Genomic DNA, 57,671 nt, shown 5'->3' on the forward strand with positions numbered 1-57,671 from the left:
GCTATTTTAATTGAATACGCTATTGCCCCTGCGGCGATTGCCGTGTTTATTGGGGGTTATTGCGAATCTTTATTTGGTATTAATGGCTGGATGATTTATCTCGCCTGCTACGCCATTTTTATGGGCATACATCTTAAAGGTGCCGGTGAAGCCTTAAAAATTATGTTTGCGATTACCCTTGTCGCAGCTGTTGCTCTGGTTGTGTTTATTGCAGCAATGATTCCACATTTTAATGCACAAAACTTGTTAGATATTCCTGTTGGCATAGCAACTGGTGCAAGTCGTTTTCTACCTCATGGTTATTTAGGCATCTGGGCCGCAGTACCATTTGCAATCTGGTTTTTCCTTGCAGTTGAAGGTGTTCCTTTAGCAGCCGAAGAAGCGAAAGATCCAGCTAAATCCCTCCCACGCGGTTTAATCGGTGCAATGCTCATATTAACGGCGTTTGCCATGTTCATTTTATTCTTGGGTGCGGGCGCAGCAGGTGCGAGCACTTTACAAAACTCAGGCGCTCCCCTCGTAGATGCTCTGGTTAAAGTCTATGGCACCAACACTTGGCTTGCGACTTTTGTAAATTTTGTTGGTTTAGCAGGTTTAATCGCGAGTTTCTTTTCAATTATTTATGCCTATTCACGTCAAATCTTTGCACTGTCACGTGCTGGCTATCTACCTACTTCACTCTCTTTAACCAATAAAAATAAAGCCCCTTATCTCGCAATTATTATTCCGGGCATTATTGGGTTCTTGCTTTCACTTACCAAAGAAGGTGATTCACTGATTTTAATTGCCGTTTTTGGTGCAACCATTTCTTATGTGTTGATTCTCTTATCCCACATCAAACTCCGCCTATCTAAACCCGACATGCCTCGTCCTTATAGAACTCCCGGAGGTATCGTTACTTCAAGCATTGCATTGGTTTTAGCAGTGGCTGCTGTGATCGCAGGCTTTGTTGTTAATCCGAAAGTATGGTTCATTGCTGCCGCTATTTACGTCGTGTTTATTGCTTACTTTTTATTCTATAGCCGCTATCATTTAGTTAAAGGTACGCCAGAAGAAGAGTTTGCAAATATTAAAGCCGCAGAACAAGAACTATAAACAAAAGGATGCAAATATGAGTTATCGCAATATTGTCGCCAATCAACAGTATCACTTTGCTGACTTGAAGACCTTGATGGCAAAAGCTACACCGTTACGTTCAGGCGATGAATTAGCAGGTGTAGCTGCCAGAGACGCAACCGAACATGTTGCGGCACAAATGACACTGGCCGATGTACCGCTTAAAACCTTTTTAAATGAGGTTGTGGTCGATTACGAAACCGATGAAATTACCCGTTTAATTATTGATGAACATGATCTGGCTGCCTTTGCCCCTATTTCACACTTTACAGTAGGCGATTTTCGGAATTGGTTACTTGGAGAAGAAGCAACTGCACAAAGCTTAAAAGCATTAGCATCGGGTTTAACTCCAGAAATGGTGGCTGCTGTCAGCAAAATTATGCGCAATCAAGATTTGATTTATGTCGCCAGCAAATGTGAAGTGATTACCCAGTTCCGCAACACGATTGGTTTAAAAGGTCATCTTTCTACACGTTTACAACCCAATCACCCAACCGATGATGTGCTTGGTATTTCTGCCAGTATTTTAGATGGTTTGATGTACGGCAATGGTGATGCCGTAATTGGGATTAACCCTGCGACAGATAACTTACATAATTTGTCAGAGCTACTGAAATTACTTGATCATGTCATTCAGGAATATCAAATTCCGACGCAATCTTGTGTACTCACCCATATCAGCTCAGGCATTCAACTTGCTGAAAAGAATGTGCCGATTGATTTAATGTTTCAATCGATTGCTGGTACGCAGCTGGCTAATGAAGGTTTTGGAATTTCACTCGATTTACTTCAAGAAGGATATGAAGCCACACTCGCACTTAAACGCGGAACCATTGGGCAAAACGTCATGTACTTTGAAACGGGTCAAGGCAGTGCCTTATCCAGCAATGCACATCACGGCGTTGACCAGCAAACACTGGAAACTCGCGCCTATGCAGTGGCCCGTAAATACAATCCGCTTTTAGTGAATACAGTCGTTGGCTTTATTGGTCCCGAATATCTTTTTAACGGCAAACAAATTATACGTGCAGGTCTAGAAGACCACTTCTGCGGCAAGTTACTCGGAGTACCAATGGGCTGCGACATTTGCTATACCAACCATGCCGATGCTGACCAAAATGATATGGATGTTCTGCTTACCCTATTTGGCGCCGCGGGCATTAATTTTATTATGGGAATTCCGGGTTCAGACGATGTCATGCTCAATTATCAAACGACCTCGTTCCATGATGCCCTCTATTTAAGACAACTCCTAGGTTTAAAACCCGCCCCAGAGTTTTCAGCTTGGCTTGAACAACAAGGTATTTTTAAACAGCAAAACTCTCAAATATGTTGGGCAGACCACATGCCTGACCAATTCTCTCGTCTGCTCATGAACTAGGGAGAACGTCATGAAACTTAATCGCGACATTCAATATCCATCAAGCACCCATCAAGACCAGTGGGAAAAACTCAAACAATTTACCGATGCCCGTATTGCGCTGGGCCGTGCGGGTTGTAGTATCCCAACACAAGCCTTACTTGAGTTCCAGTTGTCTCACGCACAGGCAAAAGATGCAGTTTATCAAGACATGGATGTTTCCTATTTATCCGAACAATTACAACAAAAACATCTTCAAAGCATTCATATAGAAAGTAATGCTCCTAATAAGGAAATCTATCTTAAACGTCCTGATTTAGGACGTCAGCTTTCAGATCAATCAAAAAATGTCTTAATTAAGAAATATGCAGAAGCCCCTCAACAATACGATGTTTGTATTGTGGTCGGTGATGGACTTTCTGCAAGAGCGATTGAAGCGAATGCTATTCCATTCATTACCGCGCTAAGTGAACAAGTTCAGCAAGAAAACTGGACTCTTGCGCCAATTGCACTAGCAACAGGCAGTCGGGTTGCCTTAGGTGATGAAGTCGCAGAAATCTTTAAAGCATCCATGCTGGTTATGCTCATTGGAGAACGCCCGGGTTTGAGCTCTCCTGACAGTATGGGAATTTACTACACATGGAATGCCTATTCAGGCTGCCTCGATGCCAAACGTAATTGTATTTCTAATGTTCGCTCAGCAGGTCTTAGTATTCCGGTTGCGGTACAACGCTTAATGGCATTAATGAAAAAATCAAAACAGCTTGGGTTTTCAGGAGTTAATTTAAAAGATGAACACCAACTTTCAAACATAGATTATGAAGAAACTCAAAAGCTATTATTTTAGACAGTGCAATATGCAAAGACATTTATTCAAAAATAGATAATCTTTTGCATAACAACATCATCTTAACGAAAAATATCAATTTTCGTGTATTGGCGATTTATACAGATATTCTCTTCTTTATATTTATCGCTATACTCCACCTATTGATCTTCTATGAATCATTTGTATGAACACAACAAACGCCTTCCCAAAAACTATTTATGCCATTCAGCATCTCGCTTTCGAAGACTTAGGTTCATTAGAAGATGTCTTTTATCAACTCGGATTTCGCGTCCGTTATTTCGAGGCAGGTGTTGATGATTTAACCCCTGCTTTTGCACATGAAGGTTTAACCATTATTTTAGGTGGCCCAATCGGAGTTTATGAAACTGACGATTATCCATTCTTAAAAGATGAAATCGCTTTACTCAAACAACGCTTAGCAGCTGACAAACCTACACTTGGCATTTGCCTAGGTGCACAGCTTATTGCTCATGCACTTGGCGCTAAAGTATATGCTGGACATCAAAAAGAAATTGGCTGGGGTCCACTGAGCTTAAGCCTTCGCGCTAACCAGGTTTTATCTGGTTTGCTTAATAATGTGCATGTTTTACATTGGCATGGTGACACTTTCGATCTTCCTGAAAATGCGGTGCTCTTAGCAAGCTCTGATATTTATACTAATCAAGCATTCGAAGTCGGCAATAATATTCTTGCTTTGCAGTTCCACATTGAAACCACTGAAGACCATTTTGAAAAATGGTTAATTGGTCATACGTGTGAACTTCGCCATGCCAACATTTCAATTTCAAAACTTCGCCAAGAAAATCAGCAATATGCTCATAGCCTCGAACACGCTGCTTTTGAAGTTATTCAAAAATTTCTTAAACGTATTGGATATAGTGATTAAATTATAAAAATATAATCTAATTAATTAGTCTATTAGATTATATATCACAAACTAAACGTTTATTTTTCAATCAAAGGTAGATTAAAAATCTATCTTTAAGAACATTTATTCTTAAATTACGTGTATTATAAATTTATTCATTTTGTAATATAAAATAAACGCTGATTTACTATGGATATCCTGAAATTTATTAAAAGCTTTAATACAGTGAATACTTATTTATCACTAGCATCTATTCTTCTTATAATCATTGTTCTTTATTTTTATGTGATTAATCCAGCTTAGCTTATTTGCCAAAGCATAATAAAGAATAATCTAGGTAAGAAAATAGATATAAAAAAGCCCAACTAAATTGGGCTTTTTTATATCTGCTATTTACTCAAAAACATGTTACTCGTCTTACTTTTTCTCAGGCTTAAAGCTATCTTTCAAATCGAGAATACGGTTAAACACTGGTTTTTCAGGTGAATGATCATGTTGATCCGCCACAAAATAACCCTCACGTTCAAACTGGAAACGATCCTCAGGATTCGCTTGTGCTAAAGCTGGCTCAATGACAGCTTCTAATACTTTCAATGAGTCCGGATTTAAGTTTGCTAAGAAATCGTCACCTGTTTCAGGGTCTGCTTCTGTGAACAAACGATCATAAATACGTACTTCAGCAGGAATACCTTTGGTTGCAGATACCCAGTGGATTACCCCTTTTACTTTACGACCTTCTGGATTTTTACCTAAGGTTTCAGGGTCAATTGAACATTTCAGCTCAATCACTTCACCATTTGCGTCCTTAATGACTTCATCACATTTAATGACATAAGCATGGCGTAAACGCACTTCACCCTCAGGAATTAAACGTTTAAAGCCTTTTGGCGGTACTTCTTCAAAGTCTTTACGGTCAATATAAATTTCCTTGGTTAAAGGAATCACACGATCGCCCATATCCACGTTTGGATGGCGAGCATGATTAAGATCCATATCTTCTGGTAAATTGGTTAAAGTCACTTTAAGTGGGCTTAAAACAGCCATACCACGCGCAGCTGTATTTTCTAAAGATTGGCGAATACAGAACTCAAGCATTGCAACATCTACAATACCATCAGTTTTTGACACACCTACACGTTTACAGAAATCACGCAGACCTTCTGGAGTAAAACCACGACGGCGCATACCCACTACAGTTGGCATACGTGGGTCATCCCAACCATTTACATGAGCACCTTCCACCAATTTACGTAATTTACGTTTTGACGTAATGGTGTAGTCCACGTTTAAACGTGAAGATTCATACTGATGTGGAACCGCTTTAGATTTTACTTTTTCTACAATCCAGTCATAAAACGGACGGTGATCTTGGAATTCTAATGTACAAAGCGAATGAGTAATCCCCTCAATAGCATCAGACAATGGATGAGCATAGTCATACATTGGATAGATTTTCCATTTATCGCCAGTTTGGTGATGCTCTGAATGCAATACGCGGTATAAAATCGGATCACGCATATGTACATTGGTACTTGCCATATCAATTTTGGCACGTAGAACTGCTTCACCTTCTTTAAACTCACCACTACGCATTTTTTCAAAGCGAGCAAGATTCTCTTCAATAGAGGCATCACGGTATGGAGAATTTTTACCCGGTTCAACAAAGCTACCACGGTTTAATTTAATTTCTTCAGGGGATTGTAAATCTACATATGCATCACCTTGCTCAATGAGTTGAACTGCCCATGCATATAATTGATCAAAATAACCTGATGCATAGCGTGGCTCACCATTCCAGTTAAAACCAAGCCATTTCACATCATTCGCAATACCGTCAACATACTCTTGTTCTTCAGCATCAGGGTTTGTATCGTCAAAACGCAAATTACATAAACCATCAAACTCTTCAGCCACACCAAAGTTTAGGCAAATTGCTTTTACATGACCAATATGTAAATAGCCATTTGGTTCTGGTGGAAAACGCGTTACGATCTGCTTTGCACGTCCCGTAGCCAAGTCATCAGTAATCACTTGGCGAACAAAATCTAAGCCAGCCTGTTGTTCTTGCTGCGCAGAATCGACAGAGGCATGAGTATTCGGTGTCGGGTTATTTGGCAGGCTCGAGACAACATCATTAGGCTTCATAGTGTATCAATCACTTCTTTGTAGATAAAATTTCGAAAAATTTAAACGCTATCTTCATTTTTCACAAAGATTTTAACGTTTTTTACTTGCCTTGTAGTTTACAGTTTGCTTATGCTTCTCTCAACCAAAAACCCATGGTCATAAGCCCATGTTTAGGAGATTAATGTAATGAGTTTTCCTCAAGTCGAATTAAACACCAATAAAGGTCGTATTGTTCTTGAACTGAATGCTGAAAAAGCACCTAAAACAGTAGCAAACTTTTTAGAATATGTACGTGACGGTTTTTATGACGGCGTTATTTTCCACCGCGTCATTGATGGTTTCATGATCCAAGGTGGCGGTATGGATGAAAACTTCAAAGAAAAAGCAACACGTGATTCAATTGAAAATGAAGCTGATAACGGTTTAAGCAACGACGAAGGTACGATTGCAATGGCACGTACTCAAGCTCCGCACTCGGCGTCTGCTCAATTCTTTATCAATGTAAAAAATAACTCTTTCTTGAACCATACCTCTAAAACTGCTCAAGGTTGGGGTTATGCTGTATTTGGTAAAGTTGTTGAAGGTATGGATGTTGTTGAAGCGATCAAAGGTGTTCGCACTGGCAACCGTGGTTACCACGCTGACGTTCCTTTAGAAAACGTTGTAATTGAATCTGCTAAAATTATTTCTGAATAATTTTAGGATAAAGCTGTGACTTATCTGTTTATCTCAGATTTACATTTGTCACCTGAACACCCTCGACTCGTTCGAGGGTTTTTAGACTTATTGGTACATTACCAACATAAAAACACTCAACTCTACATCTTAGGTGATTGGTTTAATGCCTGGATTGGAGATGACTATTCAGCACCATGGCTTGATGAAATTGTTGATGCCTTAAAAGACTTTAACAAAAAAGGGAATCGGGTTTACTTCCAAGTCGGTAACCGTGATTTTGCGCTTAATCAGGTTTTCCTCAATAAATTTAATGGCGTCTTACTACCTGATATTTATTCACTCAATATTGCAGGACATCAATATCGTCTAGAACACGGCGATGCCTTATGTACAGACGACGTTTCCTATCAAAAATTTAAAAAAATTATTCGAAATCCACTCTTAGTTGCTCTTTTACGCCGTACCCCACTCAGTTTCAGGACCAAACTAGTGAATGGCTTTCGCAAAAGAAGTTCCGCGGATAAACAACAAAAAAGCTATGAAATTATGGATGTGAATGAGCAAGCCGTTATTTCTGCTTTAGCAAATGTAGATATATTGATTCATGGGCATACTCACCGCCCCTCAATTCACCAGGTACAAGCTAAACAACGAATTGTTCTTGGCGATTGGCGTGAAGATCAGGCTTATATTTTGGAAATTGATCCGTCTTCAAATACGCAACAGCTCGAATTGATTGTCTGGAATTATTAACTAGAAATTAGTCACTTTTTATCTGAACTTTCAATTCTTTAATTTTTTTATTTAAATCAAAATCGTAAATCACACATGTACTGGCAATAAATATAAATTTCCAGCTTATATGTGCATGATCGTGATACTCAATGTATAAAATAAGAAGACTCAATACAAATACAAAAATTATAAAGGCTTTAATAATTCTAATTTCTCGCAGCTTACTCTTTGCATCTGTTGGCATTAAATCAATCATTTTCAATAAATTACTAAAACTTTATATAAGAGTATTATATTTCTTTATCAAATTACATAGGAAATGTTTTTGAATAAAATAGCGTATGATGGCAAAGATTAAATTCTCTCAATTGCCATAAGATTGATATGGAGCACACCTATGGACCTATTGAATTCTGTTAAAAGCCGCTACACAACAAAAGCGTATGATCCTGAAAAAAAAATCCCTCAAGAAAAAATTAATAAATTATTAGAAATTTTACGTTTTTCACCTTCTTCGGTGAATATACAGCCTTGGCACTTTTTAGTTGCAGCCAATCTTGCCGCTAAAGAAAGAATCGCAAAAGCCTTAACAGGGAAATATGCTTATAATGCACCTAAAGTGCTTGAGTCATCACATACACTTATATTTTGCACAAGAACAGATATTTCAGATGAATACTTAAATCAATTACTTGAACAAGATGATTTAAGTGGTCGTTTTAAAGATGAAAAAGCTAAATTAGGCCAAAAAGATACTCGCCATGGCTATGTTGAATTCTATCGAAATGAACAGAAAAATTTATTTGGATGGATGGAAAATCAAACATTTATTGCTCTAGGACAACTACTGTTCGCTGCAGGTTTAGAAGGAATTGATGCAACACCAATGGGCGGTTTTGATGAAGAGATTTTAAATACAGAGTTAGGTTTAACTGAAAAAGGCCTACGTAGTTCAGTCATCGTTTCTCTCGGCTATCGCAGTGAAAACGATTTTAACGCCAAACTACCTAAATCACGCCTACCAGATGAAGTTATTTTTACCTATTTATAAAATTTAAATAGTTCAAGAGATTTAGTTCTCTTGAACTATGAAGACATTGCCATAGCCAAACAAAGCACGCCACTTATTCCGAATAAAATACCCAAAGTGGTAGGCCATTTTAATTTCTCTTTATATAAAATAATGCCACTTGCAACTCCTAATAACACCACAAGAATATTCATACTTGCAAAAACAATTGCAGGTGAATCCTTTAAAAGAATATGAGCCTTCACATATAAAGCAATATTTGAAAAATTAAGCACACCTAATATCAACCCAGCTATAGTACTTTTAAACTGCCATTTTTGGGTTTTCTGCACCAATAAATATGAAATTGATAATATAAAAGATGTAATAAAAATAAGATTCAACGTCAGTGTAAATTGAAGGCCTAAACTACTCGTATATTTTAAGAGAATATCTACTGCGGCGTATCCACACCAAACGCTTAATAAAGCCAAAATTGCTTTTCGAGATTGATGATTCGAGGAAGAATCCATTTGTCCAAAGAGGACAAGTAAAACAGCAGAAATTCCTAAACCTATTCCCCAGAGTTTTAATGAATTAAATTGTTCATGAAAAAAGAAATAAGCTGCCAGTAAAGAAAGTACCACAGAAAGACGCTGTGCCACCTCAGTCTTAACAATCCCGGCATATTCTAATGATTTGGCTAAACACAGAAAAATACTGGGCAAAATCAAACCTAATGCGACAATTAACCACCAAGGCGTCTTTTGTATTGAAATATGTTGAATATCAGGCTGAAACCAGCAAAAGCAAAGAATACTCGCGCTTGCATAGTTCCATGCAATCATTTGTAGCGGCTGGTAACCTTTTTTCTTTAAATTTTTTAATAGGATAGATACCAAAACACTGCTTAAAGCAGCAGCTAATATTAATAGCATCGATTAGAACTCTATTTAAAATATTATTCATCATGGGCAAATCATGGCCTTCAATGAATTAAATATTTTGAATTAACTTATAAATAAACATAAAAAAACCAGTCATTATCTGACTGGTTTCTTTTTTAGATTTCAATTAACGATTATTTTCGTCTTCTTGACCATCTTCAAATTTAGTGTCGTTGTCAAAACCACCTTGATGACCACCGAAGCCGCCTTGACCACCGAAACCACCACCTTGACCACCGAAGCCACCTTGACCGCCGAAGCCGCCACCTTGACCACCACCAAAGCCGCCTTGACCACCGAAGCCGCCTTGAGCGCCACCGAAGCCACCTTGAGCGCCACCGAAGCCGCCTTGAGCGCCACCGAAGCCACCACTAGCTTGACCACCAAAACCGCCTTGTGTACCACCTTGTGCTGGGAAGCCTGTACCTTGCGCGCCTGCTGGGCGTGGGTTACGTGCTGGAACAACAGTTGAAATCGCGTGTTTGTAAACCATTTGACTTACTGTATTTTTTAATAAAACAACATATTGGTCAAATGATTCAATATGACCCTGTAATTTAATACCGTTCACAAGGAAAATAGAAACAGGAATACGTTCTTTACGGAGAGAATTTAAGAACGGATCTTGTAAAGTTTGACCTTTAGACATTTTTAACTCCAAAAAAAATTTTTAAATCAGCGCAAAAAAACTATCTTTATTTTTCAACTAAAAATTATAAAAAGACAGTGTGCAAATTTTGCTTTATCCATAAGAGTTTCGCAAGTCTTCTTTCGCCTGCTTTATCGTCAAGTAAGTTTTAAAATCGTGTATTTCTTGCAAAGAACGTAACCACGTATATTGACGTTTGGCAAGTTGTCGTGTCGCAAATAAAGCTTTATCCTCCATTTCACGTTTACTTTTGAGACTTAAGTCACTTTTTAATAGAAATTCTAGTGCTTGTCGATAACCCACTGAACGCATTGAGGGTAAATTTTCATCTAAATCGTATTTTTCAATTAGAGTTTCAACTTCACTCAAAAAACCGATATCCCACATTTTGCTTAATCTTTGCTCAATGCGTTGATGTAATTCTACCCGATCTGGAAGTAAAGCATAATTATGAAATATGTATCGATATGGTACGTTTTTTGGTTGTTCTGCCTGTAATTTAGTAATTGGTTCACCCGTAAGCTTATAAACTTCTAAGGCTCGAATAATCCTTTGCTTATCAGTCACATTAAATTTTATAGCCGCGGCAGGATCTACAGAAACTAACTCATCATAAACAGCCTGCCACCCTTCATTTAAACCTTTTTCTTCAATTGCTGCGCGAACTTGGGCATCTGCACTCGGCAAATTACTCGATAGGCCTTCTAACAATGCTTTAAAGTACAACATTGTACCTCCTACCAAAATAGGAGTTTTCCCACGCGAATGCATGTCATCAATTAACTTACACGCATCTTCGACAAACTGAGCAGCTGAATAAACTTCAAGAGGTGTAATAATATCAATGAGATGATGAGGATAGAGCGCTTGTTCTTCACGGGTTGGCTTAGCAGTACCAATATCCATATCTTTATAAACAAGTGCAGAATCAACAGAAATCAATTCAAAATTTCCACGCTCGTATATTTCACATGCCAAAGCGGTTTTTCCACTTGCAGTTGGCCCCATTAAATTGATGACGGGCAATTGATTTGACATGTAAAACTACTCTCCTCGAGCAAATAATTTATCTAGTTGAGATAATGGGAACGCACGCCAAGTTGGCCGCCCATGGTTACATTGACTCGCAAATTCAGTTTGTTCCATTTGACGAAGTAAAGCATTCATTTCTGAAAGGCTGAGTTGTCGATGTGCACGTACCGCTCCATGACATGCCATTCCAGCTAACAACTCATCTCTTTTTTGAAGCAATCCTTGTGCTTCATCATTTGGGTCTAAATCATTTAAAAGCTCAGGAATAAGATTTTCAAAGTCAGCTTTTTGCAATATGGCTGGCACTCCTCGAACAATAACTTGCTCATCCCCATATAAATCAATTTCCAGCCCTAAACGCTCCAATTGAGGTTTTAACTCTTCTACCCGCACTGCCTGCATACGACTAATAGAAATGACTTTAGGTATAAGCAACTGCTGAGATGTCCAAAATTCTGGCTTATCCCAAGCGTTTTTCATTTGCTGTAATAAAATACGCTCATGCGCTGCATGCATATCAACAATAATAAGCCCTTCAGTATTTTGCGCTAAAATATAAATTCCATGAAGTTGAGCAATTGCGATACCTAAAGGAAACTCATCGACTTTAGTTACTGGCTCAATCTCTTCATTTACTGAAAAATTAGCAGGCTGGTCACGTAGAGGCGCTAAGTAAGTCTTTAACGCATTATTTAACTGAGGCGAACCATTATATTTTGGTGTTTGATCTGCATAGTGAATGGCTTGCGGACGACTAGCGTTAAAATCGGTTAATAACTCTGTTGGTGCGTGCTGAGTCTGTAGCTCATTATCTGCATTTAAAGTTTCATTTGCTCTGTGCAATGAAAATTGTTCTTGATATTTAGGCTGCGGCTGTACTGAATAATCTGATTGTTCATCTACTTTCATCGCTTGAGCTAAATCAGCACTCGCTGTCTGAAATTGCGATAAAGTTTCTTTTGCATAATGCCTTACAAACTCATGCACTTCTCTTTGATTTAAAAAGCGAATTTCATGTTTCGTAGGATGAACATTGACATCAATATTTTCAGGATCGACTTCTAAAAAAAGTAGATAAGATGAATGCTGATGGCCATGTAAAATACCGTCATAGGCCATGCGTAACGCATGCGAAATTGTTTTATCTTTAACGATACGACCATTTACATAGACATATTGCATATCAGCTTGCGCACGTGCATCAGAAGGGTGACCAAGCCACCCTGATAAACGCATGCTAATACTTTCGGCATCCATCCAATATGCATTTTGTACGAATTGCGAACCTAATAATTGCTGTACCCGCTGAAAACGGAGTTCTCCGCTATCTGCTATAGGTAAATTAATTCTAATATTATCATTATGCTCAAGCACAAAACGTATATCGAAATGTGTTAAAGCTAGACGGCGAACAATCTCTTCGATATGGCCAAATTCAGTGGTTGGTTTTTTTAAAAATTTACGGCGTGCAGGAACATTAAAAAATAAGTCCTGAACACGTATATGGGTTCCCTTTTGAGCAGCAACAGCTTGTACTTCTTGATGATCAAATGCTGTGCCATTTACTTCAACTCGATGGCCAATCCCACTTTCATCTTGGCTACTCGTTAATGTTAATCTTGAAACAGCGGCAATCGAAGCAAGTGCCTCTCCGCGAAATCCTAAACTTACAATAGCGTGTAAATCTTCTGCAGTTTTAATTTTACTTGTAGCATGGCGCATGACGGCTAATGCCAAATCCTCAGAATGAATGCCATGCCCATTATCAATAATTTCTATTAGGGTCGAACCACCTTGAGCGATCCGTACAATCAGCTCAGTTGCACCAGCATCAATCGAGTTTTCTAATAATTCTTTAACAACAGATGAAGGACGCTCAATCACCTCACCAGCAGCAATCTGGTTGGCTAACGCTGCGTCTAATGTATGGATACGACGTCGTGCTAGCTTTTCATCAGTCATGAAGCTGTTCCTGCAAAGTCTGATACAAATGTTCTGTAGGTAAAGTTAACGTTACTAAACGGCTCAACTCATCATCTGATTTTTGAATATCAATAATGATATCGGCCTCTGGAATTTCATCACCACCTTTTGATGGCCATTCAAATAAAAATAATGCATCTGTGATATCTAAATAATCACGGATTCCCATTAATTCAAGTTCATAAGGGTCATTCAAACGATATAAATCAAAATGAAAAATTTCTTTGTCATTGATTTTATACGGCTCAACGAGCGTATAGGTTGGACTTTTAACAGAGCCTTTATGGCCCAAAGCCTGCAAGAAATAGCGCGTAAGTGTGGTTTTACCCGCACCTAGGTCCCCAATTAAATAAATCACACCCGACTGGACATGTTGCGCCAAAGCTTGAGCTAAACGCTCAGTATCTTCTTCATGATTTAAGACCAATTTCAATGAATACGACATAGCACACATAACATGATTCAAAATAATCGATATGATAACATTGCCCTGCCTTAAAAGCCTACTTAAGCCCTAGAAGTTGGCTTTTTTTATATCAATTCTCTTACTTATTTACACTTTTTTATGTCTAGTCCGAACGAATTTCTGCCGCCAATGATTAATGGTGTAAGTGCAAGCCAAGTCTATCTTCCTGCACAAACAAATACTCAAACGATTTATGAGTATCTATGCCAACATTTTCAACATATTAAAGTACAAGAGTGGCAACAACGATTTCAGGATGGACTTATTTATGGGGCGAATGGACAAAAATTAACATTAGACAGTCCATATCAGAGTAATACGCATATTTTTTATTATCGCTTTCTTGCCTATGAAGCACATGTTCCTTTCGAACATCGAATCTTATTTGAAAATGATGATCTAATAGTGGTCGATAAACCGCATTTTTTAACGATTAGTCCGACTGGACAATATGTACAAGAAACATTATTAGTTCGTCTAAAAAAACAAACAAGCAATGAATCTTTAACGCCCATACATCGATTAGACCGTGAAACTGCTGGCGTTGTTCTATTTTGCAAACGGGTTGAGTCGCGTGGTGTTTATCAACAATTATTTGCAGAGCGCCAAGTCAATAAAATTTATCACGCTGTTGCACCTTATAAAAAAGATTTAAATTTTCCTCAGACATTAAAATTGCATTTAGATAAAGGTACTCCTTTTTACACTATGCAAGTTGTGGCAAATACAAAAACAAATACCGAGACCTATATTGAGCTTATCGAACATAACCAAATGTGGGCAAAATATCGCTTAACCCCCACAACAGGTAAACAACATCAACTTCGTGTACATCTTAATTATTTAGAAATTCCGATTAAAAATGATCCATTTTATCCTAACGTTCAACATAAGGCAGAGGACGATTTCTCAGAACCATTGCAGCTTCTAGCTAAGCATATTTCATTTATAGATCCCCTCACGAAAGAGGAAATGTCTTTCAATTCCGAATTTGAATTGACATTGTAATGTAACCGTAATGACAAAAAGATTATTTTTTATGCCAAAAAGCATTGAAATTACATTGCGATGGTTTAAAATAAATTTCTAAAAATTAAAATCATTTGGTTTTGTTATTCATGCGAAAAACAGAAGTTTATCAGGTTCGACTAGACTCCCAAGAGAAAAAGCAGGCTTTTGCTGTTTTTAAACAATTGGGTATTACCCCTGCCCAAGCGGTACGACTTTTTTTTAAACAGGTCGTATTAACTAAATCTATTCCATTTGCGATTGAAAATCAGACGATCAATATGGAACAATTATTAAAGCTGAGAAAAGCAAAAGCATCTTCATTAAGCCAAAATCCACCAAATTTAGCTGAAGATGATGACCATGAAGATTTATTTGAAGAACTTAATGCTCTTCTTGGTGAAAGCGACAAAATTTAACACTGTTGCATTTATAAACAAGTTTTAACGTCAAAAAGCTCTTTTTTTCGTTATGCTCTCTTTGTAAAAACATAATGATAAGTTACAAGGAGTGCCAAATGATCGTTAGACGAGCGACTTTTGAAGATTTAGAGCAACTCGCCGTTTTATTTGATGAATACCGTCAGTTTTATGGGGCTTCTTCTAATTTTAATGAATCGCTTCACTTTCTTAAACAACGTTTTGAGAATAGAGAAAGTATATTTTTTATTCACATTAAAGACGATAAAATCACAGGGTTCGTTCTACTCTATTTAGGCTTTTCTTCAGTTGCTTGTTCAACCTACTATATTTTAGATGACGTATATGTAACACCTGTTTTTCGTCGTCAAGGCTCTGCTAAACAGTTAATCGATACTGCTATTTTATTTGCAAAGCAACAAAATGCTTTACGGATTAGTCTAGAAACTCAAAGTAACAACCATGAGTCTCATCGGCTATATGAACAAATGGGCTTTATTCGGGACAGTGAATTTCAAACATTTCATTGCTTTCTTAAGTGATATTTTGGGCGAGATGTTTTTGCTCTTCAGACAAATAAATCCATTCTCCCTCTGCAAGTTCAGGTAAAACTAATTGCCCTACTTGATGGCGATGTAATGCTTCTACCTTATTTCCTACAGCTGCGATCATTCTTTTGACTTGGTGATAAACACCTTGATGAATCGTCATGGTTAATTGATGAGTTTCTAATATAGCTACATCTGTTGCAGCAAAAACACCTTTTTCTTGATGTAAGCTTACCCCTTGGCTCAACATTTCAATTTGCTCAGGTGTTAATGGATCTATGGTCGTAACATGATAAACCTTTGGAACATGTTTACGCGGATGAGTTAAAGCTTGAAGATATTTACCATCATCAGTAAGTAAGAGTAAACCGGTTGTATCTTGATCCAAACGGCCAATAGCCTGTACACCTCTATGAATCATGATTTCAGGTAAAAGACTAAAAACGCTTTGATGATGTTGCGGCTGATGTGAACATTCAAAACCTTTTGGCTTTTTTAAAGCCAGATAAACTTTTTCTCGATATTGATAAGTTTGTCCAAAAAGAGAAAATTCTAAATTTTCAGGAGAGAATTGCTTTTTAAGATTATCTACAATCTCTCCATCAACAATTACAGACCCATTTTTTATTAACTGCTGACAATATTTACGTGAACCAAACCCTTGTGATTGTAAAATTTTTTCCAGCAGCATGAAATTTTCTCATTAGAACTAAGCTGTTATTTTAACGTAGTTTCCATTTTTTACTAAACACTACTCGCTACTGTTTTCGTTTACTTCAAACAGCTCGTACCCTTACTCTTCAACGACTCGATAAATATTTTCATTCTGCTCACTTTCAAATAACAACTCAGTAGTTGGCAAAATAATTTCATTATCTACAATAATATGCTCAATACGCTGGCTTAGTTTTAAAGATTCATTTTCATGTTCAACTAAATTTTTCTTTAGCTGGGCTTTTGCATCGTGAATCTGGTCAAACTGATCTTTGATTTTAATATCTATAATATCCATAAAAATATCCTGTACTCATGAGTAATGACTATTTTTATATCACAGTTTTTTAAAACTATAATTTTTAACTTGTTAATTTATATAACATTGTGTCCAAGCGTAAACAAAAATTAAAACTCTTTATCATTGAGAGATATACAATGAATTTTTATTAAAAATAAGTTCTGAAATCGGCTGTCTCTTTTAAAGCGTTCACATTACGACTCTTAAATATTATACAATTCCATTTTATTTACTTTCCTTTGTACTCCTCATGCTTGCCCAATTTGATGTTAATTTAGTTGTTTTACTCGTTCTGCTTGTCTGCGGTTTATTAAGTCAAAATGCGGCTGTAACCATTGCAGCGGGTGTACTCATCGTCGTTAAAATCACGCCATTAAATGAGTTCTTTCCTTATATTCAAGCACATGGTCTTAATTTAGGAATTCTTATTTTAACGATTGGCGTACTCACACCAATTGCCAGTGGAAAGCTTAGTGGGGAAAGTATTTTAAAATCATTTGTTAGTTTTAAATCGCTTGTTGCTATCGCAATTGGTTTGTTAGTCGCTTGGCTAGGTGGACGCGGAGTAAAACTTATGTCAAGCCAGCCTGATGTTGTTGCAGGCTTACTCATTGGGACAGTTGCTGGTGTGGCCTTACTACGTGGTGTACCAGTCGGCCCTCTAATTGCAGCAGGCTTACTCTCTTTATTTATTGGTAAATAAGAAATCGATATAGAAAAGGTGCAATTAAGCACCTTTTTAACACTTAGGCTAAATTATTTATTTAGCCAGAATAATAGGCATTTCGTTTTAAAGAAAATTTTTCTAATTGCTTTAAAAAACCTTCGAAATAACTTTTCTCTTTTTCTTCAGTTCGATAGCCCGCATATAAAGTTCGTCTTAAACCTGTAGGAGAAACACAATCTAAACGGCGACTTGTAACCCATCCCTTTTGTTCATATTCATTTACTACCCAATCCGGTAAAGCAGCAATCCCTCGTCCACTTGCTACAAGCTGAATGAGCATTTGGGTTAAGTCTGTTGTCCGTATTTGTTTAGGCTGAATATTCGCAGGAATGAAAAGTTTCGACATAATATCTAAACGATGCTTATCAACTGGATAAGTAATTAAGACTTGTTCTGCTAAGTCTTGAACAGTAATATTTTCGGCACGCACCAAAGGATGAGTATTTGATAGGACCAAACGTGATTCGTATTCAAAAATCGGGAAATACTCAATTCCTTTTAAAGCAATTGGGTCAGCTGTAATCAGTAAATCAAATTCTGCATTTTGTAAGAGTTCATGCGGATTGGCTTCAAAACCTGAAGCGAAGTCTAAGTCAACATCGGGATATTGCTGTCGATATTGATTTAATAAAGGCATTAACCAGTCAAAACAACTGTGGCATTCCGATGAAAAAATAATTCTGCCAGTCTGTCCATGCACAATACGCGTGATGTCACTATGAGTAATCTGAATTTGTGGCAAAACGTCATCGGCTAACTTAAGTAAGCGCTGTCCTACATTAGAAAAACTAACAGGTCTACTTCGACGATTAACGACTTCTACCCCATACCAATGATCTAATTCTTTTAATTGATGGGAAATTGCAGATGGTGTCAAACAAAGATCATTTGCTGCCGAAACCAATGAACCGTGTTCACGTAAGGCAACTAAGGTTTTAAGGTGGCGTATTTCTAACATGGGCCCCAGCCTAAAAAAGAGATTTATCTATAAATGGCTAAAGCACATGTTTGCTTTTCCATAAAACTTTCGATAAATCTTTATTAATGAATTTTATTCACTTTAACATAAAATTAGTTAGTTTGTCTCAACATGAATTTTATTTCACTATTTCCACATGGGATGAATTTAGGTATCTTCAAAAATAAAGGAAAATTAAAACGATTCTATAAAAATTTTTAAAGTGGTTAAAAAGCATAAGACAAAAATAGACCTAATAAAGGTCTATTTTTTAAAATATTAAAAACTATTGTGCTAATACATTTAAACTAATAATCGTATAGTTCTGATCTTTAGGTTTTAATTTCAAATTTAGGGGAGCTGTTACTTCTACTAGGTACTCTCCAGCTTTTGGAAATCTAAGCTCAACCTGACCGTTGTTTTCTGCCTTAAACTGCTGCACTTGTTTGTCTGTTGCACCTTTTTCTCTTAAATTAACTTCAGCATAAGCTAAAGACTGGCCTTTTTGAGTTATAGCTAATTTAACTGGTTGAGCAGCTTTAATTTGATTTGGATGCACGGAGAAATTAACTTTAATCGGTGTATTAGGAAGCTGAATATCTGAAACTTTTCCCTTAGAAAGATAACTCTGCAATATCCACTCACGTGTTACTTGCTCTGTTTTAATTGTTTTTGTTTTAAGGTCAGTCGGAATCAAATATTCACGTTCTGCTTTAGGTGGAGCTTTATCAGCTGGCATATCAAAAAATAGATGCCATTCTTTTTGGTCATATACATATTTTAAAGGGTAACTCGCCTGAGTTTGAACAATGTATGTGCCTTCTTCAGGTAGATCTACATCAAAGACAGTTACAGACTTATGCATAGCTTCTGAGTTGACGGTTTTAAGCTCATTTTTAGGTGTAATTACAGTAAGCTTGGCATTTTTTAAAGCATATTCACTATTTAATGCTTCTTCAGCATAACCAGTAATTACAGGTACTTGAGTCTGTTCAGTTTTATAAGCTACAGGTGCTACATAAGGTTCGTGAGCAAAGCCTGTTGTACATATCAATGCAAGTGACGTCATTAGAAATCTATTCATTATTAGAAAATCCTGTTGTATACAAAGTTAAAAAATCAGACAAAATATAAGCAAATACAGTATACACAAATAAAAATAATTCTTATTATCATTCGTTATTTTTTATTATTTATAGATCAAAACATGAAGATTTAAATTTACTTCATTTGAATATTTAATCCTTATCTCAATATTTTAGTTTTTTATTATTCTGTTCTCTTTTCCCTTATACTTCTCTTTTTTGTGTCTTCCCTTAACTTATTATGGCGTCCCCGCAATCCCCTCTTTCTACACATCAACACTATTCTCTCTTTTTAGCAATTTTCTCACTCGCTGTAGGTGGTTTTTGTATTGGAACTACCGAATTCGTCGCAATGGGACTGATTCAAGAAATTGCAAATAATTTACATATTACAGTACCTGAAGCTGGCCACTTTATTAGTGCCTATGCATTGGGTGTTGTTATTGGTGCTCCTATCATTGCTATTCTCGGAGCCAAAGTTCCGAGAAAAACTTTATTACTTGGTTTAATGCTTTTTTATGGTGTAGCTAATGCCTGTACTGCTTTAGCACACACACCTGAAACTGTTTTAATCTCACGTTTCATTGCAGGTTTACCACACGGAGCATATTTTGGAGTCGGTGCATTAGTTGCAGCAGAACTCGCTGGACCATCAAGAAGAGCTTCTGCGGTTGCTCAAATGATGATGGGGCTTACAGTTGCGACTGTAATTGGTGTTCCTCTAGCAACTTGGTTAGGTCAAAATTTTGGCTGGAGAGCAGGTTTTGAGTTTTCAGCCACCATTGCTTTCGTTACTTTAATTGCTGTTGGCTTCTTTGTACCTAATATTCCAGTCCAAGCTACTGCCAGTATAAAAACAGAGTTAGCTGGTCTTAAAAATATCAACATGTGGCTAACACTAGCAGTAGGCGCTATCGGTTTTGGGGGCATGTTTTCTGTTTATAGTTATGTTTCACCAATTTTGACTGAATATACTCAGGTTAATATCCAAATTGTCCCTATCGCTTTAGCTATTTGGGGTACTGGTATGGTTATCGGTGGCTTAGCAGCAGGGTGGCTTGCAGATAAAAACCTAAACAAAACGATTGTCGGTGTATTAATTAGTTCAGCTATTGCTTTTGTTGTTGCCAGTTTCTTAATGAGTAATATCTATACTGCGATTGCCTCATTATTTTTAATTGGTCTTACGGTAATGGGATTAGGTGGAGCTTTGCAAACCCGTCTAATGGATGTCGCAGGCGATGCCCAAACATTAGCAGCGTCACTCAACCACTCTGCCTTTAATATGGCCAATGCATTAGGTGCATTTTTAGGGGGATGGGTACTCAGCCACCAAATGGGTTGGATCGCGCCAATCTGGGTAGGTTTTGTTTTGAGTCTCGGTGGTCTTATCATTTTACTTTTTGCATTTGCTGTTGAAAAAGCCAGTAAGTAAATTTAATCAAAGAAGATGCTAACTTATTATTTCTAATCAGTTAGCTTTCCACCACAGTGTGGGCAATAACATTTTTTCTCTCTAACCGACTCTTCTTGCTCTAATACTTTTTCACGCATAATTTGAACAATCAGGTTATGCGCCTGCTCTTTTGGTAGACCTACTTTTTGACGGATCCGTTCTATTTCAACTTCATCATGTAAAATATCAATACCTCTTGCTTGAAGTAATTCACGAAATTCTTGCTCTAGCCTTTGATTCCGCTGGTTAAGTTCATTTGCGAGTCCAGACGCCAAAATACCAGCCGGTAATGCTGCAATACCAACACCTAAAATAGTAATTAGCGCGCCTAATAACTTTCCTAGGCTAGTTACCGGAGTGACATCGCCATATCCCACCGTGGTTAAAGTCACTACAGCCCACCACATAGATTTAGGTATTGAACTAAAAGCTTCTGGCTGAGCCTTGTTTTCAACCACATAAATTCCAGAGGCAGTCATAATAATCATAATGATTAAAATAAAGATAACAGCTTGAAAAGAACCTTTCTCACGTTTAATCACGCATAACAATATCTGTAGCGAGATAAAATACCGTGTCAATTTTAATAAGCGAAGTAAACGTAAGATTCTGAGCATACGAAGATCAATTCGTACGAAGAAATTGAGATAGGCAGGTAAGATTGCCATCAAATCAATAATTGCTTCACCGCTTTTCATCCAGTTCAAGCGGATTTTCCATGCAGATTGTGTCGTATCTCGATCAGCAATACTCCATAATCTTAATAAATATTCAATACTAAAAATTGCAATTGAAATAACTTCAAAATAGTCGAACCAAACACGATAGCTTGTGTACAAATCATTTACTGTTTCTAATAAAACGGCAGCGACGTTGCCAACAATTAAAAAGACTAAAAAATAATTAATACATCTACTTACCGTAGTTTCATAGTCATGATTATGAAGATTATTATAAAAAAACTTACGCAATCCCATCCAAGCTGAATTTTGCATATTGATCTGACCACTTGATATTGAAGATATAGTAAGCTCTCGCCTTCTATTCACCAATATAGTCTTTAATAAATTTTCCTTCACTCACTTCGGCATTTAAAATTTTCTAACTCTGCCCACTTCAGCTCGCCGCTACACATCGGAATTCATTTTCTTTCCACCACATCACATCATAGATGCAAGGATGTGATTTTAAGATAATATTTATATAGTTTTGCAGCACCATAATATGATGAGTAATATCAAGTTTTCTAAATAAAAACTTTCTTAAAATGGGTGTGTTTGGAGAAATAAAAATTGCGAAACCGTTGCTATATTCTTCATAGACACTTATGCCAAGATACATTGTTATTTCAGGGAGTGGAATCTCAATTTGCCACCCCCATTTTTCACTATATAGCTCTACATTTAAATGATATCTATTTTTTAAAATACTAAAAATATACTGTGCAATATCTTCAGTTTTTTGAACTAAAACACCTTCTTCGTTAGAGTATGTTTTTTGTTCATATATTTGGTAATCATCAAATTTAAATTCAACAATTGTCTTTAGCATTCTTAAGTTCCCTATATAAAATACTCATATTTTTTTAATTATTATTAAGTTCGTTCAATTATTTTAAAGCAAAAAACGTTTTAATATCTAGACTAATATTTATTTTTACATTTTCATGAAATAAAATTTGATCTATTTATTATTTTTAAAACTAATTATGTATAAAGTCTCATTTAAATAAAAAAGGAGCTGAATAATCAGCTCCTTTTTTGTACTAAATCGACATATTAAGTCAATTGAGCAGCTTGGATTTTCTTAGTATCAACTTGATCAGCTTCTTTAGTGTATTCGCTCATCTTGTCGAAGTTTAAGTATTTGTAGATGTCAGCAGAAGCGCTATCGATTTGTGATGCGTACTGTTGATATTCTTCTGGGCTTGGTAATTTACCAAGAACCGCAGCTACAGATGCAAGCTCAGCAGACGCTAAGTAAACGTTTGCACCTTGACCTAAACGGTTCGGGAAGTTACGAGTAGATGTCGATACACATGTTGTGTTCGGCGCTACACGTGCTTGGTTACCCATACATAATGAACAGCCTGGCATCTCTGTACGCGCACCAGCACGGCCATAGATGTTATACAAGCCTTCTTCCATTAATTGGTGCTCGTCCATACGAGTTGGTGGAGCCAACCATAAACGAGTAGACAATGAACCACCAGGTACTTTATCAAGTAACTGACCAGCTGCACGGAAGTGACCGATGTTGGTCATACAAGAACCGATGAATACTTCATCAATTTTGTCGCCTTGAACGTCAGAAAGAAGTTTCGCGTCGTCTGGATCGTTCGGGCAGCAAAGAATTGGTTCTTTGATGTCAGCAAGATCGATTTCGTAAACTTTTAAGTATTCAGCATCAGCATCAGCTTTTAACAAGCTTGGGTTGTCTAACCACTTCTGCATGTTTTCTGCACGGCGCGCCATAGTACGAGCATCGCCATAACCTTCTGCAATCATCCACTTCAACATAGTGATGTTAGAACGTAAGTATTCAGCAACTTTCTCTTCAGAAAGTGTGATTGAACAGCCAGCAGCAGAACGTTCAGCAGAAGCATCAGAAAGTTCGAATGCTTGCTCAACAGTCAAGTCATTTTCCATTTCTGACAAATCGATCTCAAGGATACGACCAGAGAAGATGTTTTTCTTACCTTTCTTCTCTACAGTTAAGTCACCCGCTTGAATTGCGTAGTAAGGGATTGCATGTACAAGGTCACGTAAAGTGATACCAGGTTGCATTTTACCTTTGAACTTAACAAGTACAGACTCTGGCATATCAAGTGGCATAACACCAGTTGCAGCTGCGAATGCAACAAGACCAGAACCCGCTGGGAATGAAATACCGATTGGGAAACGAGTATGTGAGTCACCACCAGTACCTACTGTATCTGGAAGTAACATACGGTTTAACCAAGAGTGGATAATACCGTCACCTGGACGTAAAGATACACCACCACGGTTCATAATGAAGTCAGGTAATGTATGGTGAGTTGTTACGTCAACTGGTTTTGGATACGCAGCAGTGTGACAGAAAGACTGCATTACTAAGTCAGCAGAGAAGCCCAAGCAAGCTAAGTCTTTTAACTCGTCACGAGTCATTGGACCTGTTGTATCTTGAGAACCAACTGTAGTCATCTTAGGTTCACAGTAAGTACCCGGACGAATACCTTGACCTTCTGGTAAACCACATGCACGGCCAACCATCTTCTGAGCTTGTGTAAAGCCTTTGCCAGTGTCAGCAGGTTGAACAGGGGTACGGAACAATGTAGAAGGTGGAAGACCTAATTCTTCACGTGCTTTAGTTGTCAAACCACGACCAATGATCAAGTTAATACGACCACCAGCACGTACTTCGTCTAAAAGTACTGGAGTTTTAAGTTCTGCTTCTGAAATTTGTACACCATCTTTAAAAGCAGTAACTTTTGCAGCAGCATGATCAATTTTCAATACAACTTCGTCGCCCATGTTCATGTTGGCAACGTCGATTTCTACAGGTAATGCACCTGCGTCTTCCATTGTATTAAAGAAAATTGGAGCGATTTTAGAACCTAAGCACACACCACCATCTTTTTTGTTTGGAATGTGTGGAAGTTCGTCACCGAAGAACCAAAGTACAGAGTTAGTTGCAGATTTACGGCTTGAACCTGTACCAACAACGTCACCAACATAAGCAACTTGGTTGCCTTTCGCGATGAGTTCTTTGATTTGGCTTAATGGACCAACTTCACCTGGTTTTTCAGGGTTGATACCATCACGCTCGTTTTTCAACATTGCATTTGCATGTAATGGGATATCTGGACGGCTCCAAGCATCTTGAGCTGGAGACAAGTCATCAGTATTTGTTTCACCAGTTACTTTGAACACAGTGATTTTGATTTCTTCTGGAACATCAGGACGGCTTGTGAACCATTCTGCTTCTGCCCAAGATTGTAAAACAGCTTTAGCAGCAGCGTTACCAGCTTTTGCTTTATCTGCTACGTCGTGGAATGCATCAAATACAAGAAGTGTTTTCTTTAATGCTTCAGCAGCTAAGTTTGCAAGTTCAGCATCGTCAAGAAGCTCAACGAGTGGTGCTACGTTGTAACCACCAAGCATTGTGCCAAGTAAGTAAACTGCACGCTCTTTAGAAACGAGTGGTGAAGTTGCTTCGCCTTTTGCAATTGCTGCCAAGAACGCTGCCTTTACGTAAGCTGCTTGGTCAACACCTGCAGGAACACGGTTTTCAAGCAAATCAACCAAGAACGCTTCTTCGCCTGCTGGTGGATTTTTTAATAGTTCAACAAGCTGAGCTGTTTGAGCATCATCAAGTGGCTTCGGTGGGACTCCGAGTGCGGCACGTTCTTCAACGTGTTGGCGGTAAGCTTCTAGCACGGTGTTCATTCCTCTTTTTTTGAAAAATTACTTGCAAATTCCAGCTTTCGAAAAAGCTTCACAAGTAATATGGACTACAAAAGTTTACTAGAGTTCACGGTAAAAGTTAATGAGCGCGGGGTGTTTCTCCGTGATGCCCATTATTTTGTATCTAAATACCTGTGTTTAAATAATGAGCAAAATGGCTGATTCTGGGTTATTTTTGAGCGAAAGAACCTAATATTAGTAGAATTTCAATAAACTTAGACAGAATTAGAACGGTTTATATCTTGGCATTTTTTCATGAGGTGTTGACAAACATTCTTCCATCATTTGCTTTCTAACTTTTTCTTGTACAGCTTGCTGATCTTTAGTTAATTCTTCTTTTGGAATTGCGTAAACTTTTTCAATAATATTAAGAATAAATTTTTTCGTAATGTCATCTTCAATTTTATTTGCATGCTCAACTGCTTGAGCTTTTTCAATTGCTTGCTGACGATCAAAAACAATACTTCTAGCTGCGTTTCCTACGCTAGTACAAAAGCCATGCCATTGCTCTTCTGGTGTTAATGGCTTCTTTTCTGAACAACCAACAAAGAACAAGCTCATTGCAATCAATAAAATCTTTTTCATCACTTCACTACACTAATTATTGCTGTTCATATCATACGGAAAATCATCATTTTTGCAAAAACTGATATAAAAACCGAGATAGCAAAATCTCGGTCGTTTATATCAGGCACTAGAAATGCCAGTTTCATGTTGCGGATTAATTAAAGAATTTGATATCCGTAGGTGTTGATATTTTTGCTGCATCACCAGCTGGTTTTAAGGTGCCATTTTTTGCATCAAAACGAAATAAACTAATATTGTTACTATAAACATTGGTTACATATAGATATTTACCAGACGCATCAAATGAGAAAGCACGTGGTTCAATTCCATTGGCTTTATAAACTACTGGCTTACCAAGCAATCCATTCTGTTGAATTTTAAATACCAAAAGTTTGTTGTCTGCACCCCGATTAGCAGCAATCACATATTTACCATTTGGACTAAGGATAATTCCACTCGCGCTCTTAAATTCAGGTGTTTTGTCTTCGTGAATCAGTTTTAGCTCAGCCACTTTTTTCAAATGACCATCTTGCACATTAAACGTGACAATTTCACTTCGCATTTCTGCGGTAACGTATGCATGTTTACCATTTGGTGAAAAGACCATATGGCGTGGGCCAGAACCATGCGTAAAAGTCACATCTCGAGTGTTATCTGCTTCGAGTGGTTGAGGTTTATTCGGGTTATAATGAAAAGTATAGACTTTGTCATTTCCCAGATCGCTCGCATATAAATATTTACCATCTGGGCTGAAAGTTGTCGAATGGGCATGACCACTCTCCTGTCGACCTTTGACATGGCCAGAACCTTCCTTAAAAACAATATTTTGTACTTTTTCACCTACATGACCGTTTGGCAAAATTGGAAACACAGCGACACCACCACGACCTTTATCAAATGCCGAATAGTTCGATACAAATAGGAATTTGCCATCTAAACTGATTGATGCGTGTGTTGGATGTCCACCATGGCTATCGACTGTGTTCAACACCTCCACCTTTCCGTTTTGAACCGATAATGCAGTCACTGCCCCTTCATTTTCTTCATTAGTGGTATAGGCAAAACGGCCATCTTTCGATTTTACAATCCATGAAGGACTTTTCATTTTCAATACTTTAACAGGAGTTAAAGTCCCATCATTATTTACTTGAAACTGGTACAAACCTTCACTGGCTTGTTTTGGTTTTTGCGCGAGCGGCGCATTAGGAATCGATGTCCATGTCCCTACTAAAGCAATTTGCTGTTGTGCGGCATTTACAGTGGAGTTCCATCCAAATGACAAAAGCGTCATCGACAATGTTGCTGTTATTTTTTGAATTAGCCCACGATATTTAATATTTGTATCGTTATCCTTGCTATCTTTAATTTCAATATAAGTATCTATTTTCACTGTTATTTCCTTAGAAAACCACCTTATTTGCATGTATCAATAAGGTATTATCAGCCTAGTTTCATTTAATAATTCTGGAAATTAATTTATAAAACAGCAATTTTCAAGTGAATTTTCTTTAATCAGAAGTCTATTGAAGCTCAGCTTCCTTTTTAGAAAATCGATGCTTTATATAATAAATATTCAACTTTTAAAATCTGGGAAAGATGTCATTAAAATAAAAGCCCACTAGAAGTGAGCTTTTATTTCATTTATTTAGAAACGCCAGTTATAGAAAAGATCGATTGCTCGTTCTAAAGATTGACTTGCTTCTAGATATAAACGGCGGTTCATTTGATAACGTAAAGTCAATTTGTTGACTGGAGTAAATACTCCGACACCGTAACGAATGAATAAATCAGGTGTGATATAGCCAGTTAAACTTACCTGAGTATCATCACCCGTACCTTGTGCATCCAAAGCTAAGCCACTCAAACCAAAAGTACGTCCAATCTGATTCGTTAAAGCACGTGTACCACCTAAGCCCATACTGATCCCAGCGGCAGCAATGGTGTTATTTACATCAGACTTGAAGCCTTCTGCATTACTTAAACCGCTTGCCCCCTCATTAATACGTCCAGTCACAAGCGCATTCAATGCTTCTTGTTCAGAAAGACCTGCGTCATTATAAACTTGAATGTTTGGCGATGAGGCAGTACTTGTAACACGTACTCCAACCATACTACCTTGAACATTTTTATTTGCGTCTATATCTAAAGTTGGGTTTGCCAATGGCCCATTAAAACGCGCAATTGCTCGATTTAAATCTAGACTTTGTCCATAGGCTTCAATTTTTACTTTTTGGCTGACACCAATTGCCCCATTAGCTCTCATTGCGGTTTCATAGCCACGTTGAGTTAAATTCAAACGACCAACTAACGGAATATTACTGTTAAAGCCTTGGAATATCACTTGTTTTCCAATATTAACAGTAATATCAGCTCGGATATCCCAAGGTTTAGCTGCACGTAAAATTGCAAGTGGGTCTTGGCCTTGTCGAACGATACGCACATCTGATGAGGTATTAATGACTGGAGCAGTTGTTTCCGGCATTGAAATACGTGCACGAGGAACATCTACCGATCCCTTTAAACTTAAACGCTTATCAAAAGGATACATATCCAGTGTAAGGTTTGGATTGGCAATTGCAGTAATTAAAGGCGCCTGACGTACAAGTAAATTATCACCTTTAAGGTTTAATTGAAGACGTGGTGCATCTTTCCATTCAAAACTGCCTTTAAGAAGACCAACACCTTGTCCACTGTTAAATGCCCCATCAATTGTTGCCATGTCCTGACGAATTGATGAGTAAACCTGAACATTGGTCAAATTAACTGGAAGCGAAATCATACTGATTGCACCATTTTTCAGACGCATTTCACCAGTAAATTGTGGCTGAGTTAATGTACCATTAACTTTACCAGCCAAGGCTAAGGTCCCACTCAGTTTGCGGACATCTTGAATAAATGGTTTCAAGACTTTTAATTGAACATCATTAAAAGCGACCTCACCATGCATTGGCATTGATGGCTGGAATGGATTGATAATAACATTCGCATATCCTGTACCAATATCAGGTGTTTTAACATCAACACGGAACAACAGCCCTTCAGCTACACTTTTTGCAATAACACCCAGCTCATCATAAGCTAGCGTTGTTGGAGGATCTTGAGGATCTTCAGCAGCTAAACCAATTTCACCTTTGCGCGTAATTAAACGTGCATCAAGTTTTGGATTTCCTCCATTTACCCATGATGCCTTGGCATAACCATTTAATTGCCCAGTCATCGCTAAGCCTTCAGGCATAAATGCCGCGAAGTCACTTAAATCCATGTTCTGAGTAACGAACGAAATATTACCGCGTGCTTTACTTACCCGTACTGGTTGGTCAAAACAGAGTTGGCTATGAGCACTCTGCCAGCAGTGTTGACCTACATATAACTCAGATCGTGCAGAAGAAAAAATCACCGGAGCATTTTGATTTTGTGCCAGACGAATTCGTTTTGAATCAAAACTTCCTTTCTGGATCTGGCCTAGCCAATCATTGTTTTGGTTAAATCCGCCTGCCAACTGAACATAGAACTTGGAAATACTATTATTGCCAAGTACTTTTAATAAATGCGCTTTCCTTGTTCCAGTTAAATTCAACTCAGCAGACTGAATGAGTCTATTTCCACTACGCAAGTTATCTAGTTTTGCTGTTAATTGAGTCGGTGTTGTTTCCGATGTTGGAAGCTCCCCCTGAATACTCAATCGCTTCACACTTACTAAAGTATTAAATGCAAAGTTATCTACTGCGATATTTGCTGTAGCTTTTAAACGTGGTTGTGATTGCACATTCAGGTCGCCGTAAGCTCGACCACGCAACCCTGGATATAACTCATAGAGTGCTGGTGCATTGAGCTTAATTTTTAGATTTTGTGCATTACCTGTCGCTTGTAGCTGATTCTGTCCATATACTAAAAATAAATTATTTGCTTCAAACTGCTGAGGTAAAAAGCCATTTTGATTAGAGTCCATCAATAAAGATAAATTACCTTTACCACGAACAGGTTTATTATTTATAAAGCCAGCAAGGTTCAATTGCTGAATATTAATTCGTTTCAAATGATCTGACCAAACCCCTTGAGTTTTCAGATTTCCTGAAATTTCACCTTTTACAGCTGAGGTAAAGTATTGAGGTTTAAAGCGTACTAATGAACTATTAATATCCCATGCAATGCGATCTTTTAAATTTACAGAACCTGTCGCATAGATTTTTCCAGCAACCCCGTCGTGTTGTAACTGGTTAATTCGAATAAAATCAGGTGTACCTGCTATAGAAAACTTCAGTAAACCATTTGCCTGTTTTAAGGCTTTTAAAGTTCCATCATAATTAACTGCAAAACCTTTAAACCCACCACCAGCTTTCACATCATGGAATAATAATGCTGCTGTGCTTTTACCGCCTAAAGTTACAGTCTCCTGACCCGCTTGAGCCAGTCGACCAGTTAAATTTATCTTCTCAAATTGAATGATTTGCTGATTTGGTTTAGCAAAACCATTTGCTTTAATCGAACCATTTAAAAGATTAACAGGCGCTGTCGCATGAATACTTTGTGGATTGAAATCTTTTGCATTTAACAATGCGTTCCAAACCAACTGACGTTTTTCAGTAGGAAGCAACACTTTAGCCTGTCCAGTTAAGCTACCTTTTTCAGCAGCAAAACTAAAATTTGGAACATTTAAAACATTATCTTTAACATTGAGATTTGCAAGATATTGTCCTGCTGGCAATAAAGTTTTTTCATGCTGATATACTTTTGTAGCCACTTTAATATCTTGCTGACCCTCACGTAATGTTAAATCAACCTGACCATTGTCACTGCTTAACCATCCAATATAAGGCATTGCACGATCTATTTTCGACCAAGCCACATTCATAAGCATTGGTTGGGGTTTATTATTTTTTTCAGGAGCCTGATTAAACTTGAGTTTCCAAGACTCGTAACGGTCAAAATCGACATTAGCAAATACTTCAGTACCTTTTTCTAAAGAGCCGGTTGAAGCAACGGCAGCATCTAGACTTGGCGGTAAAAAGTCTTGAACAACTTGAGGAATTGCTTTGTCTTTCGGATTAATATGGTCTAAACGGCCTTTAACATCCCAAGTAACATGATCTTTCCAGTTCACTAAGCCTTTAAGGTTAACAGCCCCTTTCATGACTTGGCCGTTAAAATCGGTAATATTAAGTTGATGGACCAGATCAGTATTCATTAAAGCGTTGTACTGACCTTCAGGTAAATTCTCACCCTTTAAATCTGTATCAAGTGCTAAATTAAGTTGTTTAATATCCCCTTGAAACTTGATTACGCCATTTTTTGCAAAAAGCTTTTGTTCCTCCAGCAAAGGTAAGTGATAATTTTTTAGTAATAACTCACCCTGCATTGGAACTTCATCACGAACAGGATGCAACACCACCCATCCCGTTAATAAATCGGGAGTTGTAGTTGCAACACCCGCTTTTAAAGTATCTAAACTTCCGCGAGCTGCAACTTTAATATTTTGAATATTCAAACTTTTTAGAGATGGGATTCTTAAATCTGCTGTCGCATTTAATGGATATTTACCACTAAAGTCCATTTTTCCTGTTGCGTTGTGGACTGAGAGATAACCCATATCCATACTAGATTTTTCAAATTCCAGTTTGGTCTCTGACCAGAGCGCATCTTGTAAATGAACATCATGAAAATCTACATCTGAGGTCGCTAACTTAATCTCTAAATGGTCCACATCAGCTTCATCGACACGTAGAACAAATGGCAACTTAATGGGTTTAAATTCAAACGCCTTACCAGAAGGGGGAGTTTTATTAATAATACGTAAATTACGCACATCCGCATGGCTCAAATGTACTTCTTTTTCTAATAATAAAGAGCGCCATCCTAAGCCTACGTCAGCTCGATCTAGGGAAACATCAACATCCTTTAATTGCACCAAAACATTCTTAAGAATAATACCGCGTAGTAAGTTTCCGCCTTCGTATTCATATTTAATTATTTTCTGAGCTTCTAAAACCCGATCTAATAAAAAACGACTTCCGCGATCTGTTGACATCATGATCACTAATGAAGACGCTAATAATAAAAATATGATTAATATCGTCAGCAAGACACTACGCAAAATGCGCCGCTTCTTAGGAGAGCTAGGTGCCGAATTTGGCTGCTGTTCTACATCCGCCATAAAATAAACCTAATAAAATTTTATTTTTAAAGTTGTGGGCCTATAAAGAAATGTAAACGAATCGGATGGTTTTCATCTGAAATACCCGAAGCGACATCTAAACGGATTGGCCCAATTGGAGACTTCCAGCGAATACCAACCCCAACGCTATAAGCTGCTGGATTATTAAAGTCTTTATCATAGGAATTACCAAAGTCAGAGAACACAGCGGCGCGCCAACCGTCCTTAAACTGATAGTTATATTCTAAAGAACCTATAGCCAAAGCTTGCCCCCCGATTTTATATCCATCTACTTCTGGGGAAAGACTCTTATAGTCAAATCCACGAATTGTTTGGTCCCCACCCGTAAAGAATCTAAGATTGTACGGAACTTTGTCAAAATCATCGGTAAAAATGTAGCTAAGGTCAGATCTTCCCACGAATTGATGATCATCATTTTCACCAAGAGAATAAATAAATCTCCAGCCCGCACTTGCAATTGCCATATTGGCATCGGATAGTAAACTTTCGCTACCTAATTCTAATTTATAAGTTTGTTTAAAAGCTTTCGTTGGATTTAAACGTGTATTGCTCGAGGTTTTAGAGGTTTCATAACTAAATAATAGTGCTTCTTGCTCTGATGCAGCAGTTTTAAAAGCATCTGGTAACTCAGAAATGTCAACATTACCCTGTTGAGTCAAACGGTCTAAACGATAGCGGACACCAAAAGTATGTTGCCAGTTCCCTAATGGACGTTTAATTATGCGCTCTCCACCAACCACAGCAGACTCAGTCAACAAACTTACATCTGGGCCAATATCATCACGTGTTTCACGCTCATATCCCCCCACAATGTTAAAGTAATCATTTAACGGATGTTTATAGGGAATACTGTATCGGCCATCCACAGATTGACGAATTTGAGAAACTTCTAAGTTTGCATCAAAAGAATGTCCATATTTATTGACAATAGAACGGCGATACTGACTACGTAAACGCGCGCCCGTATCGGTTCCGTAACCAATACCAGTTTCCAAACTGTTTAGTTTATCTGCATTTAAAGTCACAATGACTGGAATTCTTTTCGTTTCACGTGCTTGAGCTTGCAAACGATCTTGTTCAGTTTCTTTTTCATCCTGCTGACCTGGGGCACTTTGTAACATTGCTGTTTGAGGTTCTCCCTCTTTTACTTTTTGTGTTCCTGCAAACTGTTTTTCATCTACTACGTTTTGGGTAACTTCTTTATTAGAGGTGGCTAATTGACGTGCTTTAGCAAGTTGTCTTTCTTCGGGTGAAAGTAAATTAGACTCATCCACATCAATATTTTGTTCATCGACCAAAGCTTGTAAATCTGGTGCTAACTCAAGTGGTTTTTCAATTGGATCAGGTTTTATTGAATCAACTAAAGTGTAATTAAAATAGCGAGAGTTGGTTAAGTTGTTTGCTAATACATTTACTCGCCAAAATGCATAGTCATCACCCTCTTTCCAAGGTGCCATACTTTCTAAAATATTTTGGTTCAAAGGTAATGGTTTCGATGGATCACTCATCCGAAACTCAACCTTATCTAATTTGTAACGCTCACCTGTTTCATAACGCAAGTTAATATCAGCCTTATTTTCTGGCTGACTCACTTTCACATCATGCAAACGCCAATAAGCATCAAAATAACCATTATCAGAGGCTGCATTAACAATACGATCTTTCGTGGTTTCATATAAACCATGATTAAAGATATCACCAACATCCTGTTCAGGAACTAAACGAATAACCTGAAACTGGGGTTGTTTTTCACCCGCACCAGTAAATTCGATATTTTGCTCATTAATTCGTACCGGTTCATTTGGCGTAACGTTGACACGGACCCGGCTTGGGCTTAACTTTTCAAATCGGAACTCTGCATTATAGTAACCCACTGCTTGAGCAGCCTGATTACTTAGCGTTCTAAGCTGAGGTAAGGCAGCATTAAAATCTTCAAATGATTCTTGAGTAAATGTTGATAATTTACCTTTAATATTTTTAGCCAACACATCTGAAGCACCATTAACCTCGGCACTAATACGTGGCACTTGCTCCATGGGAATCACACGCGGTGGGCGTACTTTATTTAAAATACGCTTAAAGAAACCAACTTGCTCAGGTGGCTCTTCGGCCTCTGGGGTTAATTCAGGTAAGGTTTTTCCAGTTTCATTGGCTTCGACTACAATCTTACTGTCAGATTTAATCTCTTGCATCAGCTGGTCAATATTTACAGGTGCTTGATTAATCTGATTTAATTCAGACTGAGTTGCATCACTGACTGTAACCTCTGGTAGCTTCTGAGTGCCATTTTGGAAATTCTGCGCTTCATTTTTAGCTTCTTCAGCGACTTTATAAATTTCATTTGCCATGTTTTCATCAACAGGCAATTCTGGCAAATCTTCAAGATTATCAAGCGTAATTGGCTTAAATTCATCAATTTGATTTGGAAATTGTTCTTGTTGTTGCAATATAGCCAAGCTATCTTGTTGCTGCTGAGCTTGGGTCACAAGTGTAGCAATATCTGTGATTGGAGCTGCGTATTGTTGACTCACCGTATCAGACTGTTCAGTTGACGCATCAGACACTGTCTGGTTTAAAGTTGATGAATTATTCTCAACAGAGGTTTGAGCAAAACTTGGCGTTACACAAACTGTTAACAACAAGCTGCTACAAATAAGTTTAGGAATCCCCTGCATTTTTAAAATTAAATGCATAGAATGAGAGAGAGTTGACTGTTTAAACTTAATTTTAGAAGGCATAGAAAACTCTAGACTTATTTTTTAATAAAACGCACCAAGGTAAGTGTAAAACTCACTCAAAACCATTGATTTTTCATTTAATCAAGCGTTAAAAATATCATACATGGTTTTCGATGCAAATTAACACTCGGTCACATTTTTTTATAAAACACAATGAAGTTTGCACATGATGAAACAAGATGAGCACCTGATGACATCACGTCGGTTTGTACCGATGTTTTTTACCCAGTTTTTTGGCGCATTAAATGATAACGTTTTTAAGCAATCTTTATTATTAGTGATTACTTATGGTTTGATTCAGCAACAGTCTGCCCCAGTAAGTACCCTCAATAATTTAGCAGCTCTCTTGTTTATTTTGCCCTATTTCTTTTTTTCAGCCACTGCTGGACAAATTGCAGATAAATATGAGCGTTCTCAACTGGTCCGTGGCATTAAAATCTTAGAAATCATCATTATGCTCATCGGTACTGCTGGTTTCATGTTGGGCCATTTATGGCTACTTCTTCTTGCTTTATTTTTGATGGGTACACATTCGACATTCTTCGGTCCCATTAAGTACGCAATTTTGCCTGAAATATTAAAACCGCATGAGTTAATGTCAGGTAATGCTCTGTTTCAGTCGGGCACTTCAATGGCAATTTTATTTGGGATGATTTTAGGTGGTGCTGTAATTGCATCATCACATGGGAATTTATTGTGGATTAGTCTTACTGTGGTGATTATTGCTGGCATAGGCTATGTATGTAGTCGCTTCATTTTGCCACAAAAGGTTGCTGCTCCTGATTTAAAGATTGACTGGAATTTCATTCGTACGAGTTTTCAAACCATTAAATATGCCAAAAGCTTGCCTTTAGTGTTCACCATTTTGTTAGGTAACTCATGGTACTGGTTTTATGGCGCAACTTATTTAACGCAAATTCCACAGCTTACCCAACAAAATCTTCATGCATCAGAAAATGTAGTTAGTCTGTTGCTTACTTTCTTTTCAGTCGGTATTGGTGTCGGATCTCTTCTTTGCCGAAAAATTGGTGGTTCAGAAATTAATATTAAAATGGTGCCAATTGGTGCAATTGGCCTTACCGTTTTCGCGCTCTACCTTGCTGCCAGTCTAGCTTTTGTTCCTGAAAGAACTGGCGCATTACTTACTTTAAAAGATATTTTTACTCAGGGTTGGGTTTACTATCACGTTATGATTGCTGTGACTTTACTGGGCATTAGTGGCGGTTTTTATATTGTTCCCCTTTATGCCATGATGCAGGCTTATTCACCACGTTCACATCGTGCTCGTGTTGTAGCAGCAAATAACATTTTAAATGCCGTTTTTATGGTTTCATCTGCATTTTTTTCAATCTTAATCTTAAGTGTTTTAAAAATTGATATTAAAATACTATTTATTATTACAGCTGTACTTAGTGCAATCTTTAGTATTTGGCTTCTAGCACGTCTAAAACCAATGCTTGCCACAGCACATCTTTCTTTGGAGGACTAATTTATGCGCCACTATACGGGAATTGATCAGCTTATTAATTCTTTTGATCAAGCATTACGTAGTCTTGTTCCGGGTGCAACAGCAGCACAGCGCCAAAATCCAGCCGAATCAGTTGAAGCAAAACTAGGCGTAGAAGATGCTCGCCATGTCGCAGGCTTAATGCGTGTTAACCATAGCGGTGAAGTGTGTGCACAAGCCCTTTATCATGGGCAAGCATTAACGGCGAAGTTGCCAAATGTACGCAAGGAAATGCAACAAGCAGCAATTGAAGAACAAGATCATTTAGCGTGGTGTGAAGTTCGTTTAAAAGAATTAAATAGCCATACCAGTTTATTAAACCCAATTTGGTATGGGCTTTCATATGGCATGGGTGCTCTTGCTGGTATTGCGGGTGATAAATATAGCTTAGGTTTTGTTGCTGAAACTGAGCGTCAGGTAAGCATGCATTTGCAAGACCATTTGAACCAGTTACCTGCTCAAGATGATCGCTCTCGTAAAATTTTAGAGCAAATGAATGAAGATGAGTTACATCATCGTCATACGGCGCTTGAAGCAGGCGGTGTTGAATTGCCTTATGCTGTGAAAATTACCATGACAGCCATTTCAAAACTCATGACAAAGACTAGTTATTATCTTTAAAAAAAACAAAGGATTGATCTCATTCAGATCAATCCTTTTAAAATATTATTTTAAGCCATGATCATATTTGAAACGTTCAATATCTCGAATTGAGTTCCAATAGTTTCGATTAATACGGTCACGATCAATTTGTAATTCTCTTAAAAGCTTACGATAACGTTCACGCTCTTCTGGCTTCAACTTTTCATTGTAAGCATTATCAGAATATTGCTTAAATTTCTCGTCATAACGATCGTATTCAGCTTTTGCATTGTAGTAATCAGAAGCTGCCTGATAATAAGGTCTTAAACGATTACGCTGCTCAACTGGGCATACATTAATATTGCCGTTACCCTCTAAAGCGTTATAAAAAATATTCGCTGGTTGGCAATAGTACCCTAGACCTTCTTTATATCCGCGCTCATATGACTTCTGATCTGGAACAATATTGGCTTTTCCACACGCTTTATAATATTGATCTAAACGTGGCGATGAACCTTTTGAGCCATCTTTCTCACCCACTAATGACCAATTCGCAGTCTTACATTCTTCTACGCTCATTGCAGCACAACCTGAAAGGCTGATTGCTAGAATGGCTAAACCGATATTTTTCATATTAAGAAAACTCAAAAATAAAATTAAAAAACGCAAAAAATAAAATTCCAGTAAACACCCTAAAAGGTCCTGCTCTATTCAAGACCTCAAAAATAAGTGATTCACTGGATAAGTCTTAAGTTTAAATCAGTTTGACCATCTCACCAAATTGAAAGGTCATAATTCTTAATATTGTTTAATTAAAAAAATAAAATCAGAAGAAAATTTCAAAACGAGCATATTTTATTAGCCAACAACCAACCAGAAGCCTTAAAAATATTTAAAGGAAGTCTTATTTTAAAAGGATATTTAGGGGCCGACTTTGTAGAGCCTTGATACACAGTAAAACAAACTGAATATCAAAATATTTACAGCCAAATGACTGAAGCAGAATAACCTTGGGATATTTAAATAAAAAAACTAAAAGATATAAACCACTTTGCAAACCCTTAGGGAGAAATTCCCTAAAGTTTTTTTATATCTAATTAATGATTTTTCTGTTGAGCTAAAAAACGTAATCCAACACCAGGCTCAGTAGCAATATAGCGAGGTTGAATCGCGTTATCCCCCAACTTACTACGTAACTTCCCCACTAAAATACGTAAATAGTGAGTATCTTCCTGATGGGTTGGCCCCCAAAGTTCTTTTAAAAGTTGTGGCTGTGTTAAAAGCTGACCTTGGTAGCGCATTAATAACGTCAAAAGTTGAAATTCTTTTCGAGTTAACGTAATTGGCTGTTGCTCAACCCACACCAAACGTTGCGTAACATCAACTTTGAGATAACCATCGTCATATACATGTGCTTCTTGCTGAATCGGTTGGTTTCTTAAAATGACACGTATGCGCGCCAAAAGTTCTTGAACACTAAAAGGCTTGGTCATGTAATCATTTGCGCCAGCGTCTAGCAAAGCAACTTTTTCATATTCATCAGCACGTACAGATAACACAATAACAGGTACATTCGACCAGCTACGTAATTCTTGGAGTACTTCTTTCCCGTCTAAATCGGGTAAGCCTAGGTCAAGAATAACCAAATCAGCACCTTGGGTCGCCAAAGTTTCTAGGCCTTTGTAACCTGTCTCACAGAGCGTGGTTTTGTATTTTTGTGTTCTTAAAGCGATGTCTAAAAATTTACGGATTTGAGGCTCATCATCAATAATCACAATACGTGTTTTTACAGGAGATGTTTCTGAAGTTATCATGACTTTACAACTTATTCTTTTACGGGATGAATGGGTAATTTGATTTGAATTAAAGTACCTTTATTTTGGCGTCCTGAAAATGCTTCTATTGTACCCATATGAGCACCAATAATTGCCTTAACAATCGTTAGCCCTAAACCTGTACCAAATTTTCCACGGTCTCCACGCTCCATGGTGTAAAACATATCAAAAATGCGGTTTCTTTCGTCTTCAGGAATTCCAGCACCTTTATCTTCAATTTCTATTTTTACTTCATCTTCTGATGAAAGATGAGCACGAATCATGACTGGTTCATCTGGAGGTGAAAAGTTTGCCGCATTTTCTAAAACATTAAAAATGGCTTGCTCTACCAGTGCTGGGTGTACATATAAACTAATCGCTTGTTCAGGTAATTCAACCGACACTTGAGTATCTGGTTTATAGCGCTTTAAACAGCGGGTTGCAGAACCGATTAATTCGTCCACACCAATCCAGTCTCTTTTTAAAGATAGACCTTCATGCCCCAAACGTGTCATATCAAGTAAGTTTTGAATATAACGGTCTAAACGTTCGCCTTCTAAATGAATGGTTTCGAGTAAATCCTGTTGGTCTCGTTCTGACATATCAGCTTTAAAATCGGCAAGTGTGTCTGCTGCACCAATAATAGAAGCAAGCGGTGAACGTAAATCATGCGATACCGAAGATAATAAAGCCGAACGTAATCGCTCTGTTTCACTGGTGACTTTTGCTTGTTCTAGTTCATTGACCAATTGGGTGCGAAGAGTCGCTTGTGCAATATACTCAATTACACTTTCCGTCAGTTTCTTTTGCTCAAAATTTAGAGAAACCACATCGTCCTTAAAGTAAATTCCCACTATACCTAGGCTATTTTTCTGCTCTAGAAGAGGTAAAAACCACCAATTCGACTGACTGAGTGTATCGGTAAAACGTCCGCACGGTTGTTGATGTTTTAAGCACCAATCTGCCGCGACTTTTTCTTTATCACTTAGCTCTATATCAGATGAAATGACTCTATCTTGAATAGAAATCCACACTTTAGTTTGAAGTTGTGTTTCTAAAGTCATACGTCCTGTTTGCATGACTTCTTCAAGATTCACCGCACTAGAGAGTTTACGTGCCAAGTCTTGCATCACTGTGGTGTAGGCATTGGCAGCTTTTAAAGACAAAACCTGCTGACGTAACTGAGAAGCCAACCGCCCAGCGATTAAAGCTGCTGCAAAAAAAGCAACTACAGTCACTACACCTTGGTGTGCTGAAATTTGAAAGGTATAACGCGGGGCAATAAAGAAAAAGTTATAAGCCAAGAAACAAATAAGAGCTGCCACTACTGCAGCGAGCATTCTCGTTTTGGTTGCTACAATTAAAACTGAAATAATAAAAATGACAGAAAAGTCTTCAATACCTAATAGAACTTCGGCAAAGTGAGCTATAAAAATACTGGCACACGTCACAGCTAAAACAAAAATACTTTCTTTTAATGATAAAAATGATGGCTTTTCAATTTGAGTTGTTTTTTTAGTGCCCTGTTCTGGGTGCAAAATGGTTAAAGCAATCGAGTTTTCTTGATTTAATAATTGCTGAGCTAAATTTTTCTTAAATAACTTTAGCCACCACGGCGAAATACTTTTGCCAATGACCAGATTGGAAATACCTCGGTCAACCGCGGCATCCATTAACACTGAAGCAACTCGCGGCCCATATAAAACCTCTGTTCGGCCACCGAGTTGCCGAGCTAGCTCAAACGCCCGATCAACCTCGATATATTCTTTTTTATAAGAGTTTCCTGAACTCTGTCCAAAGTCTAAACTTTTAGCAACATTCACTACAGTCCATGTTGCTCCATAGCGTTCAGCTAAACGACAACCGGCCCGTACTAAATATTCAGAAGAGCCTTGTCCATCTATGGCAATCATTAATTCATTTTGCAACGATATAGACTTCAAACCTTTAGAGGCATAGCTCTCTTTTAAATCTGAATCGACATGTTCTGCAACGCATTGCATTGCGAGTTCACGTAATGCTGTTAAATTTGAAATGCTAAAAAAGCCTTGTAATGCCAAATTTGCTTGCTCTGGCACATAGACTTTTCCTTGATGGAGCCGTTCAATGAGTTCACTGACGGGTAAATCAATTAAGCGAATGTCTCGAATACGATCAAACACCCGATCTGGTACCGTTTCATTTACTCTAATGCCAGTAATCTGGTAGACCACATCATTTAGGCTTTCTAAATGCTGAATATTAATGGTCGTAAATACATCAATACCTGCGTCTAGCAATTCATTTATATCTTGCCAACGTCGTTCATGACGACTGTTTGGGACGTTACGATGAGCCAACTCATCGACCAAAACAATTTCTGGATGCCGAAGCAGAATAGCATCCAAGTCCATTTCTTCTAAAGTATGCCCTTGATATTGCATTTCCTTTCTAGCAATTTCAGGTAAGCCTTCCAAAACTTTTAGAGTTTCTATTCGTCCATGAGTTTCAACAATGCCCACAACAACATCTGTGCCCTGTTGAAATAACTCTTTGGCGCGGGCAAGCATGGCATAGGTTTTTCCTACACCAGGTGCCGCACCAAGAAAGACCGTTAGTCGACCGGCTTGATATCTGTTGACATGATTTAATAAGGCCTCAGCCTGATTTTCGCGATTGCTTTGCACTTGATATCATCCGGTAAACTAACAACTTTATTTTTAAGTTAATGTGTAGATTGTAATTGATCTAAAGCAATATTGAGTTCTAATACATTAACACGAGCTTGCCCCAATACACCAAACTGCTTCGGTTCAATATGCTTTTGTAAAACCTCTTCCACAACCTTAGGGTCTACATGACGCGCTTGAGCCACTCGAGCAACCTGTAACTGAGCAGATTCAGGACTAATATGCGGATCGATACCACTACCTGATTTAGTCACCAAATCGCTTGGAATCGGTGTATTACCTGTATGATCTTGTTTTTTCACCGCAAGAATCTGAGCATCAATTTGTTGCTGTAGTTCAGGATTAGTACGCGCTAAGTTTGTACCTGCCATAGCCATCGGATCATAAGCGACTGCTGAAGGACGTGGGTGAAAATAAGCCTCTCCAATAAATGGCTGAGCGACTAATTTTGACCCTAAAACTTTATGGTCTATTTCAATCAAACTGCCATTGGCTTGATTGTTGAATAAAACCTGTCCTGCGCCTGTAGCAATCGCACTATAAACAGCGCCACAACCCACCAGAGTAAAAATTAATAATCCCAAAGATGCTCTTAAGGTCTGACCCAAATTTGCTTCTGAATTTTGTGCATAAGTTTTCATTTCAAACTCCAGATTACAAACCAAATAATTGAACAATCACTACATCAATCGCTTTAATGGCAATGAATGGTAGAACCACACCGCCCACCCCATAAATCAACATATTTCGACGTAGTAACTGAGTTGCAGTTGAAGGTTTAAATTTCACGCCTCGGAGTGCAATTGGAATTAATAGTGGAATAATAATCGCGTTAAAAATTAATGCAGATAAAATCGCGCTGTTTGGACTTGCTAAGTGCATCACATTCAATACTTGCATTTGTGGAATCTCAGCAGCGAACAATGCAGGCAAGATGGCAAAGTATTTAGAGACGTCGTTTGCTAACGAAAATGTTGTTAAAGCACCACGGGTAATCAGCTGCTGTTTCCCAATCTCAACCACAGCAAGTAGTTTGGTCGGGTCAGAATCTAAATCAACCATATTGCCGGCTTCTTTTGCAGCTTGTGTACCCGAGTTCATGGCTAAACCGATATCGGCTTGTGCTAATGCTGGTGCATCGTTGGTTCCGTCACCGACCATCGCAACTAAACGACCGTGTTGTTGTTCGGTTCGAATACAAGCCAATTTATCTTCTGGTTTTGCTTCGGCAATATAATCATCTACCCCAGCTTCAGCAGCAATCGCGGCGGCAGTTAATGGGTTATCACCTGTAACCATAACGGTTTTAATACCCATTTCTCTTAAACGTGCAAAACGTTCTTTAATGCCGTGTTTAATCACATCAGAGAGTTCAATCACACCCAGTACATGATGTTGAGTTGCGACAACCAATGGTGTTGCACCCTTTTTAGCAACTTGTTCAACACGTGCTTTTAACTCTAAATCTTGAGAATAATCTTCATCTACAAACTTCAAGATTGCATCTAAAGCACCTTTACGAATTTGGTCACCATTCGGTAAATTCACGCCAGAAATTCGAGTTGAAGCACTAAAAGAGATAAATTCAGCCTGTTCAGGTTCTTGCTGTTTTAAACCCTGTTCTTTTGCTAACTTAACAATCGACTTCCCTTCTGGTGTTGGGTCCGCAAGTGAACTTACCCAAGCAGCAGCTCTCAACTCAGACTCGGTTACCGAAGTTAAAGGATAAAAAGAAGTCGCTTGACGGTCACCATAAGTAATGGTTCCTGTTTTATCGAGTAAAAGCACATCAATGTCACCCGCGACTTCTACAGCTTTACCTGATTTCGCCAAAACGTTGGCTTTAAGTGCTCGGTTCATCCCCGCAATACCAATCGCAGGTAACAAGCCACCAATGGTTGTAGGAATCAGGCAGACCAATAACGCCACGAGCACAACTGGATCAAGTTCAATATGCAAATACTTGGCAATAAATGGCAAGCTAATCACAACAATTAAAAACGTGATTGTCATCACCATTAACAAGAAGCCAAGTGCAATCTCATTCGGTGTTTTTTGACGATTTGAACCTTCAACCAAAGCAATCATACGGTCTAAGAAACTTTGACCAGATTCAGCAGTCACTTGTACAACAATGCGATCTGTAAGGACTTTGGTTCCACCAATAACACCTGAACGGTCTGTTCCAGCTTCACGTAGCACTGGTGCTGACTCACCTGTAACAGCTGATTCATTAATAGTGGCAAAGCCTTCTACAATCTCACCGTCGGCTGGAACAAGCTCACCTGCATGTACTTCAATAAAATCATTTAAATGAAGTTCAGTGGCTGCGATTTGGGTGGTTTGACGGTCTGTCAAAGAGTTGAGTCTTCGAGCCGTTAAATTTTCTCTTGCTGCACGCAATGAAGATGCCTGCCCGCGACCTCTAGCCTCTGCAACTGCTTCAGCATAGTTGGCAAATAAAATGGTAATAAATAGAATTGCTGTAACCGCGAAACCAAATAACAGCGTGGTGTAACCCAAGACTGTACTCATTGCAGTAACTACTGTTCCAAGCCATACGATTGCCATCACAGGATTTTTAATTGCATGCTGCGGTAGCAGTTTCACAAATGCATTTTTCCAAACTTCAAAATTTGGCACTGCCATGGTTTGTTTATGGCTATTTACATGAGTTTGTGTATTCATTTTCACTCGCCTCCTTAGCCTTTAACCAACAAAAGTTGATCGGCAATAGGCCCAAGGACAAGAACTGGCATAAATTGTAATAAGGTAAGCAACACAACAATCGTAATCAGCGTTAAAGCAAAGGTTGGAGTTTCAACTTGAAGACTACCTGCTGTTTCGGGTGCTTTTCTTTTTGCTGCTAAACGTGTCGCAATCATTAATGGCAAAATTAAGGTCGGAAAACGTCCTAACAGTAGAGCGATACTACAAGTGACATTCCACCATACAGTGTTGTCTCCAAGACCTTCAAAACCTGAACCATTGTTGGCAAATGCAGAAACATATTCGTAGAACACTTGGCTAATACCATGTGGTCCCGGATTACTAATTCCAGATATGCCTGGAATGCTGAGGCTTAATGCGGTAAATGCAAGAATGACTAAAGGTTGAATCAAGATAATAATCGCGAGCAACTTAATTTCTGCCGCTTCAATCTTGCGTCCGAACAATTCAGGGGTACGGCCTGTCATTAAACCTGCAATAAATACTGCAAGTAATAGATAAATCATAAACTGTTGCAGACCGCAGCCCACACCACCCCAAATCGCATTAATCAACATGTTGATGAGTTCGACTAAACCAGTAAGCGGTGCAGAAGAATCATGCATCATATTGACCGAACCGTTATTCACCTGCGTAGTGATCGCTGCCCAAACTGCTGATGCGGCTGGTCCAAAACGTTGTTCTTTACCTTCCATTATGGCAAGTTGAGATGCTGTCGATGACATACTCTCAGACCAGACAGCCGCTGCACCTGAAATAATCGACATGAAAAGCATGCTGCCAAACACAAAGTAGGCAAACTTTTTACGTTGAGTAAAATGCCCAACCATAAAAATCACGGTAAGTGGAATGAGTAATATCGCAATCATTTCTAATAAATTAGAAAGCGGTGTTGGATTTTCTAAAGGTACAGAACTATTTGGACCATACCAACCACCACCGTTACTACCCAATTGCTTAATCGCCACCATTGGCGCAACTGGTCCTAAAGAAATTTTTTGAGTTTTAACGCTATTGGCTTTATCAATCAGCTGTACTTCTGGCCCGCTTTGGAAAGTCGCTGGTACGCCTTGGCTATTGAGCAATAAAGACCAGACAAAACAGAGAGGAAGCAAGAATCGGACTGTAGGACGAATTACATCTCTCCAATAATTACCAATTAAAATCTGGTCTGGCTGCTCGGCAACATCGGCTGCAATATGGCTTGGGCGCTGATAAAAGAAAGCTCTTAAGGTCGTGACCACCAAAGCCAGTCCCATCATTGGAGTAATGACTTGCAAGCCCACAATACCTGTCATTTGCGACAAATAAGATAATTGAGCTTGCCCAGAATAATGCTGTTGATTGGTATTAGTTAAAAATGAAATAACCGTGTGTAATGCTAAATCCCAACTCATATTTGGTGCATGATTTGGATTTAATGGTAGCCATGCTTGCGTCATAAAAATAGCAAAAACGGCCACAGCTAGAAAAACACAGCTAACAACAAATGCTAGAGAATATTGTTTCCAGTTCATTTGTTGTTGTGGAGATATACCTAACAAGCGATAAACAGGATTTTCAATCCAGCGAAATAATCCATCGCCAACCATCGGCTGATTTGTCATCACTGTGGATAGATATTTACCGAGGCACCATGCTAGAAAAATAGCAATAAATAAAACAAGTATAAGTTCTAACATGGCTATTCTCCTCTATACCCCTTGGCTTGATTTGCCAAACTGGAAATAAGGAGAGATGAAGAAATATCATTTGTTTTAAGTCCGCATAACACAATGTCAGACTGATGCAAGATGCGCATTTGAGAATTTATAAGCATCTTTATTGTCCTGAAATAACACTAATTTAGTGAATTTCAGTATGGATAAAATGCCCATAAATTCTCTATTGAGGAAATTAAAGACCGCGTAAAGTTTGCGTAAAATCTAGTTTGAAAGCCTTTAAACTTTAAAATTAACGACTGGATAAATCATGCTATCAGCCTTTAATGTTTCACAATGCCAGAGTTCATATAAAGGAATTTTTACATCAAGCGCCAAAGGTAATTTTTTAAAATTAAATTGCATATGGTCCAGATCACTTCCCCATGCAATCAAATCTACATCTAAAGAAATATGATGCGATGGACGAACACGCCCCGAATCTGTCTCAAGTTTCTTGAGAAAAGATTCAATTTGGTCACACGATAAAGTGCTTTTTAATAGACATGCTGAATTCCAGTAATCATCTCCAATACCATCTCGGCATGGAATTTGATAAACAGATGAAAACTGCACTTTCCCCAATGTTGCCAATTGCGTATAAGCAAAAGTAAAGTGCTGATCTGCGTCTAAATTACTCGCTAGGGCGAGCGCAAAAATTGTTTCTGGTGCGTTCAAGACGAATTCCTACAGCGTTTGCTTCTGCAATGATGGCTGGCTTACGGATGGTTATGGTAATTTTTTCAATTGTTGGGAAGGTTTCAAACAAACATTGCAGAACGAGATGTGCTGCATGCTCGATTAATTCAGGCTTGGCTTGTTGAATGGTTTGAGCCGATAACTCACAAATCTGCGCATAGTTGAGTGTGTCCTCAAGCTTGTCAGACTCTGCTGCTCGGCTCAAATCATTATGGATGGTTAAATCCAACATTAAAGGTTGAATGATTTGTCTTTCCCAGTTGAAACAGCCAATCACTGTCTCAACTTTCAAGCCTTCAATAATAATGGCATCCATAAATTTAAACTGACCTTAGTGCTTTAACAACGAAGCAGGTTCCATATTTTGAACCATTTTCAAACGTTGGTCTGCATAAATATCAGTATATGGTGCGAGTACGCGCATAAAACGATCGAAATAAAGCATTTGCTTAAATAATAAGGCAAAATCTCGTGGGAATTTAATACCGTGGCGCTCACCAACCCCAACCATATCCAGCATAATATCGTTTAAATCGGCTGGATTTGAAGCAAGTATTTGCTGAGGGTCAGACATTAATACGCCATTAAATAGGCGCTCTAAATCTTGTGCCAATACATCAACATCGACTTTATTATGAGTCATGCCCATTTTCAGCATGTTTTCAGCCATTGCCTGATAATCTGTTTTTTGCAAAGCATCCATAAAGGCCATACATGCTGTCCAGACCTCTGGGTTTAGCTGCCCTACAATACCGAAATCGATAAAGCCAATTCGACCATCTTCGAGCAACATTAAGTTTCCGGCATGTAAGTCTGCATGGAAACTCTTACATAGCATCAAACTACCAAACCATGTATTCATGGCAGTAATCAGTACTTGCGATGGATCTTTGGCGTATTTTTTTACAACACTAAAATCTGTTAAAGACACACCGTATAGGCGTTGCATAGTTAAAACACGGCGTGTAGAAAACTGATGATAAACTTTAGGTGCAGTGGCAGCTTGGTTTTGTGAAATATTTAAATATTCTATAAAGTCATCTAAGTTTTGTGCTTCTTCAATGAAGTCAACTTCCCGAACCATACGAGTTTTAATTTCATCTACAATATCAGAAAGAGCAGCAAACTTAATTTTAGGCACTGCACGTTCAAGCAACTTGGCAGCCCAATGCACAACATTTAAGTCTGTATATAAAATGGTTTCCACACCAGGCTTTTGTACTTTAATAACCACATCTTCACCCGTGGTTAGTTTGGCCGCATGGACTTGAGCAATTGAAGCAGAAGCTAAAGGCTTTTCATCAATATAGCTAAAAATCTGATTTAAATCTCGCCCTTCAAACTCGGAATCAAGTACGCCTTGAATATAGCTAAATGGCAGCGTTGGGGTCTGGTCTAAACAGCCTTGAAATTCTTCTACATATTCACGAGGGAAAAGCGATGGTGTGCTCGCAATAAACTGACCAAGCTTAATATAAGTTGAGCCAAGCGATTCAAAAGTCTCTCGCATGAGTTTGGCATTACTTGGTTTTTCAGTTGCGTATTTAATTCCAGCTTTGGCCGCAACCACTGCTGTTTCACCAATACGGGCGACCGAACGTAGCCCATCAAACAAAATATTTTTTTTCATATTTCTTCAAAACCAAATCATTCAGGTTGAGTGTAGCAAACTTTGTTTCATTTACTGATTAACTTGCCTGACAAAGTGGGCAATTTACATCTTTATCAAAACTAACAATACGTTGTGTCATGTTTAAACCATCCCACAGTAATAGTTTCTGTTTTAAAGGGGTCAAATTGAGTCCTAAATATAGCAAAGTGTGATGTGCTTGTAATGACGCTATCATTACAGGAGTAGTTGCAAGTACGCCTGACTCTGCACAGCGTAGGCCTTCATTACCATGCTGTTCTTTTGGAAAAAGACATTCATAACACGCTGAATCTCCTTCAACCATAAACATTTGTGCCTGAAAACCAATTGCTGAAGCACTAATTAAAGCGACCTGATGCTTCTTACAAGCTGCATTTACCAAATAGCGTGTTGCAAAATTATCACAGCCATCTAACACCACATCTTGATGTTCAACCAGTCTATCAATGTTATGTTCGTCTAAACGTTCGTTGTAGTATTCAACGCAGATATAAGGGTTAATTTTCTGTAAACGCTTTGCAAGAATTTCCGCTTTATAACGACCAATATCTTCATGACCAAATGCAATTTGACGCTGTAAGTTACTTATCTCAATAGTATCTGCATCAATCAGAGTAATTTTTCCAACCCCGGCTCGCGCTAGTAGCTCTGCACTACTACACCCTATTCCGCCAGCCCCAACAATCAGCACATTGGCAAGTTTGAGTTTTTCCTGAGCTTCAATATCCCATCCATCAAGTAAAATCTGACGGCTATAGAGATGCATTTCTTCATCACTTAACTCTACAAAATCGATATCTTGAAGCTCGGTCACGCGTTAATCCTTTCACTTAGAAGCCAAATGATTTTATGATTAAGTTAGTCATTATGAAAGCTATAAAATGGAAACAACTTTTTTATTCGGTTATTACCGTATCGCATTACTTCTCTCAAGCTTTCTGTAAGAATAGAAATATCTATTTTCTTTATTACTTAGGCTAAATATGACGCAATCATATATTGCACCTGTAGAGTTAGAAAAAGCTTATCGTTTGTTAAATCATGGCCCAACTGTGCTTGTTTCCGCACAACATGGAGACGACCACAATGTAATGGCTGCCGCTTGGGCATGTGCCTTAGAGTTCAAACCAGCCAAAGTGTCCGTCGTTTTAGATAAAAGTACGAAAACTCGACAGCTTGTTGAGCAAAGCGGTTACTTCACCCTACAAGTTCCTTGCTATGCACAGCTCGATCTGACTCATCAACTTGGAACTATTAGTAAGTTGGATGATCCACAAAAACTTGAGCATTGTGGTGTTGAACTATTTTACCAACAAGGTCTTCCTAGCCCCCTTGTATCAGGTTGCATTGCATGGCTTGTGTGTAAGCTTATTCCTGAGCCCCATAATCAATCTGCTCATGATTTATTTATTGGTTCCGTTGTAGGTGCATGGGCAGATAGTCGCGTCTTTAGAGATGGCCACTGGCATTTTCAAGATGCACCGAAAGAACTTCGAAGCTTGCATTATATTGCTGGAGGAACCTTTTATTTAATTGGTGAAGAAGTGAAAGCTAAGATTTAATCAACAAAAAACTGGCTTTACTTAACTTTCTGAATTTCATCGAATCGAATTCAAACTAGAAAATTGCTCAATGGCAAAAGACCGCATAACAATTGCGGTTTTTTGCAGTTAACGACATTTTTTAAAAATCTCATACTTAAACTTGGGTTACTTCGCGAGCAATCATTTAAAATTCTTATTATTTTGCTGCCATACGAATTGCACCATCTAGACGAATGACTTCACCATTTAAGTAAGAGTTTTCAGCAATATGTGCCACCAAACGAGCGAATTCTTCTGGTTTTCCTAAACGAGACGGATACGGCACCATTTGTCCCAAAGCATCCTGTACATTTTGTGGCATCCCCTTAAGCATTGGGGTTTCCATAATTCCCGGTGCAATGGTCATAATACGAATGGCATGTCGTGCAAGCTCACGTGCAATCGGTAAAGTCATCGCAACAATAGCACCTTTAGATGCTGAATAAGCTGCTTGACCAATTTGGCCATCAAATGCTGCAACAGATGCGGTATTCACAATTACTCCACGGTCCTCTTCACCTGCTTCGACCGTGTTTTTACTCATCGCATCCGCTGCAAAACGTAGCATATTAAATGTACCTGTGACATTAATTTGCAGCGTTTTTGAAAATAGCCCTAAATCATGTACGCCGTCACGGCCAACCACTTTTGCAGAAGGCCCAATACCCGCACAGTTAACTAATCCATGCAAACTGCCATGTTTTACCAAAACATCCTTAAAGAACTGTTCCGCAGCAGCTTCATCAGTTACATCAAGTTTTACGAAGTCAGCCTTTGGTCCTAATTGTTGCGCTTGTTGCTCGCCTGCTTCTACATTCATGTCTACCAATGTGACTGAAGCACCTTGTTGTACCAAGTATTCAGCTGTTGCAGCTCCTAAACCAGAGCCACCACCCGTAATTACGAAATGTTTCCCTTGAATTTTCATTATGGAATGTCCTATAGAAATGTTCTTTAAACTTAGTAGTGAGAGTAAAAGTTGTTGTTTTCCGATACAATTTCAAAAAGCCTCAAAATGTTTGCAGCTTTTGATCAATCCAAATTTTAAATATGAAATATTTCATTTGAAATATATGAAGAAAATATGAGTCTTTGACATGGTTGTCCAATCTTCTTTAAGTAAAGGCACAATTTCGATATCACTGGTACATGAAGCGCTCAGTGCGGCTTATGCTAAAGGGTTAAATACACAAATAATTCTAAATAAAGCAGGTATTCCGACAGAATTGCTACTGTCTCCAAAGGCCCGTGTGCCAGTCACGACATATGCTCAATTATGGATAGAACTTGCCAACGCCATGAACGATGAGTTTTTTGGTATGGATAGCCATCCCATGCGACGAGGTAGCTATAAATTACTGACTAAACTTGTCAGTACGGCCGAAACTTTAGAAAAGGCCCTCTACGATATTTTGAAATTTTTTAACTTTGTTTTTGATGATATACGTGGCGAATTAATTCGAGATCAAGAAAAAGCTTATGTGGTGATTCATGATCGTGAACAACCTAAACGCATGTTTACCTACGCGACCTTTTTAATGTTAGTACATGGGCTGATGTGTTGGTTAGTAGACCAGCGAATTGGCTTAAATAGTATTAGAGTACGTTGTCCTAAACCCCAAGATATTCAGGATTATCTGGTACGCTTTGGTGAAGACATTCAATTTAATGCCGAGATTAATCGAGTTGAATTCGATGCTCACTACTTAAATATTAAAATCAAGAAAGATAAAAAAGCGCTTTATGATTTCTTAGAGCAAACCCCACAAAATCTTTTAGTCCGCTTTAAAAATGAAAATGCATTGAGTCTTCTTATTCGTCGTCATTTATTAAAACTTCATCCTGCAGAATGGCCCGAACTCAAAGATGTAGCACAGCAACTCAATATTTCAGAAGCCACAGTTCAACGCCGCCTGAAACATGAAGGTGTCAGTTACCAACAAATTAAAAATGAAATCCGCTGTGATATTGCGGTTAAACGTTTAAGTAAAACGAATGACTCAATTCAAGATATTAGTGAAGATCTAAGTTTCCATGACTCAAGTGCATTTCACCGTGCCTTTAAAAAATGGACTGGGGTTAGCCCTGGTGCATATCGTGATAATTTAACCGCATACAAGCAATAATATAAATATTATCAGGATAAAAAAATAACACTTAAGCTTATGATATTTATATATCTTAAGTTCAACATTTCAGATAAATACTTTATTTAAAATTTGATAATGGTCATAAAAACAGTTATTTATAATTTTATCCAAACTTTTATCTTTCAATCTGATTTATAAATCAAAATAACTACGTTTGTAGAGCATCAAACCCGTGTAAGGATGCTCTATTATTTTATTCCGGTTCTATTTTTATCATGTCTTTAAAATCAAAATTTTCTCTACCAAAGACTTTGTTGGCATCAACATTGGGGTTTGTATTTTCTTCATCTGCTTTTGCAGCAGTTCCGACCACACTTAAACTTGATTATGCTTACTACGCACCAACCAGCTTAGTCGTAAAAGATCAAAAACTTCTTGAGAAGGCTCTACCAAATACTCAAATTAAATGGGTTTTTAGTCAAGGCAGTAATCGTTCATTAGAATACCTTAACAGTAACAGTATCGATTTTGCTTCTACCGCCGGATTAGCAGCTGTATTAAGCCGAGCAAATGGTAGCCCAATTAAAACTGTGTATGTACAAAGCCAACCGGAATGGACTGCCCTTGTTGTGGCAAAAAACTCACCCATTAAAAGTTTAAAAGACTTAAAAGGTAAGAAAATTGCAGCAACTAAAGGAACAGATCCTTTCTTATTTACTCTACAGGCACTAGATACAGTCGGCTTAAGTAAGCGTGATGTACAGCTGGTACATTTACAACATCCAGACGGCAAAACTGCACTAGAACGCGGTCAAGTAGATGCTTGGGCGGGACTTGATCCTTTAATGGCTTCAGCTCAAATTCAATCAGGTGCAAAACTGCTTTATCGTAATGTAGCATTTAATAGTTATAGCGTACTGAGTGTTAAAGAAGATTTTGCAAAACAAAGTCCTGAAGCGGTAGAAGCCGTTATTAAAGCCTACGAACAAGCCCGAAAATGGGCAAAAGCCAATCCAGATAAAGTGGCAGCACTTTTAGCGCAAGAATCAAAGCTTCCTCTACCTGTAGCTAAACTACAACTGAGCAGAACCAACTTTGATCAAAGCATTCCATCGGCAACTCAAGCACAAGCCCTAAAACGTTCTGGAAAAATTTTGACAGAAGAAGACTTGGTCAGAAAAGGCACCAATGTCAACCAAGTGGTTGATCAGTTATTAGACCCACGTTTTGCTCAAAAAGTCGTGAAGTAGTATATGAGTGATTCATTTAACAAAGCTGAGCTAAATCATTTCTTAGCTCAGCAGGCTTTAAAATCGCAGAAAAAGCATCTAAACAATAAATTTACACGGTGGTTTAAAGCGCTACTCATTCCATTCATCTTTTTAGCGGCTTGTGAGTTTTTAGTCAGGAATGGTTATGTCGATGCTTATTTACTCCCCGCACCTAGCAGCTTATGGCAATCTTTTTTAGATTTAGCTCATAGTGACCTGTTTGCCCATATTTATATTAGTACATGGCGTGTTTTAGTAGGTTTCATTATAGGGAGTGGTTTAGGGTTATTTTTTGCGATTTGGGTTGGGTTAAGTAAAGAAGCCGAAGCTTATTTGGAACCAACTTTTTCAGCAATTAAATCAATTCCAAGTCTTGCATGGATTCCATTATTGTTGCTTTGGTTAGGAATTGATGAAGGTTCTAAAATTACATTAATTGCAATTGGAGCATTTTTTCCAACCTATACCAATACCGTTGCAGCAATTCATAATGTAGATAGAAAGCTTATTGAGGTTGGAAAAGTTTATCGGCTCAATGCTTTTCAACGGATTGTATCTATCATTTTACCGGCAGCCTCTCCGGGAATTTTAACTGGTTTACGTAACAGCTTAAGCTTATCGTGGATGTTTATGATTGCTGCTGAACTGATTGCAGCTACTCAAGGAATTGGTTATTTACTCAGCGATGGACGAGAAACTTCTCGACCTGATATTGTTATCATTGCAATTATTTTATTAGCCCTATTGGGTAAAGTAACCGATACCCTAATGAAACTTATCGAAAATTGGTTATTACGTTGGCGCGATACGCACTCAAAATAGCCTTAAATCCAGCATGCCAAAGTGACTCGATCATTTTGGCCGTAATCTTGAATGGTTTTAATCTCACTAAAACCATGCTCAGCAAATATATTTCGAACAGCTTGCCCCTGATCATAACCGTGTTCAAGTGCAATCCAGCCTTGTGGTTTTAACCAGTTTTTCCCTTGAGCAATAATAATTTCAATATCAGCCAGTCCCTGATGATCTGCAACCAATGCACGGCGTGGTTCTGTTGCCAAAGCTTGCATGTGTTCATCTTCAGGGTCGATATACGGCGGATTAGAAACAATTAAATCAAATTTTTGTGGCTCTAGTGCTTCAAACCAAGCGCCGCAAGCGAATTTTACACGTTGCAAATTATGAGCTAGTGCATTTTCTTTTGCGACTTCTAAAGTAGGCGCATAAATGTCAGTTGCTGTGACGAACCAATCTGGACGTTCACTCGCTAACGCAAGCGCAATTGCACCTGTCCCCGTTCCCAAATCAACAATATTTGCAGTATTTGGCAAACTTAGATTTAAGACGGTTTCAACTAAAACCTCGGTATCAGGTCGTGGCACCAATGTGTCAGATGTTACTTTTAAATCGAGCGTCCAAAATGGTTGTGAACCCGTTACATAAGCTAAAGGTTCACCTTTTTGGATACGTTCAAGACCAGCTACATAGTCTTGCTCTTGTTGGGCTGTTAACTCTTGCTCAAGTCTAAACTTTAATTCAAGCGAATTGATTTTTAGAAAATGCTCAAGCAACCAAGCATTTTCTTGCCGTTCATAACTGTCAGGCTCACCACGAATTGCAAGCGCTTGAGCAATATTCATTAGCCGCCATTTTCCTGTGCAAGCATTGCAAGCTGATCTGCCTGATATTCACGATGTAAGCTATCAAGTAGTTCAGTTAAATCACCTTCCATAATCGCGTCTAACTTATATAAAGTGAGATTAATACGATGGTCCGTCATACGCCCTTGTGGGTAGTTATAAGTACGGATACGTTCAGAACGGTCACCAGAACCAACCAAATCACGGCGCATTTCAGAAGTTGCTGCATCTGCTGCCGCACGTTTTGCATTTTCTAAACGCGATACTAACAATGCCATCGCTTTAGCTTTGTTTTTATGCTGTGAACGTTCTTCTTGGCACTCAACTACTGTACCAGTTGGAATGTGGGTAATACGCACGGCCGAATCGGTTTTGTTAATGTGCTGACCACCCGCACCTGACGCGCGGTAAGTATCAATACGTAAATCTGCCGGATTAATTTCAACGTTAGTATCAACATCAATTTCAGGCAAGATTGCAACTGTACACGCTGAAGTATGAACACGACCTTGTGATTCAGTTGCTGGAACACGTTGCACACGATGCGCACCACTTTCAAACTTCAAGCGACCATAAACGCCATCGCCATCTACACGGCAAATGACCTCTTTAAAGCCACCATGTTCACCTTCATTTTCAGAAAGTACTTCTATACGCCAATTTTGTGTCTCGGCATATTTACTGTACATGCGAAATAAGTCACCAGAGAAAATTGCAGCCTCATCCCCACCAGTTCCGGCGCGAATTTCTAAATAAGCTGCATTAGAGTCATTTGGATCTTTTGGAATCATCAAAATATTGAGCTGACTTTCTAACTCTACAAGCAAATCTTTATTTGCTTGAATTTCTTCTTCTGCCATATCTTTAAAGTCAGGATCAGACTTCATCATTTCAGCAGTTTCAATATCTTCTTCTGCTTGACGATATTTGCCCCAAACCTCGGTAATTTCAGATAAATCACTATGTTCGCGAGACAATTTACGGAAACGTTTGTTATCGGAGATGACTTCCACATCTGCAAGCAACGCGGTAAGTTCTTCATGTCGATCACAGAGTTGATCAAGTCGTAAACGGAGTGACGCTTTCATAAGAGGAAATATCTCAAAAGTCCAAAAAGCTTATCGAATGCTATGTAAATATAGAAGATAAGCAAAATCGTAAAAATAGCGCATAGTTTACAGATTATGCCGCTTAAATGACATATATAATCAGCCAATTCATCAACTTTCACTGTAGCTAGCAACTTATAAATATAATGATTTTCAGATGAGATTTATTTACTCGCCTATAATTTAGCTTTTTCTATAGAAAATAATACGTCACCTTTTTCACTCAACTGGTAATAGAGGCTTTATTCATAAAACCTCTTTACCCTTACTATTTACTTTAATTTTTCTAATAATGCTTTACCAACAAGAATGGCTGAGGCTGGATTTTGCCCTGTAATCAGTTCACGATCCACCACTACATTTGGAGACCAAGCGTTCGTATTACTTTGATATTTACCTCCAATTGACTGTAAAGCCGTTTGGGGATAGAACTTCATTTCACCACCTTTTAATAAAGCCTTCGCTTGCTCTTCCTCTTGGTTACTAATCACAGTCATCCGATAATTTTTATAAATCCACTCACCAGTTTTTACAGGTTTGCCTTGCTCAAGTTGCTTAACCACTTCCGAAGCATTCGGTAACGTTGACATCAAAGCTATAGGGCCATGACAAACCAGTGCTGTAGGCTTTCCAGCTTTATGAAAAGCAGTCAGAACGTTTCCAAGCTGTTTATCTTTTAAAAGATCTTGCATAGGCGCATGTCCGCCTGGAATATAAATAGCATCAAACTGATCAACACCAATTTGCTCAATACGAGATAGACTCAAAACTGGAGAATCTTGCGCAGACGTTAACTTTAGATCGTGTAATAAACCTGCATATTGCTTTAATGCTTTTTCATCTTGATTAAAGTACATCGCACTATTTGATGACTCATCTAATGTTGGCGCTTTCCCTTTTGGTGTAGCGAAAGTTACTGTGTGCCCTGCATCTAAAAGTATTTTTGTAGGCTGCATCAACTCATTTAAATAAAAGCCTGTTTTAAAAATATGACCATTTTTTAGCTCTAGCTGCCCTTCATCAGATAATACAACTAATACATGAGCGGCATTTGCACTTAATGCTGCTGAAGTTGCAATCACTGCAAGCATTATTTTATTGAGTGTTTTCATCATTCGACCTTCATTCCAGCCTTGTGCTGGATTTATAACTGGGATGGATATATTCTATTTTTGCCAGTAAGGTAGAAAAACAACCACATTTACAAATCTTTTTTGCGTTTGAGGACAAAATGTCTCGTCAATTTGACCATCTTGCCGATGTTGAAGTGTTTTTAATTGTGGCTGAAAAGCTTTCTATTAGTGCCGCTGCAATTTATTTGTCCACGACACCTTCAGTTATTAGTAGAACAATTACACGGCTAGAGAAAAGATTAGGTATCCAGTTCTTTAGAAGAACGACTCGTCATCTAAGTTTGACGGAAGCAGGTCAACTTTATTACGAAAAAATGCAACATGCATTTCAGTTAATTGACCATGCAGAACGTGTGATTCAAGGTGAACAACTACAAATTTCTGGAAAAATCAAATTAAGCGTTCCTACAACTTATGGACACTATCGCTTACCACCCTTATTAGAAAAATTTCTTTTGCAATATCCGGACATTCAAATTGAGGTCAGCATCTCTAACCGAAATGTCGATCTAATTGCTGAGGGTTTTGATTTAGC

At 38.2% G+C, this 57,671-nt stretch carries 51 protein-coding genes and 2 pseudogenes (2 of these 53 cut by a window edge); 21 read left to right on the forward strand and 32 right to left on the reverse strand.

The window, feature by feature from the left end; genetic code table 11:
- From eat to OD757_RS18280, 5 genes are all read left to right on the forward strand, one after another.
- On the forward strand, positions 1-1,095 hold the 3' portion of the coding sequence (gene eat, locus OD757_RS01920) for an ethanolamine permease (protein ID WP_263030681.1). The gene continues 342 nt to the left of window position 1, outside the view; 1,095 of the gene's 1,437 nt are visible here — the last part of the coding sequence; its start codon lies beyond the left edge, outside the window; it ends in the stop codon at positions 1,093-1,095.
- 16 nt (positions 1,096-1,111) lie between these two features.
- A complete protein-coding gene (locus tag OD757_RS01925; RefSeq protein ID WP_039757930.1) occupies positions 1,112-2,497 on the forward strand; it encodes an ethanolamine ammonia-lyase subunit EutB in 1,386 nt (461 codons plus the stop codon).
- Positions 2,498-2,507: 10 nt separating this feature from the next.
- A complete protein-coding gene (gene eutC / locus OD757_RS01930; protein ID WP_263030682.1) occupies positions 2,508-3,323 on the forward strand; it encodes an ethanolamine ammonia-lyase subunit EutC in 816 nt (271 codons plus the stop codon).
- Positions 3,324-3,489: 166 nt separating this feature from the next.
- Positions 3,490-4,212, forward strand: a complete 723-nt coding sequence (locus OD757_RS01935) for a glutamine amidotransferase (protein ID WP_263030683.1) — start codon at positions 3,490-3,492, stop codon at positions 4,210-4,212.
- Positions 4,213-4,383: 171 nt separating this feature from the next.
- Positions 4,384-4,497, forward strand: a complete 114-nt coding sequence (locus OD757_RS18280; protein WP_411267177.1) for a hypothetical protein — start codon at positions 4,384-4,386, stop codon at positions 4,495-4,497.
- A gap of 114 nt (positions 4,498-4,611) precedes the next feature.
- On the opposite strand, the gene OD757_RS01940 is transcribed toward OD757_RS18280, so the two are convergent.
- Positions 4,612-6,339: a glutamine--tRNA ligase/YqeY domain fusion protein gene (locus OD757_RS01940; RefSeq protein WP_263030684.1), complete on the reverse strand. Its 1,728-nt coding sequence runs from the start codon at positions 6,337-6,339 to the stop codon at positions 4,612-4,614.
- A gap of 168 nt (positions 6,340-6,507) precedes the next feature.
- Here OD757_RS01940 and OD757_RS01945 point away from each other — a divergent pair, with 168 nt between their 5' ends.
- Positions 6,508-7,017, forward strand: a complete 510-nt coding sequence (locus OD757_RS01945) for a peptidylprolyl isomerase (RefSeq protein WP_009391780.1) — start codon at positions 6,508-6,510, stop codon at positions 7,015-7,017.
- 15 nt (positions 7,018-7,032) lie between these two features.
- Positions 7,033-7,752 (forward strand): UDP-2,3-diacylglucosamine diphosphatase, encoded by a 720-nt coding sequence (locus OD757_RS01950; RefSeq protein ID WP_263030685.1) that lies wholly within the window; start codon positions 7,033-7,035, stop codon positions 7,750-7,752.
- 7 nt (positions 7,753-7,759) lie between these two features.
- Here the strand turns inward: OD757_RS01950 and OD757_RS01955 are convergent, their stop codons facing one another.
- A complete protein-coding gene (locus OD757_RS01955) occupies positions 7,760-7,990 on the reverse strand; it encodes a hypothetical protein (protein WP_263030686.1) in 231 nt (76 codons plus the stop codon).
- 141 nt (positions 7,991-8,131) lie between these two features.
- On the opposite strand from OD757_RS01955, the gene nfsB reads away from it, so the two are divergent.
- Positions 8,132-8,785, forward strand: a complete 654-nt coding sequence (nfsB, locus tag OD757_RS01960; RefSeq protein ID WP_263030687.1) for an oxygen-insensitive NAD(P)H nitroreductase — start codon at positions 8,132-8,134, stop codon at positions 8,783-8,785.
- 35 nt (positions 8,786-8,820) lie between these two features.
- Here the strand turns inward: nfsB and OD757_RS01965 are convergent, their stop codons facing one another.
- The 5 genes from OD757_RS01965 to tsaE form a co-directional block, all read right to left on the reverse strand.
- The gene (locus tag OD757_RS01965; protein WP_263030688.1) at positions 8,821-9,681 is read right to left on the reverse strand and encodes a DMT family transporter; all 861 of its coding nucleotides are present in this window, start codon (positions 9,679-9,681) and stop codon (positions 8,821-8,823) included.
- Positions 9,682-9,817: 136 nt separating this feature from the next.
- Positions 9,818-10,339, reverse strand: a complete 522-nt coding sequence (gene hfq / locus OD757_RS01970; RefSeq protein WP_009391731.1) for an RNA chaperone Hfq — start codon at positions 10,337-10,339, stop codon at positions 9,818-9,820.
- A 93-nt stretch (positions 10,340-10,432) separates the two neighbouring features.
- On the reverse strand, positions 10,433-11,377 hold the full coding sequence (miaA, locus tag OD757_RS01975) for a tRNA (adenosine(37)-N6)-dimethylallyltransferase MiaA (protein ID WP_263030689.1): 945 nt from the start codon (positions 11,375-11,377) through the stop codon (positions 10,433-10,435).
- A gap of 6 nt (positions 11,378-11,383) precedes the next feature.
- Positions 11,384-13,333 (reverse strand): DNA mismatch repair endonuclease MutL, encoded by a 1,950-nt coding sequence (gene mutL, locus OD757_RS01980; RefSeq protein ID WP_263030690.1) that lies wholly within the window; start codon positions 13,331-13,333, stop codon positions 11,384-11,386.
- On the reverse strand, positions 13,326-13,799 hold the full coding sequence (gene tsaE, locus OD757_RS01985; RefSeq protein WP_049836984.1) for a tRNA (adenosine(37)-N6)-threonylcarbamoyltransferase complex ATPase subunit type 1 TsaE: 474 nt from the start codon (positions 13,797-13,799) through the stop codon (positions 13,326-13,328). The genes mutL and tsaE overlap by 8 nt, the downstream gene beginning before the upstream one ends.
- A gap of 120 nt (positions 13,800-13,919) precedes the next feature.
- Here tsaE and OD757_RS01990 point away from each other — a divergent pair, with 120 nt between their 5' ends.
- The 3 genes from OD757_RS01990 to OD757_RS02000 all read left to right on the forward strand — a co-directional run bounded on the left by OD757_RS01990 (position 13,920) and on the right by OD757_RS02000 (position 15,789).
- Complete coding sequence (locus tag OD757_RS01990; RefSeq protein ID WP_263030691.1) at positions 13,920-14,828, forward strand: pseudouridine synthase; 909 nt, start codon at positions 13,920-13,922, stop codon at positions 14,826-14,828.
- A gap of 110 nt (positions 14,829-14,938) precedes the next feature.
- Entirely contained in the window at positions 14,939-15,247 is a 309-nt protein-coding gene (locus OD757_RS01995; protein WP_263030692.1) for a type II toxin-antitoxin system RelB/DinJ family antitoxin, read from the forward strand.
- Positions 15,248-15,345: 98 nt separating this feature from the next.
- A complete protein-coding gene (locus OD757_RS02000) occupies positions 15,346-15,789 on the forward strand; it encodes a GNAT family N-acetyltransferase (protein WP_009391755.1) in 444 nt (147 codons plus the stop codon).
- On the opposite strand, the gene OD757_RS02005 is transcribed toward OD757_RS02000, so the two are convergent.
- Positions 15,782-16,486 (reverse strand): pseudouridine synthase, encoded by a 705-nt coding sequence (locus OD757_RS02005; protein ID WP_263030693.1) that lies wholly within the window; start codon positions 16,484-16,486, stop codon positions 15,782-15,784. The genes OD757_RS02000 and OD757_RS02005 overlap by 8 nt on opposite strands.
- Positions 16,487-16,588: 102 nt before the next feature.
- The gene (locus OD757_RS02010; RefSeq protein WP_004791556.1) at positions 16,589-16,807 is read right to left on the reverse strand and encodes a hypothetical protein; all 219 of its coding nucleotides are present in this window, start codon (positions 16,805-16,807) and stop codon (positions 16,589-16,591) included.
- 253 nt (positions 16,808-17,060) lie between these two features.
- Between OD757_RS02010 and OD757_RS02015 the strand changes: the two genes are divergently transcribed.
- Positions 17,061-17,513, forward strand: coding sequence for a DUF441 domain-containing protein (locus OD757_RS02015; protein WP_009391736.1), 453 nt, complete (start codon positions 17,061-17,063; stop codon positions 17,511-17,513).
- 61 nt (positions 17,514-17,574) lie between these two features.
- Here OD757_RS02015 and OD757_RS02020 read toward each other — a convergent pair whose 3' ends face one another.
- Together OD757_RS02020 and OD757_RS02025 are read right to left on the reverse strand one after the other, a co-directional pair.
- On the reverse strand, positions 17,575-18,495 hold the full coding sequence (locus OD757_RS02020; RefSeq protein ID WP_263030694.1) for a LysR family transcriptional regulator: 921 nt from the start codon (positions 18,493-18,495) through the stop codon (positions 17,575-17,577).
- Between the two features lie 286 nt (positions 18,496-18,781).
- Positions 18,782-19,579 (reverse strand): DUF4198 domain-containing protein, encoded by a 798-nt coding sequence (locus OD757_RS02025; RefSeq protein ID WP_263030695.1) that lies wholly within the window; start codon positions 19,577-19,579, stop codon positions 18,782-18,784.
- Positions 19,580-19,821: 242 nt separating this feature from the next.
- Here OD757_RS02025 and OD757_RS02030 point away from each other — a divergent pair, with 242 nt between their 5' ends.
- On the forward strand, positions 19,822-21,015 hold the full coding sequence (locus OD757_RS02030) for an MFS transporter (protein ID WP_263030696.1): 1,194 nt from the start codon (positions 19,822-19,824) through the stop codon (positions 21,013-21,015).
- Between the two features lie 32 nt (positions 21,016-21,047).
- On the opposite strand, the gene OD757_RS02035 is transcribed toward OD757_RS02030, so the two are convergent.
- The 7 genes and pseudogenes from OD757_RS02035 to OD757_RS02065 form a co-directional block, all read right to left on the reverse strand.
- Positions 21,048-22,031, reverse strand: a complete 984-nt coding sequence (locus tag OD757_RS02035) for an ion transporter (RefSeq protein WP_263030697.1) — start codon at positions 22,029-22,031, stop codon at positions 21,048-21,050.
- 121 nt (positions 22,032-22,152) lie between these two features.
- Positions 22,153-22,587: a hypothetical protein gene (locus OD757_RS02040; protein WP_263030698.1), complete on the reverse strand. Its 435-nt coding sequence runs from the start codon at positions 22,585-22,587 to the stop codon at positions 22,153-22,155.
- 227 nt (positions 22,588-22,814) lie between these two features.
- Positions 22,815-25,454, reverse strand: a complete 2,640-nt coding sequence (locus OD757_RS02045) for a bifunctional aconitate hydratase 2/2-methylisocitrate dehydratase (RefSeq protein ID WP_263030699.1) — start codon at positions 25,452-25,454, stop codon at positions 22,815-22,817.
- Positions 25,455-25,706: 252 nt separating this feature from the next.
- Positions 25,707-26,069, reverse strand: coding sequence for a hypothetical protein (locus OD757_RS02050; protein WP_081400138.1), 363 nt, complete (start codon positions 26,067-26,069; stop codon positions 25,707-25,709).
- A 133-nt stretch (positions 26,070-26,202) separates the two neighbouring features.
- The gene (locus OD757_RS02055) at positions 26,203-27,438 is read right to left on the reverse strand and encodes a lactonase family protein (RefSeq protein WP_263030700.1); all 1,236 of its coding nucleotides are present in this window, start codon (positions 27,436-27,438) and stop codon (positions 26,203-26,205) included.
- A gap of 255 nt (positions 27,439-27,693) precedes the next feature.
- Positions 27,694-32,199: a translocation/assembly module TamB domain-containing protein gene (locus OD757_RS02060; RefSeq protein ID WP_263030701.1), complete on the reverse strand. Its 4,506-nt coding sequence runs from the start codon at positions 32,197-32,199 to the stop codon at positions 27,694-27,696.
- 26 nt (positions 32,200-32,225) lie between these two features.
- Positions 32,226-34,733 (reverse strand): annotated as a pseudogene (locus tag OD757_RS02065) (autotransporter assembly complex protein TamA); the annotation flags it as partial.
- A gap of 391 nt (positions 34,734-35,124) precedes the next feature.
- Here OD757_RS02065 and OD757_RS02070 point away from each other — a divergent pair.
- Together OD757_RS02070 and coq7 are read left to right on the forward strand one after the other, a co-directional pair.
- On the forward strand, positions 35,125-36,447 hold the full coding sequence (locus tag OD757_RS02070) for an MFS transporter (protein WP_263030702.1): 1,323 nt from the start codon (positions 35,125-35,127) through the stop codon (positions 36,445-36,447).
- 3 nt (positions 36,448-36,450) lie between these two features.
- On the forward strand, positions 36,451-37,086 hold the full coding sequence (coq7, locus tag OD757_RS02075; protein ID WP_009391838.1) for a 2-polyprenyl-3-methyl-6-methoxy-1,4-benzoquinone monooxygenase: 636 nt from the start codon (positions 36,451-36,453) through the stop codon (positions 37,084-37,086).
- Between the two features lie 45 nt (positions 37,087-37,131).
- On the opposite strand, the gene OD757_RS02080 is transcribed toward coq7, so the two are convergent.
- Complete coding sequence (locus tag OD757_RS02080; protein ID WP_016145790.1) at positions 37,132-37,680, reverse strand: DUF2799 domain-containing protein; 549 nt, start codon at positions 37,678-37,680, stop codon at positions 37,132-37,134.
- Positions 37,681-37,881: 201 nt separating this feature from the next.
- On the opposite strand from OD757_RS02080, the pseudogene OD757_RS02085 reads away from it, so the two are divergent.
- Positions 37,882-38,055 (forward strand): annotated as a pseudogene (locus OD757_RS02085) (glutamine synthetase); the annotation flags it as partial.
- 89 nt (positions 38,056-38,144) lie between these two features.
- Here the strand turns inward: OD757_RS02085 and OD757_RS02090 are convergent.
- From OD757_RS02090 to OD757_RS02130, 9 genes are all read right to left on the reverse strand, one after another.
- Positions 38,145-38,861 (reverse strand): response regulator, encoded by a 717-nt coding sequence (locus OD757_RS02090; protein ID WP_263030703.1) that lies wholly within the window; start codon positions 38,859-38,861, stop codon positions 38,145-38,147.
- An 11-nt stretch (positions 38,862-38,872) separates the two neighbouring features.
- Positions 38,873-41,527, reverse strand: a complete 2,655-nt coding sequence (locus tag OD757_RS02095; protein WP_263030704.1) for a sensor histidine kinase — start codon at positions 41,525-41,527, stop codon at positions 38,873-38,875.
- A 38-nt stretch (positions 41,528-41,565) separates the two neighbouring features.
- On the reverse strand, positions 41,566-42,171 hold the full coding sequence (kdpC, locus tag OD757_RS02100) for a potassium-transporting ATPase subunit KdpC (protein WP_263030705.1): 606 nt from the start codon (positions 42,169-42,171) through the stop codon (positions 41,566-41,568).
- A gap of 13 nt (positions 42,172-42,184) precedes the next feature.
- Complete coding sequence (kdpB, locus tag OD757_RS02105; protein ID WP_263030706.1) at positions 42,185-44,224, reverse strand: potassium-transporting ATPase subunit KdpB; 2,040 nt, start codon at positions 44,222-44,224, stop codon at positions 42,185-42,187.
- An 8-nt stretch (positions 44,225-44,232) separates the two neighbouring features.
- A complete protein-coding gene (gene kdpA / locus OD757_RS02110; RefSeq protein ID WP_263030707.1) occupies positions 44,233-45,942 on the reverse strand; it encodes a potassium-transporting ATPase subunit KdpA in 1,710 nt (569 codons plus the stop codon).
- Between the two features lie 258 nt (positions 45,943-46,200).
- On the reverse strand, positions 46,201-46,638 hold the full coding sequence (locus OD757_RS02115) for a 2-amino-4-hydroxy-6-hydroxymethyldihydropteridine diphosphokinase (protein WP_263030708.1): 438 nt from the start codon (positions 46,636-46,638) through the stop codon (positions 46,201-46,203).
- Positions 46,595-46,975: a dihydroneopterin aldolase gene (gene folB, locus OD757_RS02120; protein ID WP_009391809.1), complete on the reverse strand. Its 381-nt coding sequence runs from the start codon at positions 46,973-46,975 to the stop codon at positions 46,595-46,597. Before folB ends, OD757_RS02115 begins: the two co-directional genes overlap by 44 nt.
- Before the next feature lie 15 nt (positions 46,976-46,990).
- A complete protein-coding gene (locus OD757_RS02125; RefSeq protein WP_263030709.1) occupies positions 46,991-48,289 on the reverse strand; it encodes an ABC1 kinase family protein in 1,299 nt (432 codons plus the stop codon).
- 58 nt (positions 48,290-48,347) lie between these two features.
- The gene (locus OD757_RS02130; RefSeq protein WP_009391743.1) at positions 48,348-49,124 is read right to left on the reverse strand and encodes a HesA/MoeB/ThiF family protein; all 777 of its coding nucleotides are present in this window, start codon (positions 49,122-49,124) and stop codon (positions 48,348-48,350) included.
- A 169-nt stretch (positions 49,125-49,293) separates the two neighbouring features.
- Between OD757_RS02130 and OD757_RS02135 the strand changes: the two genes are divergently transcribed.
- On the forward strand, positions 49,294-49,872 hold the full coding sequence (locus tag OD757_RS02135) for a flavin reductase family protein (RefSeq protein WP_263030710.1): 579 nt from the start codon (positions 49,294-49,296) through the stop codon (positions 49,870-49,872).
- 178 nt (positions 49,873-50,050) lie between these two features.
- Here OD757_RS02135 and OD757_RS02140 read toward each other — a convergent pair whose 3' ends face one another.
- Entirely contained in the window at positions 50,051-50,821 is a 771-nt protein-coding gene (locus tag OD757_RS02140) for a 3-hydroxyacyl-CoA dehydrogenase (RefSeq protein WP_263030711.1), read from the reverse strand.
- 169 nt (positions 50,822-50,990) lie between these two features.
- Here OD757_RS02140 and OD757_RS02145 point away from each other — a divergent pair, with 169 nt between their 5' ends.
- The 3 genes from OD757_RS02145 (at position 50,991) to OD757_RS02155 (ending at position 54,076) form a co-directional block, all read left to right on the forward strand.
- On the forward strand, positions 50,991-52,019 hold the full coding sequence (locus tag OD757_RS02145) for an AraC family transcriptional regulator (RefSeq protein ID WP_263030712.1): 1,029 nt from the start codon (positions 50,991-50,993) through the stop codon (positions 52,017-52,019).
- A 239-nt stretch (positions 52,020-52,258) separates the two neighbouring features.
- Entirely contained in the window at positions 52,259-53,233 is a 975-nt protein-coding gene (locus OD757_RS02150; RefSeq protein ID WP_263030713.1) for an aliphatic sulfonate ABC transporter substrate-binding protein, read from the forward strand.
- Positions 53,234-53,236: 3 nt separating this feature from the next.
- On the forward strand, positions 53,237-54,076 hold the full coding sequence (locus OD757_RS02155; RefSeq protein ID WP_263030714.1) for an ABC transporter permease: 840 nt from the start codon (positions 53,237-53,239) through the stop codon (positions 54,074-54,076).
- 2 nt (positions 54,077-54,078) lie between these two features.
- Here the strand turns inward: OD757_RS02155 and prmC are convergent, their stop codons facing one another.
- From prmC to OD757_RS02170, 3 genes are all read right to left on the reverse strand, one after another.
- Positions 54,079-54,894 carry a peptide chain release factor N(5)-glutamine methyltransferase gene (prmC, locus tag OD757_RS02160; protein WP_263030715.1) on the reverse strand — a complete coding sequence of 272 codons (816 nt, stop codon included), beginning with the start codon at positions 54,892-54,894 and terminating at the stop codon, positions 54,079-54,081.
- Positions 54,894-55,982, reverse strand: a complete 1,089-nt coding sequence (gene prfA, locus OD757_RS02165) for a peptide chain release factor 1 (protein WP_005306718.1) — start codon at positions 55,980-55,982, stop codon at positions 54,894-54,896. The genes prmC and prfA overlap by 1 nt, the downstream gene beginning before the upstream one ends.
- 293 nt (positions 55,983-56,275) lie before the next feature.
- Entirely contained in the window at positions 56,276-57,115 is an 840-nt protein-coding gene (locus tag OD757_RS02170; protein ID WP_263030716.1) for a type 1 glutamine amidotransferase domain-containing protein, read from the reverse strand.
- A 119-nt stretch (positions 57,116-57,234) separates the two neighbouring features.
- Between OD757_RS02170 and OD757_RS02175 the strand changes: the two genes are divergently transcribed.
- Positions 57,235-57,671 carry the start of a LysR family transcriptional regulator gene (locus tag OD757_RS02175; protein ID WP_263030717.1) on the forward strand. 466 nt of this gene lie beyond the right edge of the window, so only the first 437 of its 903 coding nucleotides appear in the window; its start codon is at positions 57,235-57,237; the stop codon falls past the right edge of the window.

The organism is Acinetobacter sp. AYS6, assembly GCF_025630795.1.
Classification (GTDB): domain Bacteria; phylum Pseudomonadota; class Gammaproteobacteria; order Pseudomonadales; family Moraxellaceae; genus Acinetobacter.

Coding starts and splice junctions, on each gene's coding strand:
- eutC (WP_263030682.1), top strand. CDS start 2,508: ATGAAACTTAATCGCGACATTCAATATCCATCAAGCACCCATCAAGAC.
- OD757_RS02150 (WP_263030713.1), top strand. CDS start 52,259: ATGTCTTTAAAATCAAAATTTTCTCTACCAAAGACTTTGTTGGCATCA.
- OD757_RS02070 (WP_263030702.1), top strand. CDS start 35,125: ATGATGAAACAAGATGAGCACCTGATGACATCACGTCGGTTTGTACCG.
- OD757_RS02080 (WP_016145790.1), bottom strand. CDS start 37,680: ATGAAAAATATCGGTTTAGCCATTCTAGCAATCAGCCTTTCAGGTTGT.
- OD757_RS02125 (WP_263030709.1), bottom strand. CDS start 48,289: ATGAAAAAAAATATTTTGTTTGATGGGCTACGTTCGGTCGCCCGTATT.
- OD757_RS02060 (WP_263030701.1), bottom strand. CDS start 32,199: ATGGCGGATGTAGAACAGCAGCCAAATTCGGCACCTAGCTCTCCTAAG.
- kdpC (WP_263030705.1), bottom strand. CDS start 42,171: ATGAAAACTTATGCACAAAATTCAGAAGCAAATTTGGGTCAGACCTTA.
- OD757_RS02040 (WP_263030698.1), bottom strand. CDS start 22,587: ATGCTAAAGACAATTGTTGAATTTAAATTTGATGATTACCAAATATAT.
- OD757_RS01955 (WP_263030686.1), bottom strand. CDS start 7,990: ATGATTGATTTAATGCCAACAGATGCAAAGAGTAAGCTGCGAGAAATT.
- OD757_RS02155 (WP_263030714.1), top strand. CDS start 53,237: ATGAGTGATTCATTTAACAAAGCTGAGCTAAATCATTTCTTAGCTCAG.
- OD757_RS01940 (WP_263030684.1), bottom strand. CDS start 6,339: ATGAAGCCTAATGATGTTGTCTCGAGCCTGCCAAATAACCCGACACCG.
- OD757_RS18280 (WP_411267177.1), top strand. CDS start 4,384: ATGGATATCCTGAAATTTATTAAAAGCTTTAATACAGTGAATACTTAT.
- OD757_RS01945 (WP_009391780.1), top strand. CDS start 6,508: ATGAGTTTTCCTCAAGTCGAATTAAACACCAATAAAGGTCGTATTGTT.
- OD757_RS02090 (WP_263030703.1), bottom strand. CDS start 38,861: ATGATAACTTCAGAAACATCTCCTGTAAAAACACGTATTGTGATTATT.
- OD757_RS01990 (WP_263030691.1), top strand. CDS start 13,920: ATGTCTAGTCCGAACGAATTTCTGCCGCCAATGATTAATGGTGTAAGT.
- OD757_RS02035 (WP_263030697.1), bottom strand. CDS start 22,031: ATGCAAAATTCAGCTTGGATGGGATTGCGTAAGTTTTTTTATAATAAT.
- OD757_RS01935 (WP_263030683.1), top strand. CDS start 3,490: ATGAACACAACAAACGCCTTCCCAAAAACTATTTATGCCATTCAGCAT.
- OD757_RS02030 (WP_263030696.1), top strand. CDS start 19,822: ATGGCGTCCCCGCAATCCCCTCTTTCTACACATCAACACTATTCTCTC.
- nfsB (WP_263030687.1), top strand. CDS start 8,132: ATGGACCTATTGAATTCTGTTAAAAGCCGCTACACAACAAAAGCGTAT.
- OD757_RS02010 (WP_004791556.1), bottom strand. CDS start 16,807: ATGGATATTATAGATATTAAAATCAAAGATCAGTTTGACCAGATTCAC.
- OD757_RS02170 (WP_263030716.1), bottom strand. CDS start 57,115: ATGAAAACACTCAATAAAATAATGCTTGCAGTGATTGCAACTTCAGCA.
- OD757_RS02025 (WP_263030695.1), bottom strand. CDS start 19,579: ATGAATAGATTTCTAATGACGTCACTTGCATTGATATGTACAACAGGC.
- OD757_RS01965 (WP_263030688.1), bottom strand. CDS start 9,681: ATGCTATTAATATTAGCTGCTGCTTTAAGCAGTGTTTTGGTATCTATC.
- OD757_RS01925 (WP_039757930.1), top strand. CDS start 1,112: ATGAGTTATCGCAATATTGTCGCCAATCAACAGTATCACTTTGCTGAC.
- mutL (WP_263030690.1), bottom strand. CDS start 13,333: ATGACTGATGAAAAGCTAGCACGACGTCGTATCCATACATTAGACGCA.
- OD757_RS02000 (WP_009391755.1), top strand. CDS start 15,346: ATGATCGTTAGACGAGCGACTTTTGAAGATTTAGAGCAACTCGCCGTT.
- OD757_RS02135 (WP_263030710.1), top strand. CDS start 49,294: ATGACGCAATCATATATTGCACCTGTAGAGTTAGAAAAAGCTTATCGT.
- OD757_RS02140 (WP_263030711.1), bottom strand. CDS start 50,821: ATGAAAATTCAAGGGAAACATTTCGTAATTACGGGTGGTGGCTCTGGT.
- OD757_RS01995 (WP_263030692.1), top strand. CDS start 14,939: ATGCGAAAAACAGAAGTTTATCAGGTTCGACTAGACTCCCAAGAGAAA.
- OD757_RS02020 (WP_263030694.1), bottom strand. CDS start 18,495: ATGTTAGAAATACGCCACCTTAAAACCTTAGTTGCCTTACGTGAACAC.
- kdpA (WP_263030707.1), bottom strand. CDS start 45,942: ATGTTAGAACTTATACTTGTTTTATTTATTGCTATTTTTCTAGCATGG.
- prfA (WP_005306718.1), bottom strand. CDS start 55,982: ATGAAAGCGTCACTCCGTTTACGACTTGATCAACTCTGTGATCGACAT.
- tsaE (WP_049836984.1), bottom strand. CDS start 13,799: ATGTCGTATTCATTGAAATTGGTCTTAAATCATGAAGAAGATACTGAG.
- hfq (WP_009391731.1), bottom strand. CDS start 10,339: ATGTCTAAAGGTCAAACTTTACAAGATCCGTTCTTAAATTCTCTCCGT.
- OD757_RS02005 (WP_263030693.1), bottom strand. CDS start 16,486: ATGCTGCTGGAAAAAATTTTACAATCACAAGGGTTTGGTTCACGTAAA.
- OD757_RS02015 (WP_009391736.1), top strand. CDS start 17,061: ATGCTTGCCCAATTTGATGTTAATTTAGTTGTTTTACTCGTTCTGCTT.
- coq7 (WP_009391838.1), top strand. CDS start 36,451: ATGCGCCACTATACGGGAATTGATCAGCTTATTAATTCTTTTGATCAA.
- folB (WP_009391809.1), bottom strand. CDS start 46,975: ATGGATGCCATTATTATTGAAGGCTTGAAAGTTGAGACAGTGATTGGC.
- prmC (WP_263030715.1), bottom strand. CDS start 54,894: ATGAATATTGCTCAAGCGCTTGCAATTCGTGGTGAGCCTGACAGTTAT.
- miaA (WP_263030689.1), bottom strand. CDS start 11,377: ATGTCAAATCAATTGCCCGTCATCAATTTAATGGGGCCAACTGCAAGT.
- OD757_RS02145 (WP_263030712.1), top strand. CDS start 50,991: ATGGTTGTCCAATCTTCTTTAAGTAAAGGCACAATTTCGATATCACTG.